Origin of the sequence: Paraburkholderia kururiensis JCM 10599 = LMG 19447 (assembly GCF_003986935.1) — a bacterium.
Lineage (GTDB): Bacteria > Pseudomonadota > Gammaproteobacteria > Burkholderiales > Burkholderiaceae > Paraburkholderia > Paraburkholderia kururiensis.
In genome coordinates, this window is the sequence record NZ_RJZE01000011.1 from 57,672 (window position 1) to 114,690 (window position 57,019).

At 65.2% G+C, this 57,019-nt stretch carries 47 protein-coding genes (2 of these 47 only partly in view); 14 read left to right on the plus strand and 33 right to left on the minus strand.

Features of this window, described 5'->3' with window-relative positions; translation table 11 throughout:
* Both PKKP23_RS14845 and PKKP23_RS14850 read left to right on the plus strand, forming a co-directional pair.
* Positions 1 to 957, plus strand: the 3' portion of a protein-coding gene (locus tag PKKP23_RS14845) for an OpgC domain-containing protein (RefSeq protein ID WP_017776008.1). It extends 144 nt beyond the left edge of the window; the window shows 957 of its 1,101 coding nt (coding positions 145-1,101); the start codon falls outside the window, past its left edge; its stop codon occupies positions 955 to 957.
* Between the two features lie 220 nt (positions 958 to 1,177).
* Positions 1,178 to 1,972 carry an alpha/beta hydrolase gene (locus PKKP23_RS14850; protein ID WP_126877458.1) on the plus strand — a complete coding sequence of 265 codons (795 nt, stop codon included), beginning with the start codon at positions 1,178 to 1,180 and terminating at the stop codon, positions 1,970 to 1,972.
* A 134-nt stretch (positions 1,973 to 2,106) separates the two neighbouring features.
* On the opposite strand, the gene PKKP23_RS14855 is transcribed toward PKKP23_RS14850, so the two are convergent.
* A complete protein-coding gene (locus PKKP23_RS14855) occupies positions 2,107 to 3,207 on the minus strand; it encodes an AI-2E family transporter (RefSeq protein ID WP_126877459.1) in 1,101 nt (366 codons plus the stop codon).
* 362 nt (positions 3,208 to 3,569) lie between these two features.
* Here PKKP23_RS14855 and PKKP23_RS14860 point away from each other — a divergent pair, with 362 nt between their 5' ends.
* Positions 3,570 to 3,863, plus strand: coding sequence for a DUF3331 domain-containing protein (locus PKKP23_RS14860; protein WP_114812497.1), 294 nt, complete (start codon positions 3,570 to 3,572; stop codon positions 3,861 to 3,863).
* Between the two features lie 183 nt (positions 3,864 to 4,046).
* Here the strand turns inward: PKKP23_RS14860 and flhC are convergent, their stop codons facing one another.
* The 8 genes from flhC to PKKP23_RS14900 form a co-directional block, all read right to left on the minus strand.
* A complete protein-coding gene (gene flhC, locus PKKP23_RS14865; protein WP_126877460.1) occupies positions 4,047 to 4,640 on the minus strand; it encodes a flagellar transcriptional regulator FlhC in 594 nt (197 codons plus the stop codon).
* 84 nt (positions 4,641 to 4,724) lie between these two features.
* Entirely contained in the window at positions 4,725 to 5,042 is a 318-nt protein-coding gene (flhD, locus tag PKKP23_RS14870) for a flagellar transcriptional regulator FlhD (protein ID WP_017776003.1), read from the minus strand.
* 221 nt (positions 5,043 to 5,263) lie between these two features.
* Complete coding sequence (locus tag PKKP23_RS34120; RefSeq protein WP_126877462.1) at positions 5,264 to 5,401, minus strand: hypothetical protein; 138 nt, start codon at positions 5,399 to 5,401, stop codon at positions 5,264 to 5,266.
* Positions 5,402 to 5,709: 308 nt separating this feature from the next.
* Complete coding sequence (locus PKKP23_RS14880) at positions 5,710 to 6,687, minus strand: alpha/beta hydrolase (protein ID WP_126877463.1); 978 nt, start codon at positions 6,685 to 6,687, stop codon at positions 5,710 to 5,712.
* Between the two features lie 43 nt (positions 6,688 to 6,730).
* Positions 6,731 to 7,222 (minus strand): thioesterase family protein, encoded by a 492-nt coding sequence (locus PKKP23_RS14885; RefSeq protein WP_126877464.1) that lies wholly within the window; start codon positions 7,220 to 7,222, stop codon positions 6,731 to 6,733.
* Between the two features lie 34 nt (positions 7,223 to 7,256).
* Complete coding sequence (locus PKKP23_RS14890) at positions 7,257 to 8,222, minus strand: L-carnitine dehydrogenase (protein WP_126877465.1); 966 nt, start codon at positions 8,220 to 8,222, stop codon at positions 7,257 to 7,259.
* Positions 8,223 to 8,280: 58 nt separating this feature from the next.
* Positions 8,281 to 9,210, minus strand: a complete 930-nt coding sequence (cdhC, locus tag PKKP23_RS14895) for a 3-dehydrocarnitine:acetyl-CoA trimethylamine transferase CdhC (protein ID WP_126877466.1) — start codon at positions 9,208 to 9,210, stop codon at positions 8,281 to 8,283.
* Positions 9,211 to 9,292: 82 nt separating this feature from the next.
* Positions 9,293 to 10,252, minus strand: coding sequence for a choline ABC transporter substrate-binding protein (locus PKKP23_RS14900; RefSeq protein ID WP_126877467.1), 960 nt, complete (start codon positions 10,250 to 10,252; stop codon positions 9,293 to 9,295).
* Positions 10,253 to 10,669: 417 nt separating this feature from the next.
* Here PKKP23_RS14900 and PKKP23_RS14905 point away from each other — a divergent pair, with 417 nt between their 5' ends.
* Positions 10,670 to 11,668 (plus strand): GlxA family transcriptional regulator, encoded by a 999-nt coding sequence (locus PKKP23_RS14905; RefSeq protein WP_126877468.1) that lies wholly within the window; start codon positions 10,670 to 10,672, stop codon positions 11,666 to 11,668.
* An 88-nt stretch (positions 11,669 to 11,756) separates the two neighbouring features.
* Here the strand turns inward: PKKP23_RS14905 and PKKP23_RS14910 are convergent, their stop codons facing one another.
* Positions 11,757 to 12,698, minus strand: a complete 942-nt coding sequence (locus tag PKKP23_RS14910) for a LysR family transcriptional regulator (protein WP_126877469.1) — start codon at positions 12,696 to 12,698, stop codon at positions 11,757 to 11,759.
* Between the two features lie 83 nt (positions 12,699 to 12,781).
* Here PKKP23_RS14910 and PKKP23_RS14915 point away from each other — a divergent pair, with 83 nt between their 5' ends.
* On the plus strand, positions 12,782 to 13,711 hold the full coding sequence (locus PKKP23_RS14915) for a carbon-nitrogen hydrolase family protein (protein ID WP_126877470.1): 930 nt from the start codon (positions 12,782 to 12,784) through the stop codon (positions 13,709 to 13,711).
* A gap of 130 nt (positions 13,712 to 13,841) precedes the next feature.
* Here PKKP23_RS14915 and PKKP23_RS14920 read toward each other — a convergent pair whose 3' ends face one another.
* From PKKP23_RS14920 to betC, 3 genes are all read right to left on the minus strand, one after another.
* On the minus strand, positions 13,842 to 14,981 hold the full coding sequence (locus tag PKKP23_RS14920; RefSeq protein ID WP_017775993.1) for a porin: 1,140 nt from the start codon (positions 14,979 to 14,981) through the stop codon (positions 13,842 to 13,844).
* 312 nt (positions 14,982 to 15,293) lie between these two features.
* On the minus strand, positions 15,294 to 16,256 hold the full coding sequence (locus tag PKKP23_RS14925; RefSeq protein ID WP_126877471.1) for a choline ABC transporter substrate-binding protein: 963 nt from the start codon (positions 16,254 to 16,256) through the stop codon (positions 15,294 to 15,296).
* Between the two features lie 75 nt (positions 16,257 to 16,331).
* On the minus strand, positions 16,332 to 17,894 hold the full coding sequence (gene betC / locus PKKP23_RS14930; protein WP_126877472.1) for a choline-sulfatase: 1,563 nt from the start codon (positions 17,892 to 17,894) through the stop codon (positions 16,332 to 16,334).
* Between the two features lie 173 nt (positions 17,895 to 18,067).
* Here betC and PKKP23_RS14935 point away from each other — a divergent pair, with 173 nt between their 5' ends.
* Together PKKP23_RS14935 and PKKP23_RS14940 are read left to right on the plus strand one after the other, a co-directional pair.
* Positions 18,068 to 18,982 (plus strand): choline sulfate utilization transcriptional regulator, encoded by a 915-nt coding sequence (locus PKKP23_RS14935; protein ID WP_126877473.1) that lies wholly within the window; start codon positions 18,068 to 18,070, stop codon positions 18,980 to 18,982.
* A 176-nt stretch (positions 18,983 to 19,158) separates the two neighbouring features.
* Entirely contained in the window at positions 19,159 to 20,058 is a 900-nt protein-coding gene (locus tag PKKP23_RS14940) for a formyltetrahydrofolate deformylase (RefSeq protein WP_126877474.1), read from the plus strand.
* 103 nt (positions 20,059 to 20,161) lie between these two features.
* Here PKKP23_RS14940 and PKKP23_RS14945 read toward each other — a convergent pair whose 3' ends face one another.
* The 10 genes from PKKP23_RS14945 to PKKP23_RS14990 all read right to left on the minus strand — a co-directional run bounded on the left by PKKP23_RS14945 (position 20,162) and on the right by PKKP23_RS14990 (position 32,909).
* Complete coding sequence (locus PKKP23_RS14945) at positions 20,162 to 21,043, minus strand: glycine betaine ABC transporter substrate-binding protein (RefSeq protein WP_126877475.1); 882 nt, start codon at positions 21,041 to 21,043, stop codon at positions 20,162 to 20,164.
* Positions 21,044 to 21,197: 154 nt separating this feature from the next.
* A complete protein-coding gene (locus tag PKKP23_RS14950; RefSeq protein ID WP_017775987.1) occupies positions 21,198 to 22,355 on the minus strand; it encodes an FAD-binding oxidoreductase in 1,158 nt (385 codons plus the stop codon).
* A 72-nt stretch (positions 22,356 to 22,427) separates the two neighbouring features.
* Positions 22,428 to 23,669, minus strand: coding sequence for an aromatic ring-hydroxylating oxygenase subunit alpha (locus PKKP23_RS14955; RefSeq protein ID WP_126877476.1), 1,242 nt, complete (start codon positions 23,667 to 23,669; stop codon positions 22,428 to 22,430).
* Positions 23,670 to 23,757: 88 nt separating this feature from the next.
* Positions 23,758 to 24,702 (minus strand): electron transfer flavoprotein subunit beta/FixA family protein, encoded by a 945-nt coding sequence (locus PKKP23_RS14960; RefSeq protein ID WP_126877567.1) that lies wholly within the window; start codon positions 24,700 to 24,702, stop codon positions 23,758 to 23,760.
* A 14-nt stretch (positions 24,703 to 24,716) separates the two neighbouring features.
* Positions 24,717 to 25,895, minus strand: coding sequence for an electron transfer flavoprotein subunit alpha/FixB family protein (locus PKKP23_RS14965; RefSeq protein ID WP_126877477.1), 1,179 nt, complete (start codon positions 25,893 to 25,895; stop codon positions 24,717 to 24,719).
* A 13-nt stretch (positions 25,896 to 25,908) separates the two neighbouring features.
* Positions 25,909 to 27,852 (minus strand): (Fe-S)-binding protein, encoded by a 1,944-nt coding sequence (locus tag PKKP23_RS14970; RefSeq protein ID WP_126877478.1) that lies wholly within the window; start codon positions 27,850 to 27,852, stop codon positions 25,909 to 25,911.
* Between the two features lie 2 nt (positions 27,853 to 27,854).
* Complete coding sequence (locus PKKP23_RS14975; protein WP_126877479.1) at positions 27,855 to 29,918, minus strand: NADH:flavin oxidoreductase; 2,064 nt, start codon at positions 29,916 to 29,918, stop codon at positions 27,855 to 27,857.
* Positions 29,919 to 29,991: 73 nt separating this feature from the next.
* Entirely contained in the window at positions 29,992 to 30,543 is a 552-nt protein-coding gene (locus PKKP23_RS14980) for a DUF5943 domain-containing protein (RefSeq protein WP_126877480.1), read from the minus strand.
* Positions 30,544 to 30,640: 97 nt separating this feature from the next.
* Complete coding sequence (locus PKKP23_RS14985) at positions 30,641 to 31,612, minus strand: dipeptidase (RefSeq protein WP_017773741.1); 972 nt, start codon at positions 31,610 to 31,612, stop codon at positions 30,641 to 30,643.
* A 22-nt stretch (positions 31,613 to 31,634) separates the two neighbouring features.
* Positions 31,635 to 32,909, minus strand: coding sequence for a serine hydroxymethyltransferase (locus tag PKKP23_RS14990; protein ID WP_126877481.1), 1,275 nt, complete (start codon positions 32,907 to 32,909; stop codon positions 31,635 to 31,637).
* Positions 32,910 to 33,392: 483 nt separating this feature from the next.
* Between PKKP23_RS14990 and PKKP23_RS14995 the strand changes: the two genes are divergently transcribed.
* Positions 33,393 to 34,448, plus strand: a complete 1,056-nt coding sequence (locus PKKP23_RS14995) for a GlxA family transcriptional regulator (protein ID WP_126877482.1) — start codon at positions 33,393 to 33,395, stop codon at positions 34,446 to 34,448.
* Between the two features lie 46 nt (positions 34,449 to 34,494).
* Here PKKP23_RS14995 and ubiT read toward each other — a convergent pair whose 3' ends face one another.
* From ubiT to ubiU, 3 genes are read right to left on the minus strand one after another with little or no spacing between them, the layout of a single operon-like run.
* Positions 34,495 to 34,965 carry a ubiquinone anaerobic biosynthesis accessory factor UbiT gene (gene ubiT / locus PKKP23_RS15000; protein WP_126877483.1) on the minus strand — a complete coding sequence of 157 codons (471 nt, stop codon included), beginning with the start codon at positions 34,963 to 34,965 and terminating at the stop codon, positions 34,495 to 34,497.
* The gene (locus PKKP23_RS15005) at positions 34,962 to 35,960 is read right to left on the minus strand and encodes a U32 family peptidase (protein WP_126877484.1); all 999 of its coding nucleotides are present in this window, start codon (positions 35,958 to 35,960) and stop codon (positions 34,962 to 34,964) included. The genes ubiT and PKKP23_RS15005 overlap by 4 nt, the downstream gene beginning before the upstream one ends.
* 5 nt (positions 35,961 to 35,965) lie before the next feature.
* Positions 35,966 to 37,066, minus strand: a complete 1,101-nt coding sequence (gene ubiU / locus PKKP23_RS15010; RefSeq protein WP_240659019.1) for a ubiquinone anaerobic biosynthesis protein UbiU — start codon at positions 37,064 to 37,066, stop codon at positions 35,966 to 35,968.
* Positions 37,067 to 37,366: 300 nt separating this feature from the next.
* On the opposite strand from ubiU, the gene PKKP23_RS15015 reads away from it, so the two are divergent.
* Complete coding sequence (locus PKKP23_RS15015; protein WP_126877485.1) at positions 37,367 to 39,904, plus strand: adenosylcobalamin-dependent ribonucleoside-diphosphate reductase; 2,538 nt, start codon at positions 37,367 to 37,369, stop codon at positions 39,902 to 39,904.
* A gap of 68 nt (positions 39,905 to 39,972) precedes the next feature.
* Here the strand turns inward: PKKP23_RS15015 and PKKP23_RS15020 are convergent, their stop codons facing one another.
* The 4 genes from PKKP23_RS15020 to fdhA all read right to left on the minus strand — a co-directional run bounded on the left by PKKP23_RS15020 (position 39,973) and on the right by fdhA (position 46,408).
* Entirely contained in the window at positions 39,973 to 40,752 is a 780-nt protein-coding gene (locus PKKP23_RS15020; protein WP_240659021.1) for a hypothetical protein, read from the minus strand.
* Between the two features lie 25 nt (positions 40,753 to 40,777).
* A complete protein-coding gene (locus PKKP23_RS15025) occupies positions 40,778 to 42,208 on the minus strand; it encodes a hypothetical protein (RefSeq protein ID WP_126877486.1) in 1,431 nt (476 codons plus the stop codon).
* 2 nt (positions 42,209 to 42,210) lie between these two features.
* Entirely contained in the window at positions 42,211 to 44,871 is a 2,661-nt protein-coding gene (locus PKKP23_RS15030) for a type VI secretion system Vgr family protein (protein ID WP_126877487.1), read from the minus strand.
* A gap of 337 nt (positions 44,872 to 45,208) precedes the next feature.
* Positions 45,209 to 46,408, minus strand: coding sequence for a formaldehyde dehydrogenase, glutathione-independent (gene fdhA / locus PKKP23_RS15035; RefSeq protein WP_017773732.1), 1,200 nt, complete (start codon positions 46,406 to 46,408; stop codon positions 45,209 to 45,211).
* Positions 46,409 to 46,641: 233 nt separating this feature from the next.
* On the opposite strand from fdhA, the gene betI reads away from it, so the two are divergent.
* The 4 genes from betI to PKKP23_RS15055 all read left to right on the plus strand — a co-directional run bounded on the left by betI (position 46,642) and on the right by PKKP23_RS15055 (position 52,234).
* Positions 46,642 to 47,229, plus strand: coding sequence for a transcriptional regulator BetI (gene betI, locus PKKP23_RS15040; RefSeq protein ID WP_126877488.1), 588 nt, complete (start codon positions 46,642 to 46,644; stop codon positions 47,227 to 47,229).
* Positions 47,230 to 47,264: 35 nt separating this feature from the next.
* Complete coding sequence (gene betB, locus PKKP23_RS15045) at positions 47,265 to 48,734, plus strand: betaine-aldehyde dehydrogenase (protein ID WP_126877489.1); 1,470 nt, start codon at positions 47,265 to 47,267, stop codon at positions 48,732 to 48,734.
* Between the two features lie 72 nt (positions 48,735 to 48,806).
* Positions 48,807 to 50,570 (plus strand): choline dehydrogenase, encoded by a 1,764-nt coding sequence (betA, locus tag PKKP23_RS15050; protein WP_126877490.1) that lies wholly within the window; start codon positions 48,807 to 48,809, stop codon positions 50,568 to 50,570.
* A 206-nt stretch (positions 50,571 to 50,776) separates the two neighbouring features.
* Positions 50,777 to 52,234 (plus strand): MFS transporter, encoded by a 1,458-nt coding sequence (locus PKKP23_RS15055; protein WP_126877491.1) that lies wholly within the window; start codon positions 50,777 to 50,779, stop codon positions 52,232 to 52,234.
* Positions 52,235 to 52,316: 82 nt separating this feature from the next.
* On the opposite strand, the gene PKKP23_RS15060 is transcribed toward PKKP23_RS15055, so the two are convergent.
* The 3 genes from PKKP23_RS15060 to PKKP23_RS15070 all read right to left on the minus strand — a co-directional run bounded on the left by PKKP23_RS15060 (position 52,317) and on the right by PKKP23_RS15070 (position 56,131).
* Positions 52,317 to 53,786: a zinc ribbon domain-containing protein gene (locus tag PKKP23_RS15060; protein ID WP_126877492.1), complete on the minus strand. Its 1,470-nt coding sequence runs from the start codon at positions 53,784 to 53,786 to the stop codon at positions 52,317 to 52,319.
* A 103-nt stretch (positions 53,787 to 53,889) separates the two neighbouring features.
* Entirely contained in the window at positions 53,890 to 54,591 is a 702-nt protein-coding gene (locus PKKP23_RS15065) for a YceH family protein (RefSeq protein ID WP_126877493.1), read from the minus strand.
* Positions 54,592 to 54,670: 79 nt separating this feature from the next.
* Entirely contained in the window at positions 54,671 to 56,131 is a 1,461-nt protein-coding gene (locus PKKP23_RS15070) for a TIGR00366 family protein (RefSeq protein WP_240659022.1), read from the minus strand.
* A gap of 497 nt (positions 56,132 to 56,628) precedes the next feature.
* Between PKKP23_RS15070 and PKKP23_RS15075 the strand changes: the two genes are divergently transcribed.
* Positions 56,629 to 57,019: the 5' portion of a CHRD domain-containing protein gene (locus PKKP23_RS15075; RefSeq protein WP_026121228.1), read on the plus strand. Its footprint extends 65 nt past the window's final position; only the first 391 of its 456 coding nucleotides appear in the window; its start codon is at positions 56,629 to 56,631; its stop codon lies off the right edge, out of view.

Here is a 57,019-nt window from a genome sequence, read left to right on the forward strand (position 1 = left end):
GTGTTCGTGTTTCTCGGCGGCTACGCGACGGCCGTGGCCTATGGCGCGCTTGTGGCGCGCCGCACCGAGTCCGCGGCGCGCCAGCGTTTCCTGCGCCGCGCGTTCGAGATCTATCGCGCGTTTCTCGTCACAGCCGCGCTCATGCTGGTGGTCTCGGCCGTGATGCTGATGCTCGGCATCGACGCGCCCAACGTAACCACCGCCGACATCGAGGAACTCGCCGCCACGCCGCTCTCCGCACTGGCCGACATCCTGCTGATGCGCCGTCAGCCCTACCTCGCGGGCGTGCTGCCCATGTACGCGCTGTTCGCGCTCGCCGTTCCCGCGATGCTGCCGCTCGCCCGGCGCCGGCCGGTGGTGCTGCTCGTGGGCAGCATCGTGCTGTGGGCCGCGGCGCCTTACGCGGCGGACTGGCTGCCTCACGCCGAAGACGTCCAATGGGACTTCAATCCACTCGCCTGGCAACTGCTCTTCGTGCTGGGCGTGCTCGCGAAGTGCCAGCCCATCTATCAGCGCGTGAGCGCCCATCGTCTGGGCTGGCTCGTCACCGTGGCCGCGGGCGTGGCGTTCGTGGTTGCCGCCTGGTACCGGCTCGGCGTGGAGACCACCCCGCCCGACGGCAGCTTCAAGCAGAACCTGGCGTGGTTCCGCCTCGGCAACTTCATCGCGATTGCCTGGCTCGCGGCAGGACTTGTCGAAGCCGGCTGGGTCAGGAAGGTGGCGCGGGCGTTACCGTGGATCGGCCTCGTGGGGCGCAAAGGCCTGCTGTGCTTCGTGTGCGGCACGGCGATTTCGCTCGTGGTCGACTCGCTGCTCTTCAAGCTCACGGAGGGCTACCTCAACTACCCGCTGGGCCTTGCCGCCGATGCCATCGCCATCGGCACGCTGCTTCTCGTCGCGAAGAGTTCGGAGCCGATCACGCGTGTGCTCACGGTGCGGGTGAAGACGACGGCATAGCGACGGCTGACGCGATTCATCCGGCGCCGTGGCCGGAATAGCGAACGCCGCAGGCTAGTTACGCGACGGCCTGCCCGCGGCCGCCTGCTAGCATGGAGGCCCACACAGCGCGAGCCCTGCGCGGCTTTTCTTGCCCTTGCCTTCGATGCGCCGACTTCTCCGTCCTGTCTTTCGGTCCGTTCTGCTGTCTGTTGTGCTTTCCCTGGGCGCCGCTGCGGCCATGCAGGCTACGTCCGCGCAGGCCAGCACAGTATCGACCGCGACCTTCTACTCGCCCGCGCTGGCACGCGACTGGTCGTACGTCGTCTATCTGCCGACGGGGTACCGCAACGACGCGGGCCACTACCCCGTGCTCTATCTGCTGCATGGGAACAACGGCAACGCGATGGACTGGGTCACCCAGGGCCGGCTGCAGGCCACGGCGGACGCGCTGATCGAGCGCCACGCCATTGTGCCGGTGGTGATCGTGATGCCGCAGGGCGGCACGGACTGGTACGTGGACCGCAAGGAAAAAATCGAAAGCGCGTTCTTCGACGACCTGCTGCCCGAGATCGAGCGGCGCTACGCGGTGTCGAACCAGCGCAACGGGCGCGCCATCGGCGGGGTGTCGATGGGCGGCTTCGGCGCGCTGCGCTATACCCTGGAGCAGCCCGAGCGCTTCTGCGGCGCGCTGCTGCTGTCTCCCGCGGTCTATTCGAACGAGCCGCCGCTCTCGTCGGCCGCGCGCTATGTCGGCGTGTTCGGCGACCGGCAGTTCGACCCGCACATCTGGCACGCGCTCAACTACCCGGCGCTGTGGCAGGCCTATATGGCGAAGCCGTGGCACGTGCCGATGTTCATCGCCTCAGGCGACGGCGATCTCGTGATCCAGGCGGAGGCGTCGCAGCTGTACACGCGGCTGCGGCTCGCGAACAATCCGGCGGCCCTGAGGATTGTCGATGGCGGGCATACCTGGAACGTGTGGCGCGATCTGTTGCCGGCGGCGCTCACCTATACGCTCGACTGCGTGCGCTGAAGGCGCCGGCCATATCGCGGCGCAGCGGCGCAGCAGCCCGGCGGCGGTGAGGAGCGCAGGCGGCCAGTGCCGAAAAATCCCGGCCGCCCTGCCCACCCTGCCCGCTATACCAGCCCCACCCGAGCCTCACCACCTCACCGCCTCGCCGCCGTCTCGCCGCTGCCCGGCTGCAGCCACTCGTCCCACAGCACCATGAGGATGGTCATGAGCGCCGGCCCGATGAAGATACCCAGCAGCCCGAACGTCCCCGCCCCGCCCAGAATGCCGAACAGCACCAGCAGGAACGGCAGGCGCGAGGAGTTGCCGATCAGGACGGGCCGCACGAAATGGTCGGCCACGAAGGTGATGACGAAACCGGCGGCGGCAAGCGCGAACGCGGCCACCGTCGCACCCGGCACGAGGGCCAGCCACAGCGCCACGCCGCAGAACACGATGGGCGCGCAGAACGGGAGCATCGCGGCGACCGCGGTTACGGCGCCGAGCAGCGCCGCGTGCGGCACCCCGGCCATCGCGTAGCCGGCGCCGAGCAGCACGCCTTCACCCAGTCCAACCACCACGAGCCCGCTCACCGTCCCGCGCACCGCGGCGCCCATGCGTTGCGCGAGTTCGACGCCGCGCTGGCCGAAAGCGCGTTCGGCGCCGCGCAGGAGCGTGCCCGAGAGGCGCGGCCCCGCCTGGAAGATCACAAACACGGTCAGCAGCGTAAAGACGAAATGCAACAGCGCGTGGGCCGCGCGCAGCCCGAAGCGCTGGCCGAACGCCACCACGGCGTTGCCGTGCAGATCCTTCATGGCGGGCGACGCGCCGAGCGGCTGGGCGAGATTGGCCTGCCACCAGTCGGTCAGCTGGCGGCCGCCGAACGGCAGGTGCGTCACGAAATCCGGCACCGGCACGCCCGTTTCCTGCACGCTACGAACCCAGCCGATCAGGCTATGCGCCTCGCCGGCCGCCTGCGCAATGCCCAACGCCACCGGCAAAAGCACGAGCAGGCCGACGGCGAGCGTCAGCAGCGCCGCGATCAGCGTCGTGCGTCCCTTGAACCAGCGGCGGCTTTCGATGCCGCGAAAGGCCGGCCACAAAGCGATGGCGATGACACCCGCCCAGGCCACGGCGGGAATGAACTCGCGGACCATCCACAGCGCGAGGAGCACCAGCGCCGTATAGAGGACAGCGGCCGCGGCGCGCTGGGTCTGTTGCTGGGTGGTGAGTTTGGGAGCAGGCGAATGCGGGTTCATGTAACCTCGGGCACCGGGCGGCAGAGCGGCGCCTGCACACGCGCGGGCCGCCCGACCGCCAAAAGCCTCAATCTTAAGACAAGGCGCACCGTGCCCCGCCATGAGGCATCCGACGCGGGCGGACAGCCGCAACTGAGCGCAAGACACCGCAAAGATTGGGTCCAGGTCGTCGCGCGTAGGACAACACTGCGTTGCAAAAATGTTAGATATCGCAGCCGACGCCCGCGGAACCCCATTCGTTCGGCCTTCGCGCGATACCTCCGCGCATTGTTGCGTCTCGCGGAATGGTGTTTCAACCGCGACACAATGGCACTTGCTGCGCCGCAGGTCTACATTCGGCACACCTCTTCCTGGAGCCGACAATGAAGACCAGATTGTCCCTGCTTGCTCTTGACGGCGCGAACGGCGAACGGATCGAAATTCTCGAACAGTCCGACACGACGCTGGTGATCCGCTGGGTGGAACCCGGCCGATGTCACTACGGCGAACAGCGCTGGCGCCGCCGCTCGGCACACACCTCGGGGACATGCGCAGTCACGCGCCGCAAGATCCGCCGCGGCGACGCCGTTTTCAAGCCGGCCGAGCGGCCGGCTCCGCTGAATGCATCGGTGATGATCGCCGCCGAGGTATTCGGCAGCCTCGCCACGGCCGAGTAGTGGCGGCCGGAACAGTCGCAGCGAGGCACTCGAATAGTCGGCCGCGCGGGTAGCCCACCAGCCAGCCAACGCTGGAACACGGCGCAGGACGCGCGGTGCGGGCCACCGCCGAACCAGCCGTCCAGCCGCTCAAGGCCCTCAAGGCGCTCGATACGCTCAAGGCCGGCCCAAGCCCTCCGGCATCTACGCCGCCAGCGGCGCAGCCACTTCACGGGCTGCTGCGCCCATCGGCAGCGGCATGGCCTGCCCCTCGTCGCGAACCGGCTTCGCGGGCTTGCCCGCCCGCGACGGCGGCTGGCAGATCGCACAGGCTTTGTTGCGCCGCAGTTCGTATTTGTGGCCGATGAATTTGCCGCTGCAGCGCGAACACTGCGTCATTTCCAGAAGGCCGCCGTTGAAGAAGCGCACGAGCGTCCAGGCGCGCGTGAGGTCGAGCTGCGGTTCGAGCCCGGCATGCGTGCAGTGCTCGCGATAGAGCCGGTACCCCTTCGTGAGCGCATCCAGATGCGAGCACTTCGCCTCGTTCTTGAGAAACACGTAGGTGTTGTAGAAGAGCGAGGCGTGGATGTTCGCCATCCATGTCATGTACCAGTCCGCCGACGACGGCAGCATCCCTTTCGGCGGCGACTCGCCCTTCACTTCCCGATACAGCCTGACGAGGCGGTCGCGCGGCAGCGCGAGTTCGCTTTCGAGCACCTGCATGCGCGCGCCCAGCTCGATCAATGCAATGGCGCGCAGGACTTCCTGGGCGTCTTCCGTCAGGCTTCTCGTGGGCATGGTGCTTCCTGGGTTCGGTGAGTGGCGTGAAACGAGCAACGTGAAATGAACGACGTAAAACAGGCAACGCGAAGGGCGCGCCGATCAGGCGAACTGTTCGGCCGGCCGGCCCGACAGCAGGACAGCCGTGTGGGTTTGCGCAAAGCCGGCGGTCTTGTCCTGTGACATCAGCGCGCCAAGCATCGCGTGGTCGTTGAAACGGAAGAAGCACAACAGCTGGTCGCAGGCCGCGAGCTTCACCGTCTGCGCGAGCGACAGGCCCGAAAGCAGGTCGGCGAGCGGCTCCGAAAGGCCGAGGCGGAACATGCCCGCCGGGCGGTCTTCGCGCAGCAGGCGCTGGGCGAGCATCAGATAAGACAGATTGATTTCGCGGATCGATTCCAGCGCGTCGCAGCTCTTCATGGCCATTCCTGGTGAGGTGGGTCCGGATTGAAACGTGGGTTGAAACGTGGGTTGAAACTTCGGTCCTGACTTCGATTCGCACTGCCTATGCCGCTAAACCGGCGACTAGGCAGCGACTCAGGCAGCAACTAAGCAGCAACTAAGCAGCGACTAAGCAGCAACTAAGCGGCAACTCAGGCAGCGACTGCAACCAGCAGCTCAGCCTCAGCCGCCGTGTTGCTTCAAACAGCATGGACGCTCGCCACACCCGACGCAATGAGGCTTCGCGCCAGTTCGCGCAGCAGATGCTGCGTCAGGGCGCCTGCGCCACCTTCGGCGAGGCGAAGCAGTTCGATCAGGTCCTGGGCGGTGCGGCTCATGAGCGTCTCCTGGTAGCCTGGCCCCGTCGTAACACCTACCTTGGGGCCGGCTCGTATCCCCGGCAAACGTGAATTTCTTGTGACGGAAGTATTGTTCAGCGCTAAGGCGAGCGAAATCAGCGGCGCCTGAAGATGGCGTAGTCACGTCCACCGTGCTGTCAGCGTTTTCCTACGCGTGCAAGGCGAGCGGGCTACAGGTGATGGGTTTCAAACGCAGGTATGGCAAGGGTTGCCGGATGGACCGCTGCGCAAGGGGTGAAAAGCAGGCGCTCGGCGGGCGAAAGTGGGGGCGCGAAGCGGTTCGAAACTCATCCGCCGCGCGCCGAATGGCGAGCGGCAACCGCGGATTCAACCAGGAAAGCGCACACCTCCCGGTGCAGACGCCGAACGCCAGGGCTCGTGGCCAGCGCGCGCCAGCAGCCATGCACGAGACCGTCCAGCACGACGAACCGGCTGCGTCCGCCCGCCGCCTCGACGCGCTGCGCAAACACACGTGCATCGTCGCGCAGCGGATCGTGCCGCACGGCAATCGCGAGCAGTGGTGGCAAACCGTCGAAACGCGCCGCGTCGAGCGGCACGGTCCACGCAGGCGCTGGCGCATCGGCCCAGTAATGGCGCGCGAACACGCGAACGTCGGCGAGGCTCAGCAGCGGCGCGTGCGCTTCGGTGTCGCGCGCCGGCTGCTGCGGCTCACGGGCCAGCATCGGATAGACGAGCGCCACGCCGTGCAACCGCTCTCGAGTCCGCATGGTTCCGGCCAGCCGCTCGTCGCGCAGCTTCAGCGCGACGCCTGCGGCCAGCGTGCCGCCCGCGCTGTCGCCCGCGAGCAGCACGGGTCCGACCACATCGGGAAACGGCAGGCGTGCGGCGAGCGCCGCGCGCGTCACCTCGAGGCAATCGTCATGCGCAGCCGGCGCGCGATGTTCCGGTGCGAGCCGGTAATCCACGGCGACGACGTCAAGCCCCGTGTCGGCGGCAAGCCGTGCCGTGATCGCCGCGTGGCTGTCCAGCGAGCCGAGCACGAAACCGCCGCCGTGAAAGAACAGCACGACGCCGCGCGGTCGCCGCGTATCGAGTGCCCGATACCGCCGCAGCGCAATCGCGTGCCCCGCCTCGCCTCGCCAGACGGCGTGATCGACCGCCACGTTCGGCGGCAACGCAGGGGCAAACGCCGCCGCATAACGGTCGTAGAGCGCGCGCTGTTGCTGCACAGGAAGCCGTGCGGCGCCGTCGGGATAGAACGCCAGCGTGCGTTCAGCGAAAGCCGCAATCTCTGGCTCCAGCATCGTCTCACCCGCTGCGCGTCATCAAGCCGGGCTCGCGAGGCGCTCAGGCGCCCCGCTTCTCGGGCAGCCCGATTACGCGGCCCACATACGCGGGCCGCGGCACGCCCGCCTCCATCGCCGCAAGCTCACGCACGCGGTCGAGCACGTCCGCATCGAAGGGCGCCGAACGCGGCCCTGTCGTATCGACATGCAGCAGCATCTGCTCGCCCGCCGCCACAGGCTCGTCGTGGCCATGAGCGAACAATTCCAGGTAGAGGTGCAGCCGCTTCGCGTCGTGCGCGAGCACGCGCATCTCGACGCGCACCGGCGTGCCCTCCTTGATCTCGTGCAGGTAGTGGATATGCGCTTCGAGCGTGTACACCGAGCGATGCCGCGTCTTGCGCGCGGCGTCGTCAAGGCCGATCGCGTCGAGCAGCGCGTCGGTGGCGAAGCTGAAAATCAGCATGTAGAACGCGTCGCGCAGATGGCCGTTGTAGTCCACCCACTCCGCGCGCACGGTATCGCGGTACTCCACGCGTTGCACAACCTTCTCCATCGCTCCTCCACTTGTCGTTGCGGGACGCTGCGCTTCACTCCTCGAAGCGCAGCCCGTGTTTCGCCTTCGCCTCGCCTACCGCCGTCAACACGTTCGTGATGCACTCGTCGCGATAGCGTTCGAGCGCCTTGATCGACCGTGGCCCGACCTGTTCCGCAGTGCCTGCCACCACGCGGTCGATCAGTTCGTCCGTGAGCTTCGGCGCCACGAGCTTCGTCCACGGCAATTCGAGCGCGGGGCCGAACTGCTGCATGAAGTGTCGCATGCCGGCGTCGCCGCCCGCGAGCGTGTAGGTCAGAAACGTGCCCATGAACGACCAGCGGATGCCCGCGCCGAAGCGAATGGCGTCGTCGATCTCGCCCGTCGTCGCCACGCCTTCGTTGACGAGGTGCAGCGCCTCGCGCCAGAGTGCTTCGAGCAGCCGGTCCGCGATGAAGCCCGGCACCTCCTTGCGCACCCGCAGCGGCCGCATGCCGAGGCCACGATAGATCGCCATCGCGGCCTCCACGGCGTCGGGCGCGGTGCGCTCGCCGCCCAGCACCTCGACGAGCGGCAGCAGGTAGACCGGATTGAACGGATGCCCCACCACGCAGCGCTCGGGATGCAAGGCGCTCGCGTAGAAGTCCGTGGGCAACAGACCCGAGGTCGACGACGCGATGATCGCCTCCGGTTTCGCGGCGCGGCTCACCTGCGCGTGCAGCGAGAGCTTGAGGTCCTCGCGCTCGGGCGCGCTTTCCTGAATGAAGTCCGCTTCGGCCACGCACGCTTGCACGGTGCTCACGAAGCGCAGCCGCTCGGGCGACGCGCCCGGCTTCAGCCCCACGCGTTCCAGCGCCGGCCACGCGTTCGCGACGTTGTCGCGCAACTGCTGTTCGGCGCCTGCACCCGGGTCCCAGGCTACGACGTCGAGCCCGTTCGCGAGCGCGCGCGCCACCCAGCCGCTGCCGATCACGCCGGCGCCGATCGCCGCAAAAGTCTTGATGTCCTCGATCACTGCCATTGCGCCTTGTCCTTTGATAGTCCTTCGAGAGTCCTTTGATTGCTGCCTGGCTGCGTGTTCAGACGAACGCCGCCACCGGCCGTCGTTCGAGCAGCCGTTCGCCGCGCGCGGGCAGGCCGAGCTTCGCGCGGCCTTCGGCCGGCGTAAGCACGCGGCCGCCCAGCCGCTCGACGATCTCGCGCGCCCGCTGCACGAGCGTGCCGTTACTCGCGTGCACGCCGCGGTCGAGCCAGAGGTTGTCTTCGAGCCCCACGCGCACGTGGCCGCCCAGCAGCATGGCCTGCGCGACCATCGGCATCTGCATGCGGCCGATGCCGAAGCCCGCCCACTGCGCACCTTGCGGCAGGTTGTCCACCATCGCCTTCATCGTGGTGGTGTCGGCGGGCGCACCCCACGGAATGCCGAGGCACAGCTGAAAGAGCGGCGGCGCATCGAGCAGCCCTTCCTTCAGCATTTGGTTGGCGAACCACAGGTGGCCCGTGTCGAAGATTTCGAGTTCGGGCTTCACGCCGAGCGCCTGGATGCGCTTCGCCCCCGCGCGCAGTTGCGCGGGCGTCGAAACGTAGATGGCGTCGCCGTCGCCGAAATTGAGCGTGCCGCAGTCGAGCGTGCAGATCTCGGGCAGCAGCTCCTCCACGTGCGCGAGCCGCGTGAGACCGCCCACCAGATCCGTGCCGGGACCGAAGCGCATGGGCTCCTCGCCGGGCCCGATCTCGAGGTCGCCGCCCATGCCCGCGGTGAGGTTGATGACGACGTCGGTGTCCGCCGAGCGGATGCGGTCCACCACTTCGCGGTAGAGCGCCGGATCGCGACTGCCGCGGCCGGTCTGCGGGTCGCGCACGTGGCAATGCGCGACGGTGGCGCCGGCCTTCGCGGCCTCGATGGCGGCCTCGGCAATCTGCTTCGGCGTGACGGGAATGGCGGGATGCCTGCCGACCGTGTCGCCGGCGCCCGTGACCGCGCAGGTCACGATCACTTCGTAGTTCATGCGTGCTGTCCTGTCGTTGCGAATGGAATGGGTGCGTGTGCCTTGCGCGGGGCTTCTTTGGGCACGCCCCGCGCGACAACGTTCAGAGCCCGAGCCAGGCCTTCACCGCGGGCAGGCCGTCCTTGCCGTCGTAGGTCTTCACGCCGGCGAGCCACGCATCGAGCACCTGCGGGTTCTTGCGCAGATACGCCTTCGCGGCATCCGCGGGCTTTTCTTTCGCCATCACGGCCTGCATCACCTGGTTTTCCAGCTGCGTGGTGAAGCGCAGGTTCGAGACGAGCTTGCCCGCGTTCGGACAACGCGTAACGTAGTCCGGCGAAGTGAGCGTGTAGACACGCGCCTCGCCATAGTTCGGCCCGAACACGTCGTCGCCGCCCGCGAGATAGTTCATGCTCATTTCGATGTTCATGGGATGTGGCTCCCAGCCGAGGAACACCACCCATTTGTGGTCGCGAATGGCGCGCTGCACGGTGACGAGCATGCCTGCCTCGCTGGACTCCACGAGCTTGAAGCCCGCGAGCCCGAACTGGTTGGTGTCGATCATCTTCTGGATCTTCGCGTTCGCGCTGCTGCCGGGCTCGATGCCGTAGATCTTGCCGTCCAGCTGCTCGCGATGCTTCGCAATGTCCGCGAAGGTCTTGAGGCCCGCCTCGTACTCGTAGCTCGGCACCGCGAGCGTCGCCTTCGCGCCTGAGAGGTTGGGCGGTTCCAGCACCTGGATCGACTTCGCCGCCACGAACGGCGCAAGCGCCTTTTCCTGCACGGGCCACCAGTAGCCGAGCGAGACGTCGAGCTGCTTGCTCTTCAGGCCCGCGAACGAAATGGGCACGGAGGCGACCGTCGTGGTGGGCTGATACCCGAGCCCCTCGAACACGGCCGAGGCAAGCGCCGTGGTGGAGGTGATGTCGGTCCAGCCGATGTCGGCGAAATGCACGGCGCGGCAGCTGGGCGGATCTTGCGCCAGCGCGGGCTGCGCGGCCGTGGCGGCCAGCACGGTGGCGGTGGCCACGGTCGCCGCAAGGGCGTGGAGGCTTGACTTCATGGCGGTCCCCTTCTTTGGTGTATCCGGTTTATGAGTCGAGGCTGAAACGGTGGGTACGTCCTGATTGCGTGACGCTCTTCGCGTGACGTAAAAGTACAAGTCCATATTGGCCCCAAAGCGACCGGCTGCGACCCGTTCTTGCCCCGCTGCGACCATGAGGGAAAACCAGCAGAGGCGAGCTCGGGGACCGCGGCGCGGCACCAGCAGCGGCAGCGGCCCTGCAGCGGCAGCGGCGCCACGGTGCGTGCCGACACGGGCGCCAGGCATCGTCCTCAGGCACGCCCGCCCGCGCCTGGCCGGCCGCGCCTAGTCGGCCACACCTGGCCGCCTGAATATTGGCGCCTTGTCGGTGTCCATGCGGCTTGCTACGCTCGCCGCAAGCCGGCGGCGCCGCCGTCCGTTTCGTCTGATCGAGCAATGCCTGAAGACATCTCGTTCCTGCTGCTGCCGGGCTTTTCGGCTATCGGCTTCATGTCCGCCGTGGAGCCGCTGCGCGTCGCCAACCGCTTTCGCGGCGAGCTGTACCGCTGGCACATCCTGAGCGTGGACGGCGCGCCCGTCGCGGCGAGCAACGGCATCACGCTGAATGCAGAGGCCGCATGCGGCGACGCCGACGTGGGCAACGTCGGCACGCTCTTCGTCGTGGCCGGGTTCGAGCCGCTCGTCTGCTACACCCGCGCGTTGGGCAACTGGCTCGCGCGGCTCGACCGGGCGGGCGCGACGCTGGGCGGCATCGATACGGGCGGCTTCGTGCTGGCCGAGGCCGGCCTCTTTCGCAAGACCGATCGCCTCACGGTGCATTGGGAGGCGCTGTCGGCATTCCGCGAGCGCTACCCCGCGCTCGACGCGAGCCAGGAACTCTTCGAGATCGGCGAGCGACGCATCACGTGCGCGGGCGGCACGGCCTCCATCGACATGATGCTGGACCTGATCGGCCGCCGCCACGGCGCGGACCTCGCGGCGCAGGTGTCCGAGCAGTTCGTGCTCTCGCGCATTCGCCAACGCTCGGACCATCAGCGGCTCGAAATCGCGGCGCGCTACGGCGTGCACAACCGCAAGCTGATTCAGGTGATCGGCGCGATGGAACAGCACATGGAAGACCCGCTCTCGCCCGACGATCTCGCGAGCGAAGTGGGCGTGACGCGCCGGCAGCTGGAGCGGCTGTTCTGCTCCGCGCTGCAGGACACGCCCACGCACTTCTACCTTCAGTTGCGGCTCAACCGCGCGCGCGAATTGCTGCAGCAGACCGATATGTCGATTACGTCCGTGTGCGTGGCGTGCGGCTTCGAATCGCCGTCGCACTTCTCACGCACCTATCGCGCGCGCTTCGGCACGAGCCCGCGACGCGACCGGCGACCGCACGACGGGGCGCGTCGGAGCCAGAGAGAGGATGAGGAAGCGGTCGGGGCGGCGTGATGGGACGTGATGCGGAATGTGATGCGGGACGTGACACGGAACGTGTTACGGGACGTGATACGCGTGCCGGCCGACGCGAAGCCGCGCATTACTGACGCATCACTGAGGCACGCGCCGCAAAGCACGTCGCAAAACACGCCTCGATCGCGGCCTTCACCTTCACTACCGCCGCGTCGCGCAGCGCGCTGCTGCGCCAGCCCAGTTCGACGGGATAAGCCGGCAGATCCATGGGGCACGGCAGGCGCCGCAGGCCCGTCACGCGCGCAATCGCGTCGGCGGCGTGTGCGGGAATCGTCGCGACGGCGCGCGAGCCTTTGAGCAGCCACGGCAGCGCCGCGAAATGCGTGGTCGAAGCGAGCACCGTGCGCTTCAGCCCGAGCGCCGCGAGCGCTTCGTCCACGATGCCCACCACGCCGCCCGACGAAATCAGCAGGTGCCCCAGCGACACATACTGTTCCAGCGTGAGCGCGTAGCCGACATCGGGCACCGCATCGCCGTCCAGCAGACACGCATAGCCGCCCTGCCCGACCACCTCGTGGCCGAGGCGCGCGCCGAAACCGCCGGCAGCAATCGCGAGATCCATGTCTTGCCGCGCGAGCGCCTCGCTCACGATCTGGCTATGGGTCTGCCGGAAGATCACGCGCAGGCCCGGCGCCTCGCGCGCCACGCGTTCCATGATGGGCCGGCCAAGGGCGAGTTCGAAGTCGTCGGAAAGGCCGATCGACACCGCGCGGCCATGAAATGCGGCCGTATCCGGCGAGGCCATGGCGAGGCTCTGGCGGCAGCGGTCCAGCGCCTCGCTGATCACGGGCTTCAACTCGCGCGCCCGTGCCGTGGGTGACAGGCCGCGCCCCGTCGGCACGAAGAGCCGGTCCGCGTACAAGGTGCGCAGCCGCCCCAACGCCGCGCTCACGGCGGACTGCGTCATGTCGAGCCGGATCGCCGCGCGGCTTGCGCCGCCCTCCTCGAACAGCGCCTCGAAGATCGTGAGCAGGTTCAGGTCGACGCCGGAGATATCACCGCGGTTCATAGCTGAAAGTTGGAGTGCACGTGTTGCGGGCGCCGCTGCCGCGCCATGATGAGGGCCTTCATTGTTCCCGAGAGGAGTCCGCCATGCCCCGATCCGTTGTTGCCGCATTGCAGATAGGCGCGTCCCCGCGCGGAAAGGCCGACACGTTGCAGCACATTCTCTCGTTCGAAGAACGCATCCGCGCCGGGGGCGCGAAGCTGGTGATTATGCCGGAAGCCCTGCTGGGCGGATATCCGAAGGGCGAGATCTTCGGCACGCGGCTCGGCTACCGCTTGCCCGAAGGCCGCGAGGCGTTCGCGCGCTACTACGACAACGCGATCGACGTGCCGGGACCGGAGACCGAAGCGCTCGCCGAACTCGCCACGCGCTGCGAGGCCACCCTCGTGATCGGCGTGATCGAGCGCGCGGGTAGTTCGCTCTATTGCACGGCGCTCTTCTTCGACCCGGGCGCAGGGCTCGTGGCAAAGCATCGCAAGCTGATGCCCACGGGAACGGAGCGCCTGATCTGGGCGCAAGGCGACGGCTCCACGCTGCCCGTAGTCGAAACAGCCGCGGGCACGGCGGCCGCGGCAATCTGCTGGGAGAACCACATGCCGCTGCTGCGCACCGCGATGTACGCGAAGGGCGTGCAGGTATGGTGTGCGCCGACGGTGGACGAACGCGACGTCTGGCAGTGCTCGATGCGCCACATCGCGCACGAGGGCCGCTGCTTCGTGGTGAGCGCCTGCCAGGTGCAGCCCTCGCCCGCGGCGCTCGGCATCGAGGTGCCGGGCTGGGACCCGGACCGGCCGCTCATCAACGGCGGCAGCGTGATCGTCGGCCCGTTGGGCGATGTGCTCGCGGGACCGCTGCGCGGCGAGACGGGACTCGTCACGGCCGAAATCGACACCGACGAGCTGGTGCGCGCGCGTTACGACTTCGACGTGGTGGGCCACTACGCGCGGCCCGACGTGTTTTCGCTCACGGTGGACGAACGCCCGAAGCGGACGGTCGCGTTCCAGCGCGAAGCGTGAAGTGTGGTCCGGTCCGCGCGGTGCAGCGCTATGTAGAGGCCATGCAGCGCCATGCGACATGAGGCTGCATGACGCCGCGGACCGGACCCGTTCGCTCAAAGGCGAATGCGCTTCAAGCCACGAAGCACGCTCAGAACGAATGCCGCATGCCGATGCGCACGTCCGCCTGCGTCGTGGTGGTGGACGGCGTGAAGCTGTAGCCGATCACCGCATTCACGCCGCTCGATGCCTTGAGCCAGTCGCCGGAGATGTACACGTCCGTGCGCTTCGAAAGCAGATAGTGGAGCCCTGCGGACAGCTGGTTCCAGTGGTGCCCTTCGAAGTGCGTGTACTGGTAGCCGCCAATCGCACTGAACGCCGGCGTGACCTGCCAGCTCGCGCCGCCTTCGGCCACCTGCATGTGCGAGGTGTTGCCGAACGCCTTGATCTGCGTGTACGTGAAATTACCCATCAGCGTGACGTTGCCGATGGCATAGCTCGACCCGATGCCGAACGTGCCCTGGCGATCCACGGGGAAGGAGTTGCTCGAATAGAGGTCCGTGATCGCGCCCGTTGCCGGATCCACGCTGATGGTCGGACGGCCGAGGAAGGTGCTCGTGCCGATCATCGCGTACGGGTCGAACGCGTAGATGCCGTGCGGATTGTTGAGCTGCGTATACGCGGCGCCCAGCGTGAACGGCCCGTTCGCGTAGTGCGCGCCCACGCTCCATGCGCTGTCCTGATGGAAATTGCCCGCCACGTTGCCGAACGAATACATGCCGCCGAACATGAAGCCCGCGAACTCGTTCGAGAGGAACTTCACCGAATTCGGCAGACGGTCGCCGTTGAAGCGGTCGAAGTCGCCCTGGTGGATCGCGTAGCCGGAGGCCCACGCCGACACGTTGTTGAGGTAGACCATCTCCTCGGTCATGTCGAGCTGATTACCGAACGAGAGCGTGCCCCACTTGTTCGAGAGACCCACGTACGCCTGGCGCCCGAATTCCGCACCGCCGAAACCGGTCTGCCCGTTGCCCAGGTGGAAGCCGTTTTCCAGCACGAAGACGGCGGACAGGCCACCGCCCAGGTCCTCGGTGCCCTTCAAGCCCCAGCGGTTGCCGTACGAAATGCCGTCGTCGAACTTCACGACGTGCGAGCCGCCCGTGTTGTTCACCCACGTAATGCCGGCATCGAGGATGCCGTACAGCGTCACGCTGCTCTGTGCGTGGCTCACGGCCGGCATGCCTGCGAGCGCAAGCGCGACCCCTGAAAGTGCGGCGTTCAGTCTTTTCATCGTTGGCTTCTCTTGTCGGTCTGGACGGATGGAGGGCTTCGGCTACACGGACATCAATACGCGGGTCGTCGTCTTCGCCCGGATCGCACGTGCCGCGTCAAAGCACGGTCGCCGCCGCGTATCCCCATTGCATGACGCGCGCGACGATGAAGGCACAGTACAAGCCCATATTTCGTGCAACGCGACCGAAGGCGACATCGATTGGTCTGATTGCGACACCAGGGGAAAACGAGAATGGGCCCGCATGCATGCCGGGCCCATTCCTGTTCGACTGCTGTTGAATTCCATTCAGGGATGCGATACGTCGGAGACCTAATGCAGTCCGAGCGAGGCATTCACGGCTTGCAGGCCGTCCGCGCCGTTGACGGTGGTGACGCCCTTGAGCCACGGCTGCAGCAGCGCAGGATTGCTCTGCAGCGCGCGCCGTGCCGCGGTGTTCACGTCCACCTTGTCCTGCAGCACGTTCGCAATGATGTGGTTCTCCAGATCGACGTTGAACGTGATCTGCGTGAAGAGGCGCGCAAGGTTCGTGCACTCGCCGGCAAAGCCCGCACGCGTGACCGTATTGACCGTGGCGCCCCCGTAGTTCGGCCCGAAATACGCGTCGCCGCCGCCCAGATACGTCAGGTGGAACTTCGTGTTCATCAGATGCGGCTCCCACGCGAGGAACACGATCCACTTGTGGTCGCGCACCGCGCGCTCCACCTGCGTGAGCATGCCCGTTTCGCTCGATTCCACGATGGACCAGCTGCCCAGTTCATATGCCTTGTCGGCAATCATCTTCTTGATGTTCTGGTTGGCGGGTGCGCCGGGCTCGATGCCGTAGATGTGCTTGTCGAACTGGTCCGCGTGCTTCGCGAGGTCGGCGAAGGTATGCACGCCTGCGTCCGCCACGTAGTCGGGCACGGCGAGCGTGAACTTCGCGTTGGTGAGATTGGCGTGCAGCACGTCGATGGCGTGTTCGTCCACGAACGGTTTCACGAGCGGCCCCTGGGCCGGCATCCAGTTGCCGAGGAATACGTCGATTTGCCCTTTTTTCAGGCCCTGGTACGTGATGGGCACCGAAATGTTGGAGACGTTCTGCTGATAGCCGAGCGCCTTCAGGATCACGCCCGTCACGGCGTTGGTCGCGTCGATGTCGGTCCAGCCCGGGTCCGCCATGCGAACCGTGGTGCAGGCCGGCGGTTCGGCGGCGTTCGCCGTGGACGTCGCCGCGGCGAACGGCATGGCAGTGGCAACGGTGCACAGCAGCACTGCAATCCAGCGGTGTTTCATTGAGGCCTCCATCTTGAATGTTGGTATGGAACGAGATGCTGATAACGATTGCACTAACGTGAAACCAACGCGTGGCTAACGTGTAGATGAGCCTGCCGGCACGCGCGGAAACCGCGCGAGCGCTTCGAGCGTATCGAGTTCGATGTGATTGCGCATGTAGCGCTGGCTCGCGTCGGTGAATGGCTGCCAGTCCCACGACTGGATGCGCCCTTGCGTGGTCGCCTCGAAGTGAAAGCGCCGCCGCCGTTGGCTCGCGAGCACGTCTTCGTGCAGCGTCTTCAGGTTCCAGCGCTGCGCCAGCTCGGCGCGAAACGTTGCCATGAGCGAGGCGAAAGACGCATCCTGCGCAAGGTTGCGCAACTCCTGTGGATCGCGCGCAAGGTCATAGAGCTGGTCCGGATCCGCAGGCGAATGGATGAACTTGTAGTCGCCGCGCCGCATCATCACGATGGGCGCGATGGCGCCTTCGGCAAGGTATTCGCCGATCGCGAGGCCTTCGCTGCGTTCCCCACGTTCCCCAAGCAGTTGCGGCACGAGACTCGTGCCGTCGATGGCATCGGGCCATTCCGCGCGCGGCTCGCCGGTGGCGAGTTCAACCAGCGTGGGCAGCAGATCGAGGTGCGAAACCGGCGCCGCCACACGATGCGCCGCGAAACGGCCCGGCGCATGCACGATCAGCGGCACGCGCACGCCGCCTTCGAAGAACGTCATCTTGTACCAGAGGCCACGCTCGCCCAGCATGTCGCCGTGGTCGGAGGTGAGCACCACGATGGTGTCTTCGGCGAGGCCCGTCTGCTGGAGTGCATCGAGTATCGCGCCGAACTGTGCGTCCACATACGAGAGCGCGCCGTAGTAGGCATGGCGTGCACGGCGCACCTGGTCGTCCGTGGGCGGCGTGCGGTCCGTCTCGCAGACGTGGCGCAGGCGCTGCGAATGCGGGTCGCTCTCTTCGAAGGTGAGCGACGTGCGAGGCAGATCGATGTCCTCGTCGCGATAGAGGTCCCAGTACGTCTGTGAAATCGCGTAAGGGTCGTGCGGATGCGTAAGCGACGCCACGAGGCAGAACGGCCGATCGTCGCGGCCCGCAGCCCGCTCGCGCACGATGTCGAAGAGCTTCTGGCGCGAGGTGAACGTGACTTCGTCGTCGAAGTCGAGCTGGTTGGTGCGCACGCACGGCCCCGCGTCCAGCACGGAACTCATGTTGTGATACCAGCTGGGCCGCACCTCGGGATGCGTCCAGTCCGGCACCCAGCCGAAGTCGGCGGGATAGATGTCGGTGGTGAGGCGTTCCTCGAAGCCGTGCAGTTGGTCCGCGCCGCAGAAATGCATCTTGCCCGCGAGTATCGTGCGGTAGCCTTCGGCGCGCAGATAGTGCGCGAAGGTCAGCGTTTGCGCGGGGAATTCTGCGGCGTTATCGTAGGCGCCAATCTGCGACGGCAGCTTGCCCGCCAGCATCGAAAAACGCGCGGGCGCACAGAGCGGGCTTGCGCAATAGGCGGCGTCGAACACCACGCCTTCACGTGCGAGCGCATCGATGCGCGGCGTGATGGACAAACGATGACCGTAGGCGCGCAGCGCGAACGGCGTCATCTGGTCCGCCATCAGAACGAGAATGTTAGGCTTCCTGCCGGAGGTCATGTTCAATGGAACCAGGTGGTTGAGAGTTGAAGTGCGGTGCCATCGCATCGATTACGCCAATGAAGCGTCGGATGAAGCGGCCGGACGCAGCGCAATGCGGCACCTCTGCACTATTGCCGCTCAATTTCGCCGTGGGAAGCCGGCGCACGCTTATAAGGACATAAGGGGCCGTTATGACCGAGCAGGACCGCTTGCCGCCCATGCAGGCGCTCGCCGTATTCGAGTCGGCCGCGCGCCTCACGAGCTTTTCGGCCGCGGCGCGCGAACTGGGCGCCACGCAGCCCGCGGTGAGCCAGCGCATCGTGCAGCTCGAAAACGACCTGGGTGCGCCGCTCTTCGAGCGCACCCCGCGCGGCGTCACGCTCACGCCCGACGGCGAACGTCTTTACGAGGCCGTGCGCGTGAGCCTCGAATCCATTCGCGTGGCGGCGGCCGACATTCGCGCGCGACGCTCCAATGAAGCCCTCACCCTGCTCACCGACTTCGGTTTCGCCACCTACTGGCTCATGCCGCGCCTCATGCGTTTGAAGGAAAGTCTGCCGGGTTTGAGCGTGAAGATCGTCACCTCGCAGCACGGCTACGATCCGCACCGCGATCACGCCGACATCGCCATTGCGTTCGGCAACGGCGACTGGGCGCCTTGCACGTCCACGCGGCTCTTCCAGGAAGAAGTGACACCCGTGTGCTCGCCGGCGTTTCTCGCCGCGCATCCCGAGGCCGCCACGCCCGCAGGCCTCGCGCATCTGCCGCTGCTGCACGTGCAACCGACGCAGCCCGAGCGCTGGCTCTCGTGGCGCGGCTGGTTTGCGGCGCAGCAACTCGAAGCGCCCGACGAGCGGCACGGCATGATGTTCAACAGCTACGCGCTCGTTATCCACGCCGCGCTGATGAATCAGGGCATTGCGCTCGGCTGGCGGCCGCTCGTCGATGAACTGGTGGCAACAGGGCAACTGGTTCGCCTCTGTGGCGAGCCCGTGAAGACCTCGAGCGGCTACTTTCTGGTCTGCCCGCCCGCGCGGCCCGAAGCGGCAGCCACGCCGCTGTTCCGGCGCTGGCTGCTCGCGGAGGTTGCGCAGCCCGGTATGTAGGCGCCGCCCGCGTTGCGAAGCGCTGACGTGTGGATACCAGCAGCACGGCGCATCGGTTCTATTCGCGGCACACGTGGCGCTGGTTTACTTCGGCTACCTGCGTAATAGTTTGCCGCGCGTGCTGACGCATGCGCAGCCGCCGCGCGGGTATTTCACGCCAACCGGAGAGAACCCGCATGACCGCCACCGCTCGCTCGCATCAATACGCCCTGACGCTCGACTGCCCCAGCGCCGCCGGCCAGGTGGCCGCCGTGGTGGGATGTCTGGACCGGCATCGCTGCTACATCGACGAACTCACCGTATTCGACGACGACATCAGCGCACGCTTCTTCGTGCGCTGCGTCTTTCATGGCACAGGCCACGGCACCGGCGACGGTGTGGCCGCTTCGGACACCTCGTTGCAGATCGACACACTCAAGTGCGAATTCGCACCCGTGGCTGCGGATTTCCAGATGCGCTGGGCCATCCACGACATGACCGTGCGGCCCAAGGTGCTCATCATGGTCTCGAAGCTCGAACACTGCCTTGCCGACCTGCTGTTCCGCTGGCGCATGGGCGAGCTTGCGGTGGATATCGTAGGCATCGGCTCGAATCATCCCGACTTCGAACCGCTTGCGGCGCAGCACGGCTTGCCGTTCTGGCATCTGCCTGTGACCGCGGAAACCCGCGCGACGCAGGAAGCGCAACTGCTCGATCTCTTCGAACGCACCGGCGCCGAGCTGATGATTCTCGCGCGCTACATGCAGATACTGTCCGACGCCACGAGCCGCAGCCTCGCGGGCCGCGCCATCAACATCCATCACTCGTTTCTGCCCGGCTTCAAGGGCGCGCGGCCCTATCACCAGGCGCATGCGCGCGGGGTGAAGCTGATCGGCGCAACGGCGCACTTCGTCACCGACGATCTGGACGAAGGCCCGATCATCGAACAGGTGGTGGAGCGCGTGGATCACGCCTACCGGCCCGAGCAGTTGCTCGCCGTGGGACGCGACGTGGAATGCATCACGCTCGCACGCGCCGTGAAGGCGTTCGTGGAGCGGCGCGTATTCATCAATGGGGAGAGGACGGTGGTGCTTTGACAGCGTAGCGCCGTCAACGAAAAAGCGCGGACCGGAAGGGTCCGCGCTGGAACTTCACTGATACCGCTTCACTACGTTCAAGCCATTCGCGTCAGAAGACGCATTAATGCGCGCCCGCCACCCAGCTGTCGACGCGATCGGTGTGTGCGGCGATCCAGGCATCGGCCGCGGCCTCCGGCTTGGTGCCGTTCTGCGCGGCCAGCATCACGCTGTCGATTTCGCCCGGCTTCCACTGGAATTTCTTGAGGAACGAGACCACCGGCGGCGCCTTCGTTTCAAGTGACGGATTGATCACGTTGTCCACGTGCTCGGCCTCGCCGAATACCTTCTTCGGGTCGTCGAGGAATTTGAGCTTCCACTTGGCGAACATCCAGTGCGGCGCCCAGCCCGTCACGATCACGGGCTTGTTGGCCTGGATCTCGCGCGCGAGTTCGGCCGTCATTGCCGCGCCGGAACTCGGCATGAGCTGATAGTCGAGGTTGTAGGCCTTGATGGCGTCCGCGGTCTTCTTCATCACGCCGGCGCCGGCGTCGATCCCGACGATACGGCCGCCGAACGCCGCCTTCTGTGCTTCGATGTCGGCCAGACTGTTCGCGGGCGCGTTGGCCGGCACGATCAGCCCGATCTTGGCGTCAGGGAAATTCACGCCGAGGTCTTTCACTTGCGTCTTGAACTTGTCCCAGTACGCGCCCTGCGTGACGGGCAGCCATGCGGAGAGCGTCGCGTCCAGGTCGCCGCGCGCCACGCCCTGCCACATCATGCCTGCCGCTACCGGCACCAGTTCCACCTGGTAGCCGAGGCGTTTTTCGATCACGCGTTTGGCCACGTTCGAGGTGGCCACGCTGTCGTCCCAGCCTTCCACATAACCGATCTTGATGGTCGGTTTCGTGTCGGCCACGGCACCCGTGCTGAACGACGCACTCATCGCCACCACGAGCGCAGCGCCCACCGCGCCGCACAGCATCTTTCTCTTCAAGGGTTTCATTGTCGATCTCCTGTTCGCCGCACGTCCGCGCGGTCCCGAGCCTTCAGAATCACCAGCCAGAAATCGACTCGCTAAAGACATTGCGACACGTGATTGTCGAATTGCGACGCGTGTAACGACGTGTGCAAACACGCGCGCCATGACACGCCTTTCGCTACTTGTCGACGACGAGATCCGAAAGCGGCTTGCTACAACACAACAACACCATGCCCTGGTCGATTTCGCGCTGGCGAATGCCGCCGTTGTGCTTCATGTCGACCTGGCCCGAGACGAGCTTGACCTTGCAGGTGCCGCACATGCCCTGCGTGCACGAGGCGGGCAACCTCACGCCGGCCTCGCGCGCGGCGGTGAGCACCGGTTGATCGGCACCGCACGTGATCTCGCGATTGCTGCGCGCGAAGCTCACGGCAAAACGCGCGACACCATGGCCGGCCTGCGACTGCGCATCCGCCTCGCTGCCTTCGGTCGCCGCCCCGCTTGCCGCATTTTCGGCGGCCAGCGTCTCGAACGAAAAGCTCTCTTCGTGGTAGTGGCTGCGATCGAAGCCCGCTTCGTCCAGCAGATCGCGCACGGCCTTCATATACGGCGCCGGGCCGCACGTGAATACCTCTCGCTCCATGAAGTCCGGCGCAATCAGCTTCAACAGCGGCAGCGTGAGAAAGCCCGTGACGCCAGGCCAGTTCGTGCGCGCGCCCAGCCGCTCGCAAACGAACGAGGTGCGAAAGTTCGCCTGGTTCGACGCAATGAGATCGAGTTCGCGAGCAAAGATGATGTCGTCGGGCGTGCGGGCGCTGTGCACGAACACGATGTCCTGGTCGTCGCCCAGTTCGTGGTGCGCGCGGCTCATCGACATCAGTGGCGTGACGCCCGAACCCGCGGAGAGAAACAGAAACTTGCGCGCCGGATGCCGCGCGCACGTGAATTCGCCGGCCGGGCCCAGCACGCGCACGCTCATGCCCGCCTGCAGATTGTCGTGCAGCCAGTTCGACACCTTGCCGCCCGGCACGCGCTTCACGGTAATCGAAATGGTATGCGGCCGCGTAGGCGCCGACGAAATCGTGTAGCAGCGGTTGATGGTCTCGCCGTCTATCTCGAGTTCGAGTGTGATGAATTGTCCTGGCTCGAACACGAACGCGCGGCCCTGCGGCGAGCGGAAGAAAAAGCTCTTCACGTCGTGCGTTTCCTGCCGGACGTGGCAGCACACCAGCGCTTCCTCGTCTTCGCTCGTCCAGCGCGCGGGCAACGCGCGCCAGAATTCCGGCTTCGTCACACGGCTTTCCACGGGCTCAAAGGTGGCCGCATCCCGCATCATTGTCTGCTCCTGTTGCCATGAGGCGTGGGTCTACGCGCTTCATGAGTCCACGTCACGCGCACCCACGAACGCTCACTTTTCGATCTGCGCTTCGAGGCGGCCGATGTACCACTCGCAGAACTTCTCGACGAGGCCTTCCGTGAACGGCGAATACGGGCCCGGCTCGTAGGCGCTGCTCGAAGCGCCGCGCTGCGAATACTCCACGAGCGCGCGGTCCTGGTCGTTGGTCGCGTTCCAGACGGCCGTGAGGTTCTTCACGTCGTAATCCACGCCCTCTTTCGCGTCTTTGTGCACGAGCCATTTCGTGCGCACCAGCGTTTCGCCGGCCGACAGCGGAATGACCGAGAACGTCACGATGTGGTCGCTCATGAAGTGATGCCACGAATTCGGCTGCGTCCAGAACGAGAGGCCGCCCAGGTCCGCCTGCCGGAACTCGCCCAGCAGCTTCTTCGAGGCCACCTTGGCGTCGAGCGTCTGCGACTCGCCGCTGCGGTCGAGCGGCAGGCGCTGCGTGCGAAAGCCCGTGACGTCCGTGAGGCGGTCGATCTCCACCGAAGGCAGATCCATCGACTCCCATTGCGCGGCACGTTCCACACAGGTGCGCTCGAACGCGGCCATGCCTTCGGCGTTCGCGGGCGACGGCTGGTAGCCGAAGCCGTATTCGTAGAGCGAGATGGTGAGTTCGGGATGGTTGGCCACGCAGTGATAGCACTCGCGGTTGTTCTCCATCGTGAGCTTCCAGTTGCCCTTTTCGATGATGTCGACTTGCGCCGCGATCTTGCAGTTCGGCAGGTCGTGCGGGAGCATGTACGGCTCCATGGCGGCGCGCATCAGCTCGAAGTCGACGGGCGGCTCGTCGGCAAGGCACACGAAAAGCAGGCCCGCCAGGCTCTGCAGGTGCACAGGCTTCAGGCTGTGCTTGCAGCGGTCGAACTGCTCGCCCATGTGCTCGGCGAACATCAGGTCGCCCGTGAGGTTGTAGGTCCAGCTGTGATACGGGCAGACGATGTTGCCCACCGACCCCTTGTCCTCGTTGCACAGCCGCGCGCCGCGATGGCGGCAGACGTTGTGGAATGCGCGCACCTGCATATCGTCGTCGCGCACGATCAGGATCGAGTCGTGGCCCAGTTCCACCGTGACGTAGTCGCCGGGTTCGGGAACGTCGGGCTCCACGCCGACCTGGATCCAGTGCTGGCGGAAAATGGCCTCCATGTCGAGCGCGAAAATCTCATCGCTCAGATAGAACGGTGCTTCGAGGCTGTAACCCTTCTTGCGCCGTTCGATGAGCGCGCGCACGTCTGCCGATACTTTCATCTTGTGCTCCGGAAAGCGTAATGGGGCGGCTTGAGCCTGTTTCTGGAATCCTGGCCGGGGGCTGGGTCGTGAACGGTTCGCCCGCGGGCTAGTAATCGATGAGTTGATGCTCCCGCAAATAGCCGAGAATCACTTGTGCTTTTTCGACCGAAGTCCCTTCAATTACGACGCTGCCGCCCCGGCTTTCAGTCGTGGTAGCGGAGAGCATGCGGGCATGGCCGGAGCGCTTTTCGGCGGCGGCAAGCCGCACCGGCTTGCGCTCGATGGGGCCGATGGTCCAGGCGGCAGCGGTCGTGGCTGCGGGTTGCCGGTCTGCCGGGCCGCCTTGTTCGCGCCCCGAAAGCGACGCCTGCTGCGAGCCGGGTTGTGAGCCGGGTTGCAAGCCTGGCCGCGCGGCTTGCTTAGACCCCGACTGAGCAGCCGCCGTCGCGGGCCGACCCGGCACGATTTCCCCAGCACGCAGCCGCGCATAGGCATAGCGCGGCGCCACGGCCGCGAGCGGGTGCACGGCTACCACAGCAGGCAGCGTCACCGCCACCGCGCGGCGCAGGCCCTTCGGCAAGAACTGGCGCACGCGCACCGCCGCAGGCGCACCTGACGCGCCCGGCTCCGGCGCAACTTCCACGGCCGCGTTCACGAGCGGATAACCCAGCCGGTCCGCAAGCTGATACGGCAGCAGGCCGCTGTCGAAGGCGCCCTCGGCGCAGGTGCCCGTGAGCACCAGGTCGTAACCCTGCACGCGGGCCGCCAGCGCGGCCACAGCGGCGCCCTCGTCGTCTTCAGTTGCATTGCCGCACGCAAGCACTTCGACGCGTTCGGCGCCGAGCGCCAGATACGCTTCCAGCGCCGGGTTCCGGGCGTCGCCCGCGTGCAGCACGTCGAGCTGGGCGCCCCAGCGTCCCGCCAACGTGCGGCCGATTTCCAGCGCCGCCGCGTCGTTGCGGCTATAGCGCGCCACCCCGCTCACGGGATGCCGCCCCACCGAAACGAGCACCGCGATGCGCTTCAGGCGCGCTGCCTCGCGTGCTTCCATGTTGTCTCGTGCGTTCATGCCGCGACTCCCTCCACGACGGTTGGCGCGCCCGCGGCGCGGCTCGCTTCGCCATGCGCGGCACGGGCGCGCGCGATGGCCTCGGTCAGCGACGCAATGGTTTCCCGCGTGTCGCCCACGATGGTCAGGTCTGCACGTTTGGCAATGGGCGCGCTCGCGTCCAGATTCACGGCAATCACGTGGCGGCAGTCCTTGATGCCCTGCAAGTGCTGAACCGCCCCCGAAATGCCGAACGCGATGTAGACGCTCGCCTGCACCGTCTTGCCCGTGGCGCCCACCTGCTTGTCGCGCGTGAAGTGGCCGTTGTCCACGGCCACGCGGCTCGCGCCGATGGCTGCGCCCAGCACGCCCGCGAGCGCTTCGAATGCGGCGATGTCCGTCACGCCGTTGCCGGCCGACACGATGAAGTCGGCTTCTTCGAGCGCCACCTGCGACGCATCCGTTTCCTCGATACCGAGATCGCGATAACGCGCGGCTGCAGACGCCGCCGTGTCGAAGCTGCCCATCTGCATGGCTTCGCCTGCGCCCACGAACGGCAAGCGCGAATCGACGGCACCCGGCGCGAGCAACACGACCTCGGGCACCGTGCGCTTCGCCACGGCCTTCTTCGCGTGCACGTAGACGCTCACGTGTGCGGCGTCGATCTCCACCACGTGCGCGGCCACACTCGCGCCCGCCTGGGCTGCGTAGCGGCGGCCCAGATCGCCGTCGCCCGCAGCGTTGTCGGGCAGCAGGATATGCACGGGCGCGAACTGCGCCGCGCAGGCGGCGAGCGCCTGCACCTCGCTTTCAGGGGCAAACGCGCGACGGTCGAAGGCCGCGAGTTCGATCACCTTGTCAGCGCCCAGCGCGGCGGCGTCTTCTTTCAATTCGCCGAATACCATCAGGGCGACCTGCGTCTTCGCGTCGGCCATCAGCGCGGCGGCCGCAACCGTTTCGCGTGCATGCTCGTCGAGCGCGCCGCGGTCGCTGTGCGCGGCCACGAGAATCGTGCGCTGCGCGGGCTCTACGGTGCGGCGCGGCTTCGCGGCTGCGCGCCCGTGCAGCGAGGCCGCGGCAGCGCTCGCGTCGAGCGAACCGTCAGCGCTGCCCGCTTCGCCCAGCGTGATGCGTTTGAGACCGGCGGCCGTGATGACGAACGGCCGGCGCGGATCGATACGTTTGATCGTGTTCATGGCGCGGCTCCGTTCAATCCAGCGACGCGGCAACGAGTTCGGCCACGTCGAGCACTTCGGGCCTCGGCCCCACCACGCCTTCCAGCATCGCCGTGCAGTTCGGGCAACCCACCGCGACCACCTCGGCGCCCACGGCGCGTGCGTCGGCCATGCGGATGTCGGGAATGCGCTGCTTGCCCGGAATGTCGGTGAGCGGTGCGCCGCCTCCGCCGCCGCAGCAGCGGCCGCGCGTGCCGTGGCGCTCCATCTCCACCACCTGAATGCCGATGGTCTTCAGGAGCTTGCGCGGTGCGTCCGTTTCGCCGTTGTAGCGGCCGAGATAACACGGGTCGTGATACGTGATGCGACGGCTCGCCAGCGCCTCGGCCGCCTTCGGCGCGAGCGTGCCCGCGTCCACCAGTTGCGCGAGCAGCGTGGTGTGATGCAGCACTTCGTAGCGCCCGCCGAACGCGCGGTACTCGTTGCGCAGGCTGTGCATCACGTGCGGGTCCGCCGTGACGATACGCCGGAACGTGAGCGTGGAAAGCGTCTGGATCATCGTGGCCGCGAGTTGCTGGAACGTCGCTTCGTCGCCGAGGCGCCGGGCCACGTCGCCGGTGTCGGTTTCGCCCGCGCCCAGTACCGCGTAGTCCACGCCGGCCTGGTTCAGCACCTTCACGAGCGCACGCAGCGTGCGCTGGTAGCGCATGTCGAACGCGCCTTCGCCTGCTACGAGCAGCACGTCCACGGGCTTGCCCGGCTGCGCGAGCGGTGCGTTGAGATCCACGGACCAGTCGTAGCGCGCCGCGCGGTCATAGCCGCCCGCCGTGCCCGTCTCGCGCAGGTTCGCGAGCACCTCGGGGCCCTTGCCCGGCACTTCGCCGTGCACGAGCGTCTGGTTGCGGCGCATGTCGACGATGGCGTCCACGTGCTCGATCAGCATGGGGCACTCGTGAACGCAGGCGCGGCACGTGGTGCACGACCAGAGGGTGTCCGCTTCGATCAGGCTCGACACGATGGGACGCTGCGGCTCGCCGCCATGACGGCCCACCGGAATGCCCGGCGTCGGGCTGCCCGCGTAGGCCGAATCCGTGCCGCCCACCATGCCCGTCACGAGGTCCTGAATCAGCTTCTTCGGATTGAGCGGCTGGCCTGCCGCGAACGCCGGGCACGCGGCTTCGCACTTGCCGCACTGGACGCACGCATCGAAGCTCAGCAACTGGTTCCAGCGGAATTCGACGGGCTTGCCTACGCCGTACTCGTTGTGGTCCAGCGCGGGCGCCTTGAGCGCGGTGGGCGGCACGGCGTCGCGTTGCGTCGCTGTTTGTGCTGCTTTTTCCGCCGTCTTTTTCACGGAAAAACGTTCCTGGCGCGGATGAAACGCGAGATGCAGCAGCCCCGCGATGGCGTGTTTCATCGGACCGCCGCGTGCCGCGCCGAACGTCATCGCGAACGCACCGGCCGCGATGAGCAGCGCGAAGATCACGGCGAGCCCGCCCGACATCGCCCCGGCCGGCACCGCCACGTAGAGCGCGAGCCCCAGCGCGAACGAACCGAGCAGCCACGGCAGCGTGTTCCATGGTCCGCGCGACAGCCGCGCGGGCACGCCTTTCGTGTCGTGACGGCGACGCCACACGAACACGGCGCCCACCAGCATCGCAAGCGCGCAGAGCAGGATCAGGCGGTCGAGCCATGGCGAGTAAATGGCGAGCCCGTAATTGACGAACACCAGCGCGAACGCCGCAATCGCGCCGCCCGCGGTGGCGATGTGGGTCTTCGCGATGTACGGGTCGCGCGCCACGACGTGATGCAGATCGACGAAATAGCGCTTCGGAATGGCGAGCAGGTTCGCGAAGCCGAACGCGCCCGCCGCCGTGGCGCGCCCGAGCTTCCAGTACGACGCGCGCTTCGCGACCGCGAACGCGAGGCCCGCCACCGAAACCCACAGCAGCGCGGTGATGAGGAACGCCGGGCTCATGGCTAGAAGTCCTTGCAAAGACGCAGTGCGTCGTAGATCGCACCGTGAATGTTGTGCATGGAGATGCAGTCGCCCACGCGGAACAGCAGGAAGCGCCCGTTGCCGAGTTCTTCGGCAAGCGACGGCTGCGGCTCCGCCGCGAAGAGCTTGTGCACGTCCACCTGGCCACGGTTCACGGACTCGGGCTTGAGCTTCCAGTAGAGCGCGTCGTTGGGCGTGACGCCGTTTTCGATCACCACCTGATCGACGGCGCGCTCTTCCTGTTCCTCGGTGTACTCGTTGCGGATCACGGCGATCTTCTTGCCGTTCTCTTCATAGACGCGGTCGAGCCAGTAGTTCGGCGTGTGGATCACGCCCTGCGCGTAGAGCCGGCGATAGAAGATGGGGAACGTGGTGCCGCCCACGTCGTCGGCCACCTTCACGTCGGGCGTGACGATCTCCACCTTCGAGCCGCGGCTCGCGATGAAGTCGGCCACGCCGGCGCCCGCATGCGTGCTCACGCCGTCATAGACCAGCACGTTCTGCATGGGCTGCACGTTGCCCGAGAGAATGTCCCACGCGCTCACGGCGAGGCCTTCGGCCACGCCCCACGCGGGCACCTGCTGCGTGAAGCTCGAGCCGCCCGTGGCCAGCACCACGATGTCGGGCTTCTCGGCCATGATGGTTTTCTCGTCGGCGGCCACACCCAGGCGCCGGTCTACGCCAAGGCGCTTCGTTTCCATGTCGAACCAGCGCACGATGCCGGCCATCTGTTCGCGCTGTGGCGCCTTCGCGGCGAGCAGGATCTGGCCGCCCACCGCGTCGCTCTTTTCGAACAGCACCACGTCGTGACCACGCGAACGCGCCACGCGCGCCGCTTCGAGTCCTGCCGGCCCCGCGCCCACCACGACCACCTTGCGGCGCGGCCCGCGCGTTTTTTCGATGACGTGCGGCATGGTGGCTTCGCGCGACGTCGCGGCGTTCTGCACGCAGAGCACGTCGAGGCCGTTGTACTGGCGGTCGATGCAGTAGTTCGCGCCCACGCACTGCTTGATCTCGTCTTCGCGTCCGTCGCGAATCTTGATGACCATGTGCGGATCCGCAATCTGCGCGCGCGTCATGCCCACGAGGTCAATCATGCCCGTGGCGAGCAGGCGTTCGGCCTGGCCCGCGTCGCGAATGCTCTGCGCGTGCATGACGGGCAGCTTCACGACCGACTTGATGCCCGCGGCCAGATGCACGAACGGCTCGGGCGGCAACGCCATGGGCGGCATGCAGTTGGCGAGCGTGTTGTGCGTGTCCGCACCGGAACCGATCACGCCGACGTAGTCGATCAAGCCCGTTTCCGCCATGGCTTGCGCGATCTCTTTCAACTGCTCGTGGTCGAGCCCGTCTTCGTGGAACTCGTCGCCGCACATGCGCAGGCCCACGCAGAAGTCACGGCCCACAGCCTCGCGCACGGCTTTCAACACTTCGATGCCGAACCGCAGCCGGTTCTGCAGGCTGCCGCCCCACTCGTCGGTGCGGAAGTTGGTGCGCGGGCTCCAGAACTGGTCGATAAGGTGCTGGTGGGCCGCGGAAATTTCGATGCCGTCCATGCCGGCCTGCTGCACGCGCTTCGCCGCGGTCGCGAAGTCGCCGATGATGCGGCGGATTTCCTCCACCTCGATGATCTTCGCGTTGCCGCGGTGCACGGGCTCGCGCACGCCCGAAGGCGACATCAGATGCGGCCAGTGCTCGCCGTGAAACGCCGAGCGGCGGCCCATGTGCGTGGCCTGGATCATGATCTTCGCGCCGTGCCGATGCATGGCTTCGGCCAGCCGCCCGAGCGGATCGATCACGCGGTCCGTCGCAAGGTTGACGGACTTCCACCACCCCTGCGGGCTATCGATCGAAACCGGGCTCGACCCGCCGCACACGGCAAGGCCCACACCGCCCTTCGCCTTTTCCTCGTAGTAACGGATGTAGCGGTCGCCGGGCAGCCCGCCGGGCTCCGCATAGACTTCCGCGTGCGCCGTGCTGACGATGCGGTTGCGCAGCGTGAGCTGGTTCAGCGCGAGCGGTTTGAACAGGTTGGGGTAACGCATCGCAGACAACCTCGGGCGTGGGTGTGGGGATTGAGTCGGTGTGGGGCGTGCCCGGCAGACCGGTACAAGTCGTTCAGTTCGCGAGCGGCGACACTTCGAAGATGCAGTGGTCGTGGCCTTCGGCCGCGCACTGCACTTCCTTCGACTGCGCACGCGGTGCGTGTCCGCTGGCGCCGCTCGTGTCGCTGGTGTCGCTGGTGTCATTGACCCAGTCCATCGCGCCGGCGAACCAGCCGGCGAACATGTAGCAGAGCTTGCCCGCTTTGCCCGGCTGCGCGAGCACGAACGACGAGTGGCGCAGTTCGATGCGTGCATGTGCACTGGCGGGGTCCGCCTCGACGATGCGGAACAGACCCCAGCCGCGTTGCGACAAACGCTTCAGGTAATGCTCGAACACCGCCATGCCGCTGATGCCGTGCTGCTTCGCTTCCTTGTCGCACCAGTGGTACGCCGACTTGTAGCCGGCCTGGTACAGAATGCCGGCGTAGGCCTCGCGGCCCAGCGCCTCTTCCACAGCGGTGTGGTTGTTCGTGAAGAAGTGACGCGGCACGTACAGCATGGGCAGCGCGTCGGTGGTCCAGACGCCGGTTTCGGCATCGACGTCGATGGGCAGTTGCGGTTGCATCGCGAAAGCTCCGTGGGGTGAGCGTGAGGTTCTTCGGTGTGTGGCGTGTCGTAATGGACGAGCGTGGTCGTGTGTCGGGTCGTAAGGCGCTGAAGCCTTACGCGCCCCACACGTCGCGAAACACGCGCACCCAGTTCTCGCCCATGATCTTGCGGATGCGCGTCTCGCTCCAGCCGGCGCGCTCCATCGCCTGCGTCAGGTTCGGAAATTCGCCGATAGTGCGAATGCCTTCGGGGTTCACCACCTTGCCGAAGTTCGTGAGGCGGCGGTAGCGGCCCTTGTCGTGCGTGAGCCAGTCGAAGAAGTCCACGCTGTAGCCCTGCGTGAAGTCCGTGCCGATGCCTACGGCGTCTTCGCCGATCAGGTTCACCACGTAGTCGATGGCTTCGATGTAGTCGTCGATGGTGGCGTCGATGCCGCGCTTCAGGAACGGCGCGAACATCGTCACGCCCACGAAGCCGCCTGCGTCCGCAATCTCTTTCAACTGCGCGTCGGACTTGTTGCGCGGATGCTCTTTCAGGCCCGAAGGCAGGCAGTGCGAATAGCAGACCGGCTTCTTCGAAAACGCGATGGCTTCCGAAGACGTATTGCTGCCCACGTGCGACAGATCGACCATGATGCCCACGCGGTTCATCTCCGTAATGACTTCGCGGCCGAAGTCGGAGAGCCCGCCGTCTCGCTCGTAGCAGCCGGTGCCCACGAGGTTCTGCGTGTTGTAGCAAAGCTGCACCACGCGCACGCCCATGTCGGCGAATGCTTCGATGTAGCCGATGTTGTCTTCGAACGCATGCGCGTTCTGGAAGCCGAGAATCACGCCCGTGCGGTTCTCCTTCTTCGCACGCGCAATGTCTTCGGTGGTGCGTACGAGCGTGAGCAGTTCGCTGTTCGCGCGGATCTGCTGCTTCATGAGCGCGATGTTGTCCACGGTCTTCGCGAAGCTCTCCCACACGGACACCGTGCAGTTCGCCGCCGTGATGCCGCCTTTTCTCATGTCTTCGAACACCGAACGGTCGAACTTCGAGATGTTCAGACCGTCGATGATGATGCTGTTCTCGTGCAGGGTGCTCATGCCGTAGCTCCGTGGTTCGGGTTCAGTAGATCGGGAAGCGCTCGCACAGCGCGAAGATCTCGCGGCGCACGCGCTGCTCGGTAGGCGCATGGCCTTCGGGGTGCTCGCGCAGCGCATCGAACACATCGAGAATGAGGCGCCCGATCTCGCGGAACTCCGCGACGCCGAAACCGCGCGTGGTGCCGGCCGGCGAGCCGAGGCGAATGCCCGAGGTCACCGTGGGCTTCTCGGTATCGAAGGGAATGCCGTTCTTGTTGCAGGTGATGCCCGCGCGTTCCAGCGCCTGCTCCACCTGCGTACCCTTGAGGCCCTTCGGGCGCAGATCGACGAGCAGCAGATGGTTGTCCGTGCCGCCCGTGACGAGGTCCACGCCGCCTTCTTTCAGCACTTCGCCCAGCGCCTGCGCGTTGGCGAGCACGCTGTCGATATAGGTCTTGAAATCTGCATGCAGCGCTTCGCCGAAGGCTACAGCCTTGCCCGCGATCACGTGCATGAGCGGGCCGCCTTGCAGCCCCGGGAACACCGCGGAGTTGATCTTCTTCGCGATGTCTTCGTCGTTCGTGAGCACGAAGCCGCCGCGCGGGCCGCGCAGCGTCTTGTGCGTGGTCGAAGTCACAACATGCGCGTGGCCGACAGGGCTCGGATGACGCCCCGCGGCGATGATGCCGGCGATGTGCGCCATATCCACCATCAGCTTCGCGCCCACGCTGTCGGCAATCGCGCGAAAGCGTGCGAAGTCGAGCACACGCGGATACGCGGAGAAGCCCGCGATGATGAGCGTCGGCTTGTGCTCGTGCGCGAGCTTTTCCACCTGGTCGTAGTCGATGCGCAGCGTCTCGCGGTCCACGCCGTACTGCACGGCGTTGAACCACTTGCCCGAGAGCGCGGGCTTCGCGCCGTGCGTGAGGTGCCCGCCCGCATCCAGCGACATGCCCAGCACCGTGTCGCCGGGCTTCGCGAGCGCGAGCATTACGGCGCCGTTGGCCTGCGCGCCCGAATGCGGCTGCACGTTCGCATAGCTCGCGTTGAAAAGCGTCTTGATGCGATCGATGGCGAGCGCTTCGACCTCATCCACATATTCGCAACCGCCGTAGTAACGCTTGCCGGGATAACCTTCCGCGTACTTGTTGGTCAGCACCGAGCCCTGCGCTTCCAGCACAGCGCGCGAGACGATGTTTTCCGAGGCGATCAGTTCGACCTGCGACTGCTGCCGCTCGAGTTCCTTCAGCACCGCGCTGCGCACGGGCGCGTCGCGTTCGGCGAGGGTCTGCGTAAAGAAAGGGGTGGCGTTCGACATGGGGCGTCCGTTGGTCAGGAAAAGCAGCGTATTCAGGCATGCGAAGCGCAGCACATAAGGCTCAGGGCTGCCGACGGCTCTATTCTTGTCTTTCGCCTTTTGCGCCAATTGATGAATTCAGACGCGTTCTTTTCCATTTCCGCCATGCGAGTCCGTTTTGGACAAGTCGGCTTTCAAGCGTCGGAAAAAGCAGGCCGCACTGCCAATGCTGCTTTGCAGCGCAAACACCCTTCAGGAGCACCGCTTGCGTGCGGCGCGCGCCCGCCCACGGTGCTCGCGCCGCACAGTGCAGGTGCACAGCACGACCGTGCGAATGCTCGATAAGTGGGACGAATAAGGGTTTGGCCGGGGTTTCGCCAGGGTTTGGCCAGGGTTACAACGTATGGCACGCTTGTTGCCATCAACACGAGAATAAATGCGGCCGCGCCCCACCGGCCGTCAAGCTGTAGAGCCGAAGTCAGAGAGCCGAAGGAACACCGCACCATGTCGCCCGACCGTACCGCGTCGTTGTCCCACTTCGCTTTCATGCCGCTGCCCAACTTCACCATGATCGCGTTCACCAACGCGATCGAAGTGCTGCGCATGGCGAATTACCTGAGTGGGCAGCCGCTCTACCGTTGGTCCGTCATCAGCCCCGACGGCGGCCTCGTCAGCGCGAGCAACGGCCTCTCCGTGGACACGGGGCCCGCCGACTGCGTCGGCAAACCCGACATCGTGTTCGTCTGCGGCGGCATCAACGTGCAGCGCGAAACCACGGCCACGCATCTGGCCACGCTGCGTCGCTTCGCGCGCGAAGGCGTGGCGCTCGGCAGCCTGTGCACCGGCACCTACGCGCTCGCGAAAGCCGGCTTGCTTGCGGGCTACGCATGTGCGATTCACTGGGAAAACATGTCGGCGCTCAAGGAAGAGTTTCCGGACACGCGCTTTTTGAAAGAGCTGTTCGTGATCGACCGCGATCGCGTGACCTGCACGGGCGGCGTCGCGCCGCTCGACATGATGTTGAACCTCATCGCCTCGCGCATCGGCACGGCGCGCGTGACGCAGATTGCCGAACAGTTCATCGTGGAGCACGTGCGCGATACGAGCGCGCAGCAGCGCATGCCGCTCGTGGCGCGTCTTGGCTCAGCGAACAAGTCGCTGTTCGAAGTGATTTCGCTGATGGAGAACAACATCGAAGAGCCGCTCTCGCGCGAAGAACTCGCGCGGCTCGCGAACATGTCGCAACGGCAATTGCAGCGCCTTTTCCGCGAACATCTGGGCATGACGCCGACGCACTACTACCTCACGCTGCGTCTGCGTCGTGCACGCGAGTTGCTGCTGCAGACCGACATGTCGATCATGCACATCACCATGGCCTGCGGCTTCCAGTCCGCGTGCCATTTCAGCAAGAGCTATCGCGATGCGTTCGGCACGGCGCCCACGCGCGAGCGCCGCAAGCAGGTGGCGCCGCTTGCCGAAGTGGTGGGCGCACCGGGCGCTCCGGGCACTGTGCCGGCGCCAGCGGCAGCCTCAGCGCACCACGCGTTTCTGTCCGCCTGAAGTTCCCTGATACGTTCGCTGATACGTTCGCTGATATCCCGCACGTTCACGCGAATCGCGCCGTCACCTGAACCGCGCGGCGCAGCGCCGTCTGCATGAGCGCGCCGCCCGGCATCATCTCGAAGTCGATAGCTTCCACCGCGTTGCGCACGATCAGCCCGAGTTCGGTGCTGCCCTGCATGATGAGGCGCCGGCTGAAGAACAGCGTGTCGGCATCCACGTCGCGCGCAGCGAGCCGGATGAAGTCGGGGCCGCTCGCTGCGACGATCAGGTCCGGGGCTCGTGCCTCCCCACGCCAGGGTTCGAAACGATCCGCGCCCACGGTGAGGCGCACGGTGAGGCCGATGTCCGTCACGTTCAATTCGTAGAGATACCCGGACAGCAACGCACGCGTATCGGTGTCGAGCACGGGCAGCACGTGGCGATTGAGCGCCACACAGAGTGCATACGCGAGCGGCGTAGCGGGCAGACGGGCCGCGCAGTAGCGCAGCAGGGGCACAGGGCTCGGTAGCTTCATGCGCGGACTCCGGTCGTGCCTGCTGCGGCGGATGGATCGCCGGTTGGCGTGACACTCGTGAGGTCTGCGATGCCTGCATTAGCGGCCGCCTTTTCAGCCAGGCCCGGCTCCCCGAACCAGAACCCGTTGCAGGACGGTGCGTCGTGCTGCGCGCAGGCCTCGCGATACGCATCCCGCGGCGTGAGTTCGCCGTCGCACACCGCCTTGAAGATATCGAGCACCGCCACCGTGCGATTCGCCTGCGGGCTGATGCGCAGTACCGATACGCCTTCGCTCGCCAGACCGTGTGTGTGGCCGGCCAGGTTCACCACCTGCGCCGTCTGCGTCTGAATGCCGTTGATCGTGACGAACGGTTTGCCATCCTGAGCGAAAGCGGTCATGCCTTCGGGGTCGTCGATACAGCGGCGTTCGCAATGATCCTTCTGCAAATGGTGATGACGCGCGGTGAAGCAGCGTGCCGAAAAGGCGAGCGGCGCACGGCCGTAGGCGAAGTACTCGATCTCGCAGGGCGGCTCGCTCGCGGCGCCGTTCGCCTCCGTAATGCCGCCGCGAATTTCCGCCAGCGTGGCACGCGAGCAATCCACGGGCGTCACCCAGCGCCGTGCGCCCAGACTCACGAGCCATTCGAGCATCTGCGCGCTGTAGCAGTTGAGATGCGGCCCCGCCACGAAAGGCATGCGTCGCGCGACGAGCGCGAGCGCGGACATGTCGTTCACTTCCGGCATGAACTCGCCGTTCTCGGCGAGCTTGCGCGCCTGGCGCAGGTCCGCTTCGGTTTCGGCGAGTGCCAGTGCGGAGAGCACGACCTCTTTGCCGGCCGACGCCAGTTCGCGCGCAATCGCGACCCAATCCGAAAAGCGCAGTTCGTGACGGCGCGAGCACACCACCTCGCCGACGTAGACGACATCTGCCGCGGAAGCCGCCACGTCGGCATAGAACGCCATGACGTGGTTGCGAGGCCAGTAATAAAGAATGGGACCGAGCGCGAGCTTCATGAGGCTTACTTCCATGGACGTGAATAGGCGCCGAGCGTGTCCTGCTGCCCCTCGGCAAGCGAGCCGAGCGCGGCGTGCCATGTCGCCGCGCGCCCCGCCGCGACACCTTCGCGCGTGAGCGCATCGAGCGCTTCGCGCCACACGCGTGTGACAGCCGCGGTGTAGGCGGGACCGCGCTGACGGCCTTCGATCTTCACCGCCGCCACGCCCATGCGCGCCAGCTCGGGCAACAGTTCGAGCGCGTTGAGGCTCGCGGGCTCTTCCATCGCGTAGTAGCGCTTGCCGGCCACCTCGAAACGGCCTTTGCAGATGGTCGGATAGCTGGCCTTGTCGTCCTCGCGGTAGCTGTCCACGAGCACACCGCCGAGGCGCGCATCGAGCCGCTTTTGCGTGCCCTCCTGGCGCTCGACCCACTGCACGTGGCGCGCCGGCGAGCACACGCCGTTGAGATTCGGCGATTCGCCCGTGGCGTGCCCCGAGAGCATGCAGCGCCCCTCCACCATCACGCACAGGCTGCCGAACGCGAACACCTCGATCTCCACCGACGTCTGTCGCACCGTCTGCTCGACCTGTTCGAGCGAAAGCACGCGCGGCAACACGGCGCGCTGAATGCCGAACTCGCGCTGCAAAAAGTTGATGCCTTCGTGGTTCGTCACCGACCCTTGCACCGAAAGATGCAGACGCAGCTCGGGATGCTGCCGCGCCGCATACGCCATCACGACGGGGTCGGCCACGATGGCCGCATCCACGCCCACGCGCGCGGCCAGATCGATGGCGGCGGTCCAGCGCGAGAGGTCGCGGCCATGTGCGTAGGTATTGATCGCGAGCAAGACTTTGCGATTCGCGCGATGCGCGTAATCGATGCCTTGCGCGAGCGTCGCTTCGTCGAAGTTGAGACCGGGAAAAGCGCGTGCGTTGGTGTCGTTGCGCAGGCCGACGTAGACGCAATCGGCACCGCCATCTACGGCGGTACGCAGTGCAGGCAGATTACCTGCCGGGCAAACGAGCTCGGGAATCCTGAGGGGCGGGTGTAGGACGGCAGTCGTGGAAGCAGAAGCAGATAGCGATGCCTGCGCCTCAGCGGCAGGCGGGACGATCGTGCGCATGGGCAACGGCGATCCTCGAAAAATGGATGGGCAATCATGCCACGCCCCCTCTGGCACGCATTGCGGCGAACTGACGCGTGCGCTAAGGTTGGGATGTTGTTTTCCCGATTGCGGCAAATAACGTCGCAATTGATCGCGTCAACGGATTGCAGCAACCCCGCGCCACCGCATCATGTGGCAACCCGTGCGGCAACTGATGTGCCGACTGATGTGGCAACGCACCGCTCCTGGTTGTCGCAGCGCCGTCGCTATAGTGTCCGGCTTTCCAACCACCTCACTGCGCACCGTTCAGGTCCCTCTATGGCAACTATCGAATCCGAGTTTCAGATCGCGCCGCAAAAGTTCTCGACCGACGTGCTGCTCGAAAAGTACGCCAAAGGCGACGAGCGCACCGCCGACGACATCTACCGCCGCGTCGCGCGCGGTGTCGCGGCGGCCGAGCCGCAGGAACTGCGCGCCGAGATAGAGGCCCGCTTCGTCGACAACCTGCGCCACGGCGCGCTGGGCGCCGGCCGCATCATGAGCGCCGCGGGCAGCGGCATTGCGGCCACGCTCATCAACTGCTTCGTACAACCGGTGGGCGACTGCATTCAGGGCCTGGACGACCGCGGCCTGCCCGGCATTTATGTTGCACTGCTCCAGGCCGCTGAAACGATGCGGCGCGGCGGCGGGGTCGGCTACAACTTTTCGGCCATTCGCCCGCGCGGCGCCTACGTGCATTCCACCGGTTCGAGCGCATCGGGACCGTGCAGTTACATCGACGTGTTCGACGCCTCGTGCCGCACCGTGGAAAGCGCGGGCTCGCGCCGCGGCGCACAGATGGCCGTGCTCGACTGCGATCACCCCGACCTGCTCGAATTCATCGAAGCGAAACATTCGAAGGGCCGCTGGAACAACTTCAATATTTCCGTGGCCGTGACGGATGCGTTCATGCAGGCCGTGGAAGCCGATCTGCCCTGGCAACTCGTGCACCGCGCCGAACCGTCACCGGCACTGCGCGCCGCGGGCGACCTGCACCAACGCGAAGACGGCCTGTGGGTCTACGCGGAAAAGAGCGCACGGGCGATCTGGGACATGATCATGCGCTCCACCTACGACGTGGCCGAGCCCGGCGTCGTGTTCATCTCGCGTATGAACGAGGACAACAACCTGCGCGCCATCGAAACGATCCGCGCCACCAACCCGTGCGGCGAGCAACCGCTGCCCGCCTACGGCTGCTGCAACCTCGGACCGCTCAATCTCACGCGCTTCGTGCTGGACCCGTTCGCGAAGCTGCAAGGCGGCGAAAGCACGTTCGACTGGGACGGGCTCATTGCGCGCACGCGCACGCAGGTGCGCTTTCTCGACGACGTGCTCGACATCACGCTCTGGCCGCTGCCCGAGCAGCGCGCGGAAGCGGACGCGAAACGCCGCATCGGCATCGGCTTCACAGGGCTGGGCGACACGCTCGTGATGCTGGGTCTGCGCTACAACTCGCCCGAAGGCCGCGAGTTCGCCACGCGCGTGGCGCGCGTGATGCGCGACTCGGCGTATCGCGCCTCCGTGGAACTCGCCCGCGAACGCGGCGCGTTCCCGCTCTTCAACGCCGAGCAGTACCTGGCCGAAGGCACCTTTGCCTCGCGCCTGCCCGACGACATCAAGGACGCCATTCGCCGCGACGGCATCCGCAACAGCCACCTGCTTTCCATCGCGCCCACGGGCACGGTGAGCCTCGCGTTCGCGGACAACGCGTCCAATGGCATCGAGCCCGCGTTCTCGTGGACCTATCAGCGCACCAAGGTCATGGCCGACGGCAGCAAGCAGAGCTTCGCCGTGGAAGACTACGCGTACCGCGTGTACCGCGAGCTGGGCGGTGACATGGACGCCCTGCCCGACTACTTCGTGAGTGCGCTGGAAATGTCGGCGCACGACCACCTGCAAATGATGGCCGCGGTGCAGCCCTACGTGGACACGTCCATTTCGAAGACGGTCAACGTGCCCGCCGATTACCCGTTCAACGACTTCGAAAGCCTCTACTTCGACGCGTGGCAAAGCGGCCTCAAGGGGCTCGCCACCTATCGCCCGAACGAAACGCTGGGCGCCGTGCTCCACACGACCGAACCCGAAGACACGCTCGCCGAAGCCGACTTCGACCCGCTGCGTATCGCCATCGATCATCGCCCCAAGGGCGAGCTGCCCGCCATCATCGAAAAGGTCGAATACCTCACGCAGTTGGGCAAGAAGTCGCTCTACGTGGCCGTCTCATTCATGGAAGTGACGGGCCGCGTGGGCGGCGAGGAAGTCACCATCGAACGGCCCATCGAGTTCTTCATTCCCGTGGGCCAGCGCGACGAGTCGCAGCAGTGGATTACCGCGACCATGCGTTCGCTCTCGCTCGCCGCGCGCGGCGGGTTCGTGGCGCGCAATCTGCAGGACATGCGCAAGGTTTCATGGGACCGCGGCCAGGTGCGGCTGGGCGAAACGCAGCGGCTGGACGGTCGCCGCATTCCGCTCTGGCACGACTCCGAAGTGGCGGCGCTCGCTTACGCGATCCAGCAGATCCTGCACCGGCGCGGCTTTCTGGATGCCGAAGGCAACCAGGTGCCCTCGCGTCTGCTCGCAAGGCTGCCGCGCGGCGCAATGGCGGGCCACGGCACGACGATGCATGCCGGGGACTTCGATACAGCAGCCCCTAGCGACGCCGGCGCCGCCGACGAAGCAACGGCAGCCAGCGTCAACACGCCCGAACCGCGCACGATGTTCGGCCGCAAGTGCGGATCGTGCGGCGCAAACGCCGTGATCCGCAAGGACGGTTGCGACTTCTGCACGGCGTGCGGGGAGATTGGGTCGTGTGGGTGAAGTAACGGAGCGGGTGCGTCGGTGGGCCTGGTCGACCATGAGACGCACCCGCGCTCCATCACCTTACTTCAGCGCGCCACCACGACCGGCTTGTTGTGCTCTCGCCGGAGTCGCGCCGGCAGCGCAACCATGATGATGTAGATCCGCACCAGCAAGCCCGCAAACCAGAGCGAAACGGGCATGCCCATGACCGCGAGAAAAAACAGCACGCCAGGCGTTCCAAAGCTGGCTGTCAACACGCGCTGCACGATGAGATAAAACGGCGCGATGCAGGCCACAACCAGCGCAAAAAGTCTCGGAAAAGGCGACTTCTCCGTACTCAGTCGCTCGAACTGCTGCATGCCGGCCTCCATGCCATACTGGAACTCGGCCGCCTGTTCCTCGAACGCTTTCCCGATAAATGCCGTGTGCTCAACGACGCGCAGCACATTCTTTCTCGACATGTATAGCCAGTAACCCGTTATCGCGATTCCTCCGAGCAAGCCCGGCCACCTGACCTGCGGGGGAAGCGGCGCAAAAAGGAACAGAAAAAAGTAGCCGAAAACGCCGAAGAAAAAGTAAAGAACAAAGAAGCCAATACATTGCGTGAGCCCGAACACCCACAACAGGTTCGATCCTCTTGCACGCGTGAGCAACACGCCCAGCGCGGCAAGCGATACGACCATAACGACTACCGCAATTCGCCAAGGCCATTCAGACACGGCCAGATCATCAGCGTAAGCCGCATACGACACACCGGCAGCCAGCAGCGGAAACAATACGCAAACCCATGCCGCCTTTTTCGCGGCGTCCCGGACCGGGTCGCTGAGGCCGGAAGAAGACTGCCTGATCGTGCGTGCTCTTGACATTGTTATGTGATTCCAGGTGGTGAACTCAGGGCATATACATCAGAGGGTATGAACCGTAGTCCTTAGGCATGGATTTTCCGAGATACTCGGCACCGTCTTTCAGAGATTGGCCAAGGGAGCGTAACCAGGATGTGACGCGCTCGGTGGTGTGCGTTTTCTTGTCGACCCAGTCCAGCCCATACCCAACAGCGGCTGCGACGAAAATAGTCCCGACCACGATGGCCGCGACGGGAACCGCGACAGTTCCCGCGACCAGCGCCACGACCGTACCGACGAGTACCGAAGCGATCGCGGCGCCGAGCCCGGCCTTGACGAGATCGATACCAATCTTGCCTAACAGGTCGGCGAAATCCTTCTTGCGCTTTCCATCGGGGCCAGTCTGCTCATAGTCATGCAGCCACTCCGCGGTATCGAGCGCTATCGTAAATATCAAAGCGATCAGCCCTGCTTTTTTGAATGCGCCCTTGCTTCCTTCCCACGCTGCGGCGGCGCCCGACTCCACCGTACCGGCACCGCCGGCAATAGTGAACACCTTTTCGTTCTTCACTCCATAGCGCGCAGCAGTGATTAGCTTTCTCAACCGCGGGTTACCAGTAAAAACCACGTACAGTCTTTCACCGACATTTTTGTGAACTACCTTGGTAAGGCGAAATTTTTCGGACCAAAGCTCGCCGATCCATTCTTTGTTGTCGTTAAGAAAGGCCGTGGCACCGGCCAGTTGAGCGATCAACCAGTTACGAGTAGTAATTTTGTTGGTATCGAGCGCAGTCTCGTCGGAACCACCCGATGCTAGCGCGTCGAGGACATCTTGTGGGATTGATTCCTTGTTGACCTGAAGAACATGCGCTTCCTGCAGAGGCTCAACTGTCGTGCTCTGCGCCAGTTTGATCGGCAACGGACATGCCATGGCATCACGCGACAGCGTAGGCGAAAGCAGCGGATCGGACCTGACTCCCCAACGTAAGTAATCAGGAACAGCGGGCTCCGGAAACTGGATCATCGACCGATTACCCGTCGCAGCCACCGGCGCGGAAGAAGATGTTGGGGGAAGATGCGTTGCCGTATTTTCCCTGACCGCGATGATAATGGGCTCCGGCTTGGCCTTTGGATCGGAACCGACATTCGATACGCCGAACTGCTTCATCGAATAACGATACAGAATCTTGCCACCACGCTTGAGCAGCAGTTCTCCCTTGAAATCCCGGCTAATCCAGACGTGATAGCGCTGACCATCGGAAAACTGCCCTTGCTTGGCACGCTTCTTCTTTGCAACGTCGTAAATCCAATCGTCGGTTGCTTCGACAACGTAAGTGGCGCCGCTATTGATGTGTATATCGAAAATCACATCCCGATGTTTGCGAAGTAACACCGTCGTCTCCGTATCAGCCCAGCAATCCACCGGCTCACCGGGCAAGTCGATACAGACTGTGTGCTGCATCAAAGCGCTGTCGCCCATATTTATTCTCCGCTTCTTTTGACCTGGTTAGCTACCAACCTTCCAAAGCTGATACCGTTCAATTCGCCCTTGCCTTCGCCATCAAGCACGACATTGTGTGTTGTGCCATCTTCGGCCATCAGCTTGATCGGCTCGCCGGGCGGCACATTGCCTTCGGCATCGACATACTTGAGGCGCATATCGGCCTTTTTCCCCTGCAGATTGTTTGCCTCGTGCATGCTGGTCGGTCCCGCAAACAAGTGCTGGGCTCCCTTGATATCAACCTTGCCCGGCGCATGTATCTCGATATTGCCGTCCTTGACGCGAATATACGCGCCACCCGACGTCAGCAATATTTCCTGCTTCGCCGCCGCCTCGATACCTTCCGTCGCAGACAATACCTTTACGGTCTTCTGAGCGGTCACTTCGATGTTGTCGGAATGCGCTCGAATCTCCACTTTTCCTTTGGCCGCGAACAACTTCATGCCGGCGTTCTGGACAAATAGACTGAGCTTTTCTGCCACGCTGGCAACCAGCGATTTACCGGTAGCAATATGCGCACTTTGTCCACTAACAAAATTGACTTGTGCGTTAGCGGCAAGATGAACGGATTGCTGCGTGGATAACGCGATTCCCGCAGGACTACCGAAGAGCATGATCGGTTCCTTGAACGCATTCGCGTTGCCGGCCCCGCCACTGCCCGTCTTTGCGCCAGCCGACCCACCGGAGACGCTGCTCTGCACAGCGTCTGCGAATGACTTGAGCGAGTCGTATCCGCTCTTGAGACTTTCGGCTTGATGCGTGGTACTGGCGTCCGACATCGATTCCAGCACGCTCTCCGAATTCAGCAGTTGCGAGACGGAGTCCCGTGCATCCAGCTGTTGAGCGGTCACCGGATGTGTGGTGATATACACCCCCTGGCCGGCACGCACTGCGCCGTAGGCGTCAGACTTCAGGTCGAAACCGCTACCTAGATAGGCGCCCCTGTTGTTGTCAGTCTGGTCGATGAGATAGCCCAAATGCAGCAGCGCATTGGTGCTCGACGAATAGAGCTGAACCCGGTTCTGCCCCGTCGAGTCGTCCATCACCATCTGGTTGTAGCCGCTTCCCTGATATTCCTTTGATTTGTAGCCGGACAACAGACCGTTGGTGTGCCAATGCGGTTGCGTCGCGCCGTTATAGACCCTTCCGGTCACCAGAGGCCTGTCGCAATCGCCGTCCACCCAGTCGATCAAGACCTCCTCGCCGACTCTCGGCACATGCACGCCCCCGTATCCACCGCCCGTATCGGACATCGCGACGCGCACCCAGCATGACGCTTTCTCGTCACCCTCATTGAGTCGATCCCAGTGGAAGCGCACCTTGATACGATTCAACGAATCTGTGTAGACCTCTTCGTTGGGAGGGCCAGCAACGATCGCCGTCTGCATGCGCATATCCGGCTTGCGATGGTGGAATGGACTGCGATAGGGCACGGCCCTGCGTTGCGCTTCGATCTCGACGAGAAAGAATCCTTCGCTGCCGTCAGAGTGGCTGACCGTCTGGCCTGTCTGACGAGCTTTGGCTGCTGCCAGCACGCCTTTGAGGCCATGCGGAAAATCGGCGGCCTGGGTAGATACCGGTAGATTGTTCTCGATGAACCACGCCGCCTCGACTATAGCGAACTGCCTTTGCGGATCCTTATCTCGCTCGTGGTCGGGATGATTCAGTAATTCAAACCACCGTCCGGCATCTGCCGCTCGCACGCCACCGCGGCCATAGAACCGTTTCGCACGAGACTCCCATTCCTCCACGCGGATTCTTGAAAGCGATTCCCCACGGTCCTGCGGACCATAGGTATAGGCTCCCGTGTATTCGTACACCTCTGCTTGCGCGGGCAGATCGCCCTGATCTGGGACCGTGGGCACGCTTACGCCCTTCGGATGGGAAAACGAACCCGGAGCCTTGTAATCGAAAGTTCGCGTCGAAAGGGATGTGCTTTGCAGCGTACGCGTGCCGGACCACTGCACCAGGGCATTCGCTTCAACACTCGTACCGGCGCGATAGAACTCGACGGTCTGTGGCGAAAGTGGCTCGAGCCGGTAAATATCGTCGACAACGACGAGCGTGTGAGACTTCCCGTCGTCTGCCTGCTCGAAATACGAAAACAACCCTTCGCTTTCCATGAGCCGGTGGACGAAATTCCAGTCGTCGTCGTATTGGACACAAAAAGAACGGGGTGGCAGCGATCTGCTCAGCTCGAACCGGAAGGCACCTCGTGCCTGCGGATGCATATTGAAGACATCGCTCAGAATGGCATCGACCGGTTTTTCCTGCCAGATACGCGCGTCCTTGCGAAAGCGCAGGAAGTGCATCCACGACGCGAAGCCGATCTGAAAGGTTGTCAATCCACTATCGGACCCCAGGCGCCGAACGGTGTGAACATAACCTTGATGAGGCAAATATGATTTATCGCCCTGCTGAATCCAGAGCGTCACCGACTGCGCAATCAATGTCTTCAGTTCGATGGCTTCGGATGTCGAAACGACATCCACGGTCCAATCGAAATGGCGACCAATTCGCGAATGCCCCGTAGCCCGTTGAGGTAACAGCAGGTTACTGCCGATCGGATTATCCAGTTTGAGCAGGCGGTCATGCTGCAAAAATCCGGCGTGCATCCCCCTTATTAAGTCTTGAGCACCCATACCGCCTCTTCTGGTCGTTACGCTCCCGCGCGTGCGAGCGATTTTACGAAACCTCCGAGGAATCAGCCAGTCAACCGAGGTAAAAAAAACGTTTTCGGTAATTAGTTCTGATGCGGTTATCTATTTAATCAGAAGTGGGAATTTTTTCTGAGTGCAGAATGTGCGTTCGCACAACGAAAGCGCTGGCTGTGACACATTTAGCGAAGAGCGCTCGGCATCGCGCCTCGAGCAACAACAGAAGTACGCGAGCCGCTCCGGAAAGCGGCTCGCGTGAACATCCATACCGCGACACCCCGCTAGCGGAGCGGCGGCAAAACCAGGCGGCCGTATGTCCCCCTCAAGCCGCCTTCAACAACCCATGCGGGTCGATCACGAACTTGCGTGGCGCCCCGCCATCGAACTGCCGGTAGCCTTCGGGCGCCTCGTCCAGCGACACCACGGTCACGTTGACGATATCCGCGATCGGCAGGCGGTCCCACAGAATGGCCTGCATGAGATTGCGGTTGTACTTCATCACGGGCGTCTGGCCGGTATGGAACGAATGCGACTTCGCCCAGCCAAGGCCAAAGCGGATGCTCAGGCTCCCGCGTTTCGCCGCCGGATCCACGGCGCCCGGGTCGTCCGTCACGTAAAGGCCCGGAATGCCGATGGACCCGGCCACGCGTGTAATGTCCATGAGCGAATTGAGCACCGTGGCGGGCGCCTCTTCGTGGTGGCCGTGCGAACCGTGCCCGCGGGCCTCGAAGCCCACGCAGTCCACCGCGCAATCCACTTCGGGCGTGCCGAGTATCTGCGCGATCTGTTCGCCGAGCGACGCGTCACGCGAAAGGTCCACCGTTTCGAAGCCCATCTTGCGAGCGTGTTCGAGACGCTCCGCATTCATGTCGCCGACGATCGTGCATGCCGCGCCGAGGAGGCGCGCCGAGGCCGCCGCCGCCATGCCCACGGGCCCCGCGCCCGCGATGTAGGCCGTGGCGCCCGGCTTCACGCCGGCCATCACGGCGCCGTGGTAGCCAGTAGGCAGAATGTCTGAGAGGCAGGTGAGATCGCGGATCTTCGCCATCGCCTGATCACGGTCGGGGAACTTGAGCAGGTTGAAGTCGGCGTACGGCACGAGCACGTACTCAGCCTGGCCGCCAATCCAGCCGCCCATGTCGACGTAGCCATAAGCGCCGCCCGCGCGCGACGGATTCACGTTCAGGCACACGCCCGTGTGCTGTTCCTTGCACGTGGGACAGCGCCCGCAGGCCACGTTGAACGGCACTGAAACGAGATCGCCCACGCGCAGCGTTTCCACGTCGCGGCCCACCTCGATCACTTCGCCCGTAATTTCGTGCCCGAGCACGAGGCCCGTGGGCGCGGTGGTGCGTCCGCGCACCATGTGCTGATCCGAGCCGCAGATGTTGGTGGACACCACTTTCAGGATCACGCCGTGGCCAATGGCCCGGCCGCGGGGATCGACCATCTTCGGGTAGTCGATGGACTGCACTTCGACCTTGCCCGGCCCGGTATACACGACACCGCGATTGCTGCTCATCGTTCTGTCTCCATGTTCGTCTGATGACGTCGTCGTTCGCGGCGGCACGCGCGCGCCTGCCGCTCTCACTGCTATCAGCAGCGTAGTCGCGATGGGCCGGTGCCGATTGTGCAAAAACCGACACGGGTTTGGCCGCCGCCGACACGCGTGTTTCGGTGCGTTTTTTATTGATTGAACGTTCAATAAAAAATAGCTACGATGCGACTTCCTTTAGATGTACCTTCCCGTTCGCCATGCCCAAAGTCGGAATGCGCGAAGTGCGTCGCGCGCAGTTGATCGACGCCACCCTGCTCACCATCGACGAAGCCGGCCTTGCCGGCACCACGCTCGCGTCCGTGGCGCAGCGCGCCAACATCTCGACGGGCATCGTGAGCCACTATTTCGGCGACAAGGACGGTCTGCTCGAAGCCACGATGCGCCACATCCTGCGCGACCTGTGGGCGGCCACGCGGCGGCGCCGCATCGCGGCGAAGCCGCAGCCGCGTGCGCGTCTGCGTGCGGTCGTGGCCGCCAATTTCGACGTGAGTCAGGTGAGCGGCCCTGTCATGAAGACGTGGCTCGCCTTCTGGTCGCAGAGCATGCACGAGCCCGCGCTGCGCCGTTTGCAGCACGTCAACACACGCAGACTCTATTCGAATCTCTGCGCGGAATTCGCCAAGGCGCTGCCGCGTAGCGCGGCACGGCGCGCGGCAAGCGGCCTCGCCGCGATGATCGACGGGCTCTGGCTGCGCGGCGCGCTCTCGGGCGACCCGTTCGACACGCGCGCGGCGCTGCGCCTCGCCAACGACTACATCGACATGCTGCTCGAAGCGGGCGCATAGCCCTGAGCACCTGGCTTCCTTCACGGAGAAACACGATGCCTTCCTACGGCCTGCAACGTCTCTACATCGGCGGCGAATATGTCGATGCCACCAGCGGCGAAACCTTCGATACGTTCGATCCCGCCACGGGCGAAAAACTCGCCACGGTCCAGCAGGCCAGTGCCGCGGACATCGACCGCGCCGTGGAATCTGCGCGCGAAGGCCAGCGCACGTGGGCCGCGTTCACCGCGATGCAGCGTTCGCGCATCCTGCGCCGTGCCGTCGAATTGCTGCGCGAGCGCAACGACGTGCTCGCGGAACTCGAAATGCACGACACGGGCAAGCCGATTGCCGAAACGCGCGCGGTGGACATCGTGACCGGCGCCGACGTGATCGAGTACTACGCCGGTCTCGCCCCCGCGATCGAAGGCGAGCAGATTCCGCTGCGCGCAGAGTCGTTCGTCTACACGCGGCGCGAGCCGCTCGGCGTGACGGCGGGCATTGGCGCATGGAACTATCCGATCCAGATTGCGTGCTGGAAGTCGGCGCCTGCGCTCGCCGCGGGCAACGCGATGATCTTCAAGCCGAGCGAGGTGACGCCGCTTTCGGCCTCGAAACTCGCGGAGATCTATATCGAAGCCGGCGTGCCGCCTGGCGTGTTCAACGTCGTGCAGGGCGACGGACGCGTGGGGGCATTGCTTACCGCGCATGAAGGCATCGCGAAGGTGTCGTTCACGGGCGGCGTCGAAACGGGCAAGAAAGTGATGTCGATGGCGGGCGCGTCGTCGCTCAAGGAAGTGACGATGGAGCTGGGCGGCAAGTCGCCGCTCATCGTGTTCGACGACGCCGATCTGGACCGCGCCGCGGACATCGCCGTCACCGCCAACTTCTTCAGCGCCGGCCAGGTCTGCACGAACGGCACGCGCGTGTTCGTGCACGCCGCGGTGCAGTCCGCGTTCGAAGCGCGCGTGCTCGAACGCGTGAAACGCATTCGCATCGGCAAGCCGTCGGATCCGCAGACCAACTTCGGTCCGCTCGCGAGCGCGGCACAACTCGACAAGGTGCTCGGCTATATCGAAAGCGGCAAGCGTGAAGGCGCGCGGCTCGTGGCAGGCGGCACGCGCCTCGTTGACGGCCACTTCGCGTCGGGCCAGTACGTCGCCCCTACCGTGTTCGCCGACTGCCGCGACGACATGCGCATCGTGCGCGAAGAAATCTTCGGGCCCGTGATGAGCCTGCTCACGTTCAGGGACGAAGAAGAGGCCATCATCCGCGCCAACGCCACGCACTACGGCCTTGCGGCTGGCGTGGTGACAGAGAGCCTGGCCCGCGCGCATCGCGTGATTCACCGGCTGGAAGCGGGCATCTGCTGGATCAACACGTGGGGCGAGTCGCCTGCTGAAATGCCGGTAGGCGGCTACAAGCAGTCGGGCGTGGGCCGCGAAAATGGCATCGCCACGCTTGGGCATTACACGCGTATCAAGTCGGTCCAGGTGGAACTGGGCCGCTATCAGGCGGTGTTCTGACGCACTGCACAGACAGGGCACAACGCGAACAACGGCACCGAGAGACGCACGGCTCAAGACAGGGAGCACAGCATGGCAGCGAAGGAATACGACTACATCGTGATCGGCGCGGGCTCCGCGGGCAACGTGCTCGCCACGCGTCTCACCGAAGACGCGGACGTCACGGTACTGCTGCTCGAAGCCGGCGGCCCCGACTACCGCGTCGACTTCCGCACGCAGATGCCCGCTGCGCTCGCGTATCCGCTGCAAGGCCGCCGTTACAACTGGGCCTACGAGACCGACCCCGAGCCGCACATGAACAACCGCCGCATGGAGTGCGGGCGCGGCAAGGGCCTGGGCGGTTCGTCGCTCATCAACGGCATGTGCTACATCCGCGGCAACGCACTCGACTACGACGGCTGGGCCGAACGAAAAGGCCTTGAAAACTGGGCTTATCTGGACTGCCTGCCGTACTTTCGCAAGGCGGAAACACGCGACGTCGGCGCGAACGACTATCACGGCGGCGACGGTCCCGTGCACGTGACCACGAGCAAGCCCGGCGCGAATCCGCTCTTCGAGGCGATGGTGGAAGCCGGTGTGCAGGCAGGCTACCCGCGCACGGAAGACCTCAACGGTTATCGCCAGGAAGGCTTCGGCCCGATGGACCGCACGGTGACGCCGAAGGGCCGCCGCGCCAGCACGGCACGCGGCTATCTGGACCGTGCCCGCGCGCGCCCCAACCTCACCATCGTCACGCACGCGCTCACGGACCGTATCCTGTTCTCGGGCAAGCGCGCCGTGGGCGTGGATTATCTGCAAGGCAACACGACGGTCACGGCGCACGCGCGTCGTGAAGTGCTGCTCTCGAGCGGCGCCATCGCCTCGCCGCAGATCCTGCAACGCTCGGGCGTGGGTCCCGGCGCGTGGCTAAGCGAAGCGGGTGTGCCCGTCGTGCTCGATTTGCCCGGCGTAGGCCAGAACCTGCAGGACCATCTCGAGATGTACATGCAGTACGCCTGCAAGGAACCTGTCTCGCTGTACCCCGCCCTGCTGCTGCACAACCAGCCGGCTATCGGCATCGAATGGCTGCTGCGCGGCACGGGCATCGGCGCGAGCAATCATTTCGAGGCAGGCGGCTTCATTCGCACCCGCGACGACGACCCGTGGCCAAATATTCAGTACCACTTCCTGCCCGTCGCGATCAACTACAACGGCACCAACGCGATCCGCATGCACGGCTTCCAGGCGCACGTGGGCTCCATGCGTTCGCCCAGCCGCGGCCGCGTGAAGCTGCGTTCGCGCGACCCGCGCGAGCATCCGTCCATCCTCTTCAACTACATGGCCGAGGCGCTGGACTGGCGCGAGTTTCGCGACGCCATCCGCATCACGCGCGAAATCATGCGGCAGCCCGCACTGGACCGCTATCGCGGCGAGGAACTGAATCCGGGCGTACAACTCACGACCGACGCCGAGCTCGATGCGTTCGTACGCGGCCGCGCAGAAACCGCCTACCACCCGTCGTGCTCGTGCGCGATGGGCTACGACGACATGGCGGTGGTGGACAGCGAGGGACGCGTGCATGGCATCGAAGGGCTGCGCGTCGTGGACGCCTCCATCATGCCGCGCATCACCACAGGCAACCTCAACGCGCCCACCATCATGCTCGCCGAGAAGATTGCCGACCGCATTCGCGGCCGCGCGCCGCTCGCGCGTGCGGAGACGCCCTATTACGTCGCCAACGGCGCACCGGCACGCGGCAAGCCGTTGCGTATCGATGGAACCAGCGACGATGGAACCAGCGACGCCCCATCGCCGGGCACGGCGGGCGCGCACGACGCCGCGTTGCACACGCACTGAGCGCGAGACGCGACGCGCGCGGGAAACGCATCACGCGAAGTACATGGCGAACCCGTTCCATTGCCATGCCGCATCCGTTCTATGTGTGCGAATAATGGCCGCGTCTACTGAACGCCAGGTGGGCCGCAGCACACGTATCTGAACGGACGGCAGCGAAAGCGGTCTGCGCGTGGCGTGCCCTTCCATTCATTCGCTCAGGGGACGCCATGCCGACCGTCGCTGCATCTTCAGCCTCATCCGCCTCCCGTCGCGCCACTGCGGCGGCCCGTCTCGAGCGTCTGCCGTTTTCGGGCTACCACCGCACGCTCTTCATCATCATCGCGATTGCGTTCTTCTTCGATTCGGTCGACTTGGGCACGATGACCTTCGTGCTCGGCTCGATCAAGACGGAGTTCCATCTGTCGACGGCGGCGGCCGGGCTCGTGGCGAGCGCGAGCTTCTTCGGCATGGTGCTAGGCGCCGCGGTCGCGGGACTGCTCGCGGACCGCTTCGGGCGCCGCCCCGTGTTTCAGTGGAGTATGGTGCTGTGGGGCGCGGCATCGTACCTGTGCTCAACGGTGCAGTCGGTAGAGGCGCTGATCGTCTACCGCGTCTTGCTCGGCATCGGCATGGGCATGGAATTCCCCATCGCGCAGACGCTGCTCTCGGAGTTCGTGCCCGCCTCGTCGCGCGGCCGGCTGATCGCGCTGATGGACGGCTTCTGGCCGCTTGGTTTCATTGCGGCGGGATGCGTTTCGTACGTGGTGCTGCCGCATTTCGGCTGGCGCACGGTGTTCGCGCTGCTCGCCATTCCTGCGGTCTTCGTGCTGATCGTGCGCCGCGTGGTGCCGGAATCGCCGCGCTGGCTCGAACATCGCGGCCGTCTGGGCGAAGCGGATGCGGTACTGGCTCGGGTCGAGACCAAGGTCATGCGGTCGAAAGGTCTGACGTCACTGCCGGCGCCCTTGCTGGTTGCATCGAGCGTGGATACGGATGCCGCAGCCAACCGCCGCGGCGCCTTCCGCGAAATCTGGAGCGCCGCGTACCGGCAGCGCACCGTCATGGTGTGGCTGCTCTGGTTCTTCGCGTTGCTGGGCTTCTACGGCCTCACCTCGTGGCTCGGCGCGCTGATGCAGCAAGCGGGGTTCGCGGTGACGAAGTCGGTGCTCTATACCGTGCTGATCTCGCTCGGCGGCATTCCCGGATTTCTGTGTGCGGCTTGGCTCGTCGAACGCTGGGGACGCAAACCCACCACCGTCGCCTCGCTCACGGGCGGCGCCGTGATGGCCTACGTCTATGGACAAACGGCCTTGCACGCGGGCAGCGAAACGCTGCTGATCTGCACGGGACTCGCCATGCAGTTCTTCCTGTTCGGGATGTGGGCCGCGCTCTACACCTACACGCCGGAGCTATACGGCACCGGCGCGCGGGCAACGGGCTCGGGCTTTGCATCGGCCATTGGACGCATCGGCTCGCTGATCGGCCCGTATGTGGTGGGCGTCGTGTTACCCGTGTTCGGCCAGGGCGGTGTGTTCACGCTGGGCGCACTGTCGTTCGCCGTGGCCGCGCTCGCCGTGTGGGTGATGGGCATTGAAACGAAGGGGCTCGTGCTCGAAACGCTGGCATCGAAAACCCAGCCCGGCGACACGGTGGCCTGGCAAGGCGCGGCGGACGAGGTTCGTTGAGCGGCGGCTAGCCGGTGTTGTTGGCGGTTAGTGTTGGCGTAGTGTGGGCATTAAGGCGCCGCCCGTTTGCCTTCACGGTGCTTCACGGCCCGATGGCAGGGTTCTCGCCTTCGCGAGGCCCTACGTCCGGCGTAAAGATGCCGTTGTTCGCCTGACGGCGCTCGGACTCGCGCATCAGCGCCTGCGAAAGCAGCCAGTGTGCTTCGCCGTTGCTCGAATCGATGGTCAACGCATTGCCGGCGTTATGCCACACGCAGGTCCAGCGCCCCTGCGCCTCGCAGCCGCGCGCGCTGGCGAGCATCGAATCGCGCTGCTGCTCGCGGTCCATCAGGTCACCGCGCATACGCAGCGCTTCCGCGTTGTTCGGGTCTTCCGCCAGCACGTTCATGAGCGCCGCGCGCGCCGAACCCAGATTGTTCTTGTCCAGATTGATGCGCGCGCTCTGCAGACTCGCGGCAACGCGCGAACGGACTTCGTCGCTGCGACGCTGGGCCACCGTCGCCTCGCGTATGCGTCGCGCGGTGTCGGCATCGACGCGACTCGTCGTGCGCGATTTCTGCGCCGCCATACGCGCAGGCTGCGGGGGCGTGCCGACGCTGGGTGCGCTTGCATACGCCGTCGTGGATGAGGGCGCATTGGCCATGCCCGTCTCGCTCGCCGTATTGGGCGTGTTCCCGATGGTGGGCGCCGGTGCTTGTGCCGTGTCTGGTTGCGTCGGCGCGGACTGCACGTTCGTGTTCGGCTGCATCTGCGGGACAGGTTGCGCAGGCGTGTTGCCTTGATTCGCGAGGCCGGCTTGATACCCTGGGTTTCCTTGATAGGTCTGATTCGCCTGATTCGCCTGGTAGGCCTGATCGACCTGTGCGCCGCCGTTGCCGGCGCCTTGCCCCGAATCGGCCACGGCACCGCTTGCCACTTGCGGCGGCAGATCGGGTGAATCGCTCTTGCGCGTGAAAAATGCGTGCGCGGTGAAAAGCAGCGCCGCGGCAACGAGAACAGGTATGGCGTAGTGGCTGACCTTTGCGTGCCAGCGCGTGTCGACCCAGCGCCTTGGCTCCGTATCGCCGAAATAGTCCCGATGCTCGAGTCCGCCTGCACCGGATCCGCTGCCGTAGAGCGCAAAGCGCCCGCCGCTCTCGTCGAGTGGCGGGCGCCATGTCGGCTCTGCTGGACCGCGGGCGCCAGACGACGCAGGCGACGCCGGGCCGCGTGCGCCGGCCGCGGCACGCGCGTCGTGAGGCGCGCGCGTATCAGTATCGGACTGATGGTCGAGCTGATTCGCGCCGCAATGAGGGCAGAACGCAAACGGTGACGCCAACTTGGCATTGCAATGTGCGCACCGCAGCGGAACGTATTGATCCGAGCCGATTTCGCGAGGCATGGGCAGTCTTGCTGGTTCCAGAGAGACGTCGAAAAACTGATCCGACCCGTTGTCAGGTGGAGCGGCGTTGCGCCGGAACGGCCATGGCGAAAGGACGAGAACGAATATAAAAGACGCCTGGCCGGGCGCAATTGCCACATGCAATATGAGCCAGTTTGCGCTGAAGATCAATCGCGAACCTGGAACAAAACGTGACGGCCGGCCTTGTGTGCGAAACCGCACAGACGCATGTTGCGGCACACGCGCGATATTGCGTGCGCCGCATGCACCGAACCTACGATTCGCGCGCGCCGTCGATCTGAATGCCGAGTTCGGCCGCCATCTGTGCGACCGCAGTCTGCAATCGCGCCAGTTCGCTCGCCATATGCCTGTGTTCCGCCTTCAGCGTTTCGAACTCGGTGCGTGAGACGCTATCCTCGCCGCCGGCCGCCGCTTGCGGCATATCCTGGCTCACCTCTCCGCACAGCAGATGCGCCCAGCGGTTCTCGCGCTCGCCTGGCGTGCGTGCGAGCTTCACCACACGCGGCGGTTGGCCTGCTGCGAGTTCGTCGAGAAACGCTTCGACAGACGACGTATCCGCGAAACCATGGAGCCGTGCCGAGTTCAACCGCAACTCGGCTGCGGTCTGCGGCCCGCGCAATATCAACGTGGCGAGCAAAGCTACGCTCTGGCTCGATACGCCGAGCGCGCGATTCATGTTGTGCTCGAAGCGCGGCACGCGGCTACCGCTGCTTTCGAACACGAGGCTCGGGTGCTTCAGGCTTTCGATCGCTTCCAGCACCTCGGCCTCGGTCGCGTTCATCACGGGCGAGCGCGCGGTCTTCTGGTTGCAGCCGGACGTGAGCGCGTTGAGCGAGAGCGGATAGGTGTCGGGCACCGTGTGCTGCTTTTCCACCAGCACGCCCAACACGCGTGCTTCGAGTGGCGTGAGTTGACGGCTGGACGGACGTTCGATGGATTCGTTGCTCGTGTTCATGGATGACGGTAAGGCTTGACGCCAAAAGCAGCAGCGCGCGGTGAAGACCCGACGACAGAGTTCGTCCGCGCGCGGTGCCTCACGGAATCAGCCACAACGCCGCGGCATAGATCACGAGCGAAACGGCAAACGTGACCGCCGTGTAGCCCATCACGCGCTGGATGCGAATGCCCGCAATCGCGACCACCGGCACCGCCCAGAACGGCTGCAGCATGTTCGAAACGTTCTCTGCCATCGCCACGCCCATCGCCGTGTGCGCGACGCTCGCATGCAGCGCCAGCGCCGCGGGCAGCACGAACGGACCTTGCACGGCCCAGTGTCCGCCTGCACTCGGGATGAGCAGCGTAATGATAAGCGAGCTGAGGTAGCTCCAGAGCGCGAGCGTCGCGGGCGTCGCAACCGCCACGAAGGTTTTTGCGATCGCGGGTGCGAGCCCCGTGCCCGTCATGATGCCCATGATGCCGCCATAGACCGGATACTGAAGGAGCATGGAACCGGTCTGACGCGCGGCGCGGCGAATCGCGTCCGCATAGGCAATGGGCGTGCGTTGCAGCGCGAGACCCGCGAGCAGGAAGATCAGGATCGTCGTGTTGATGTCGAGTTCGAAGCCCTTCGCATGCCACGTCATCGCGAGGTAGCCGATGCCGAGTGCGAGCAGCAGCAGCGTGCCGAGCATCGAGCGCTCCATGCGCGCCGCCACCGACGATGTGCCCGCGGCACGCGCGTGCGGGTCGCCATTATCGTCGGCGGCATTCGCGCCGGCCTCGCGCGACTCGCTAAACGCGACCACGTGCTCCGCCTTCGGATGCATACGGATGAAGATCGCTGTCATCACGACGACCACGAGCACCGTCGGGACGAACACGAACGGCGCGAAGACGGTATCGGTGAGCGGCACGACATGTCCGGTCGCTTTCTCCACGAGGTTGAGCGCATTGCCGTGCGATGCCTGCGACAACGCAATGGAGCTCGACAGCCCGCTGTTGCACACGGACCATGCCGAGTAGCTGCCGGCCACGAGCCACGCGAAATCCACTTTCACGCGACGCGCGATTTCGCGCGACAGCAACGCGCCCACGATGAGCCCGAGTCCCCAGTTGAGCCACGCCGCCACGCCAACCACCGGAAACACGAGCAGCGCCGCCCGCGTGGGCGACGTGACCCGCGACGCGAGCGCACGCAAGCCACGCTGCACGATGGGCGCATCCGCGATGGCGTAGCCCGTCGCGAGAATCAGGATCATCTGCAGCGCAAAGCCGAGAATGTGGAACGTGCCGTCATACCAGGAGGTCAGGATGACGGGCAGCGTGCCGTGCGGCGCGAGCAACGCGGCAAGCACGATCACGACGAAGGTGAGGCCGAGCGAAAGGACGAACGGGTCGGGCATGACCTGCTCGAATACATAAACGAGGCCTGCCACAACGCCGCGGCCGCGCGGTTTTTCTGGCCGGTTCTCTGTTACGCCCGGGATTCCCGTTGTGCCGGCGGGATGAACGACGCCCGCCATGCCGGCGTGCGAGCCGGTATCTGTCTTCTCCATGACTTCGATCCGTGTGGTTATGTGGTGCTGAAGGGGTACTGAAAAGCTCGTTCGATGCATCGAAGCGACGACGTGCAAATGTTCTAATTGCGAACGACGCGTCCACTGAACGAACCCCCCGGAGCATACTCGTCTCATCGGAAATTTGCGCGCAGCCATGCAGACGGCATGGCTTTCAATATGCCCACAGCCGCGTTGCGATTTGCTGGAACGAAGCGCAACGCGTGCGCGCCTGGCTCCACGCGCAAGGCCGTCCACGCGCGCGAGCACGCGCCTGCGCCGCCGCAGACGCTGGGCTAGAATCGCCTCAGGCTTCGCCCCCTTCTTGTTTCGCGCTTGCATGCCGAGCGCACCCCTCGCCGATATCGCGCTGAAGCCCGCATTCGCTGCTGACTCACCGACACGGCGGTTTCAGTTCCCCCACACCGGCTCACAACGGCGCACGTCGTGGTTCGGCCGGCACTCACCGGAAAAGGAGATGGCAGATGAGACAATCAATGAGGCAATCAGTGTGGCAGCGCGCGGCCGCGACCGTGGCGGGCCTCGCCTGCGCGACCGCCATGGCGGCGGCTCACGCCGCTCCCGTGTCGCTCACGGTGCCGCTCACAGGCGACCAGCAGGTGCCGCCTGTGCAGACCTCGGGCAACGGCAGCGCGGCGCTGACGTACGACGCGGATACACACGTCGTGACGTGGAAAGTGACGTACAGCGGTCTTTCGAGCGACGCCACGATGGCGCACTTCCACGCGCCCGCCGCGGCCGGCAAGAATGCGCCGCCCGTCATCTGGCTCACGAAAAAAGGCTCGACGGCGATATCGAGTCCCATCAGCGGCGAGGCCACGTTGACACCTGAGCAGGCCAGGCAATTCCTCGCCGGCGACATGTACA

What these genes read in the sequence shown, in the direction of transcription:
- ubiT (WP_126877483.1), bottom strand. Translation starts at nt 34,965, where the DNA reads ATGAAGCTACCGAGCCCTGTGCCCCTGCTGCGCTACTGCGCGGCCCGT.
- betI (WP_126877488.1), top strand. Translation starts at nt 46,642, where the DNA reads ATGCCCAAAGTCGGAATGCGCGAAGTGCGTCGCGCGCAGTTGATCGAC.
- PKKP23_RS14880 (WP_126877463.1), bottom strand. Translation starts at nt 6,687, where the DNA reads ATGCTGGAGCCAGAGATTGCGGCTTTCGCTGAACGCACGCTGGCGTTC.
- PKKP23_RS14920 (WP_017775993.1), bottom strand. Translation starts at nt 14,981, where the DNA reads ATGAAAAGACTGAACGCCGCACTTTCAGGGGTCGCGCTTGCGCTCGCA.
- flhD (WP_017776003.1), bottom strand. Translation starts at nt 5,042, where the DNA reads ATGAAGAGCTGCGACGCGCTGGAATCGATCCGCGAAATCAATCTGTCT.
- PKKP23_RS15065 (WP_126877493.1), bottom strand. Translation starts at nt 54,591, where the DNA reads ATGAACACGAGCAACGAATCCATCGAACGTCCGTCCAGCCGTCAACTC.
- cdhC (WP_126877466.1), bottom strand. Translation starts at nt 9,210, where the DNA reads ATGAACTACGAAGTGATCGTGACCTGCGCGGTCACGGGCGCCGGCGAC.
- PKKP23_RS15025 (WP_126877486.1), bottom strand. Translation starts at nt 42,208, where the DNA reads ATGGGCGACAGCGCTTTGATGCAGCACACAGTCTGTATCGACTTGCCC.
- PKKP23_RS14940 (WP_126877474.1), top strand. Translation starts at nt 19,159, where the DNA reads ATGACCGCCACCGCTCGCTCGCATCAATACGCCCTGACGCTCGACTGC.
- betA (WP_126877490.1), top strand. Translation starts at nt 48,807, where the DNA reads ATGGCAGCGAAGGAATACGACTACATCGTGATCGGCGCGGGCTCCGCG.
- betC (WP_126877472.1), bottom strand. Translation starts at nt 17,894, where the DNA reads ATGACCTCCGGCAGGAAGCCTAACATTCTCGTTCTGATGGCGGACCAG.
- PKKP23_RS14900 (WP_126877467.1), bottom strand. Translation starts at nt 10,252, where the DNA reads ATGAAGTCAAGCCTCCACGCCCTTGCGGCGACCGTGGCCACCGCCACC.
- PKKP23_RS14965 (WP_126877477.1), bottom strand. Translation starts at nt 25,895, where the DNA reads ATGAACACGATCAAACGTATCGATCCGCGCCGGCCGTTCGTCATCACG.
- PKKP23_RS14995 (WP_126877482.1), top strand. Translation starts at nt 33,393, where the DNA reads ATGTCGCCCGACCGTACCGCGTCGTTGTCCCACTTCGCTTTCATGCCG.
- PKKP23_RS15070 (WP_240659022.1), bottom strand. Translation starts at nt 56,131, where the DNA reads ATGGAGAAGACAGATACCGGCTCGCACGCCGGCATGGCGGGCGTCGTT.
- PKKP23_RS15020 (WP_240659021.1), bottom strand. Translation starts at nt 40,752, where the DNA reads ATGTCAAGAGCACGCACGATCAGGCAGTCTTCTTCCGGCCTCAGCGAC.
- fdhA (WP_017773732.1), bottom strand. Translation starts at nt 46,408, where the DNA reads ATGAGCAGCAATCGCGGTGTCGTGTATACCGGGCCGGGCAAGGTCGAA.
- PKKP23_RS14855 (WP_126877459.1), bottom strand. Translation starts at nt 3,207, where the DNA reads ATGAACCCGCATTCGCCTGCTCCCAAACTCACCACCCAGCAACAGACC.
- betB (WP_126877489.1), top strand. Translation starts at nt 47,265, where the DNA reads ATGCCTTCCTACGGCCTGCAACGTCTCTACATCGGCGGCGAATATGTC.
- PKKP23_RS14890 (WP_126877465.1), bottom strand. Translation starts at nt 8,222, where the DNA reads ATGGCAGTGATCGAGGACATCAAGACTTTTGCGGCGATCGGCGCCGGC.
- PKKP23_RS15005 (WP_126877484.1), bottom strand. Translation starts at nt 35,960, where the DNA reads ATGAAGCTCGCGCTCGGTCCCATTCTTTATTACTGGCCTCGCAACCAC.
- PKKP23_RS14915 (WP_126877470.1), top strand. Translation starts at nt 12,782, where the DNA reads ATGCCCCGATCCGTTGTTGCCGCATTGCAGATAGGCGCGTCCCCGCGC.
- PKKP23_RS14885 (WP_126877464.1), bottom strand. Translation starts at nt 7,222, where the DNA reads ATGGAGAAGGTTGTGCAACGCGTGGAGTACCGCGATACCGTGCGCGCG.
- ubiU (WP_240659019.1), bottom strand. Translation starts at nt 37,066, where the DNA reads ATGCGCACGATCGTCCCGCCTGCCGCTGAGGCGCAGGCATCGCTATCT.
- PKKP23_RS15030 (WP_126877487.1), bottom strand. Translation starts at nt 44,871, where the DNA reads ATGGGTGCTCAAGACTTAATAAGGGGGATGCACGCCGGATTTTTGCAG.
- PKKP23_RS14925 (WP_126877471.1), bottom strand. Translation starts at nt 16,256, where the DNA reads ATGAAACACCGCTGGATTGCAGTGCTGCTGTGCACCGTTGCCACTGCC.
- PKKP23_RS14955 (WP_126877476.1), bottom strand. Translation starts at nt 23,669, where the DNA reads ATGAAAGTATCGGCAGACGTGCGCGCGCTCATCGAACGGCGCAAGAAG.
- PKKP23_RS15015 (WP_126877485.1), top strand. Translation starts at nt 37,367, where the DNA reads ATGGCAACTATCGAATCCGAGTTTCAGATCGCGCCGCAAAAGTTCTCG.
- PKKP23_RS15055 (WP_126877491.1), top strand. Translation starts at nt 50,777, where the DNA reads ATGCCGACCGTCGCTGCATCTTCAGCCTCATCCGCCTCCCGTCGCGCC.
- PKKP23_RS14970 (WP_126877478.1), bottom strand. Translation starts at nt 27,852, where the DNA reads ATGAGCCCGGCGTTCCTCATCACCGCGCTGCTGTGGGTTTCGGTGGCG.
- PKKP23_RS34120 (WP_126877462.1), bottom strand. Translation starts at nt 5,401, where the DNA reads ATGAGCCGCACCGCCCAGGACCTGATCGAACTGCTTCGCCTCGCCGAA.
- PKKP23_RS14990 (WP_126877481.1), bottom strand. Translation starts at nt 32,909, where the DNA reads ATGTCGAACGCCACCCCTTTCTTTACGCAGACCCTCGCCGAACGCGAC.
- PKKP23_RS14950 (WP_017775987.1), bottom strand. Translation starts at nt 22,355, where the DNA reads ATGATGCGGGATGCGGCCACCTTTGAGCCCGTGGAAAGCCGTGTGACG.
- PKKP23_RS14935 (WP_126877473.1), top strand. Translation starts at nt 18,068, where the DNA reads ATGACCGAGCAGGACCGCTTGCCGCCCATGCAGGCGCTCGCCGTATTC.
- flhC (WP_126877460.1), bottom strand. Translation starts at nt 4,640, where the DNA reads ATGCCCACGAGAAGCCTGACGGAAGACGCCCAGGAAGTCCTGCGCGCC.
- PKKP23_RS14975 (WP_126877479.1), bottom strand. Translation starts at nt 29,918, where the DNA reads ATGCGTTACCCCAACCTGTTCAAACCGCTCGCGCTGAACCAGCTCACG.
- PKKP23_RS14910 (WP_126877469.1), bottom strand. Translation starts at nt 12,698, where the DNA reads ATGAACCGCGGTGATATCTCCGGCGTCGACCTGAACCTGCTCACGATC.
- PKKP23_RS14850 (WP_126877458.1), top strand. Translation starts at nt 1,178, where the DNA reads ATGCAGGCTACGTCCGCGCAGGCCAGCACAGTATCGACCGCGACCTTC.
- PKKP23_RS14945 (WP_126877475.1), bottom strand. Translation starts at nt 21,043, where the DNA reads ATGAAACCCTTGAAGAGAAAGATGCTGTGCGGCGCGGTGGGCGCTGCG.
- PKKP23_RS14905 (WP_126877468.1), top strand. Translation starts at nt 10,670, where the DNA reads ATGCCTGAAGACATCTCGTTCCTGCTGCTGCCGGGCTTTTCGGCTATC.
- PKKP23_RS14985 (WP_017773741.1), bottom strand. Translation starts at nt 31,612, where the DNA reads ATGAGCACCCTGCACGAGAACAGCATCATCATCGACGGTCTGAACATC.
- PKKP23_RS14860 (WP_114812497.1), top strand. Translation starts at nt 3,570, where the DNA reads ATGAAGACCAGATTGTCCCTGCTTGCTCTTGACGGCGCGAACGGCGAA.
- PKKP23_RS14960 (WP_126877567.1), bottom strand. Translation starts at nt 24,702, where the DNA reads ATGGAAGCACGCGAGGCAGCGCGCCTGAAGCGCATCGCGGTGCTCGTT.
- PKKP23_RS14980 (WP_126877480.1), bottom strand. Translation starts at nt 30,543, where the DNA reads ATGCAACCGCAACTGCCCATCGACGTCGATGCCGAAACCGGCGTCTGG.